Origin of the sequence: Actinacidiphila sp. DG2A-62 (genome assembly GCF_035825295.1) — a bacterium.
Classification (GTDB): domain Bacteria; phylum Actinomycetota; class Actinomycetes; order Streptomycetales; family Streptomycetaceae; genus Actinacidiphila.
In genome coordinates, this window is record NZ_JAYMGI010000002.1 from 3162539 (window position 1) to 3220209 (window position 57671).

Sequence of the window (57671 nt, forward strand, 5' to 3'; positions counted from 1 at the left end):
GCGAGGTCCCGCCACATCTCGTGGAAGCTCGCACCGGCACGGGCACCGGTGCCGGCACCGGTCCGGGCAGGGGCGCCCGCACCCGCACCGGTCCGGGCGGGGCCGCCGGGCCCGCCCGGGGTGTCGCCGGGGGGCGCGCCGGTCACTCGGACTCCCTCATCGGGACGCGGACGCCGCGCTCGGCGGCGACCTCCTCGGCGCGCTCGTAGCCGGCGTCGACGTGGCGGATGACGCCCATGCCGGGGTCGTTGGTGAGCACCCGGCGGATCTTCTCGCCGGCCAGCGCGGTGCCGTCGGCGACCGTGACCTGGCCGGCGTGCAGGGAGCGGCCGATGCCGACGCCGCCGCCGTGGTGGATGGAGACCCAGGAGGCGCCGGAGGCGACGTTGACCATCGCGTTGAGCAGCGGCCAGTCGGCGATGGCGTCGGAGCCGTCGAGCATGCCCTCGGTCTCGCGGTAGGGGGAGGCGACCGAGCCGGTGTCGAGGTGGTCGCGGCCGATCACGATGGGGGCCTTGAGGGTGCCGTCGGCGACCATCTCGTTGAACCGCTCGCCGGCCCGGTCGCGTTCGCCGTAGCCGAGCCAGCAGATGCGGGCCGGCAGGCCCTGGAAGTGGACCCGCTCGCCGGCCAGCCTGATCCAGCGGGCCAGCGACTCGTTCTCCGGGAACAGGTCGAGGATGGCCCGGTCGGTGGCCGCGATGTCGGCCGGGTCGCCGGACAGCGCGGCCCAGCGGAACGGCCCGCGGCCCTCGCAGAACAGCGGGCGGATGTACGCGGGCACGAAGCCGGGGAAGGCGAACGCCCGCTCGTACCCGGCCAGTCGCGCCTCGCCGCGGATGGAGTTCCCGTAGTCGAAGACCTCGGCGCCCGCGTCCTGGAAGCCGACCATCGCCTCCACGTGCCGGGCCATCGACGCGCGGGCCCGCTCGGTGAACTCGGCGGGCTTCTCGGCGGCGAAGGACGCCATGTCGGCGAAGTCCACGCCGGTCGGCAGGTAGGCCAGCGGGTCGTGCGCGGAGGTCTGGTCGGTGACGATGTCGATGGGCGCGCCCATGGCGAGCGCGCGCGGCATCACCTCGGCGGCGTTGCCGAGCACGCCGATCGACAGCGGGCGGCGGGCGGCGCGGGCCTCGGCGGCCAGCCGCAGCGCCTCGTCGAGGGAGTCGGCCCGCACGTCGAGGTAGCGGTGCCCGATGCGGCGCTCGATGGCCCGCGGGTCGCAGTCGACGCAGATGACGACGCCGCCGTTCATGGTGACGGCCAGCGGCTGCGCGCCGCCCATGCCGCCCAGGCCCGCGGTGAGCGTGACGGTGCCGGCCAGGCTGCCGCCGAAGCGCTTCTCGGCGACGGCGGCGAAGGTCTCGTAGGTGCCCTGGAGGATGCCCTGGGTGCCGATGTAGATCCACGAGCCGGCGGTCATCTGGCCGTACATGGTCAGCCCGAGGGCTTCCAGGCGGCGGAACTCCTCCCAGGTGGACCAGTCGCCGACCAGGTTGGAGTTGGCGATCAGCACCCGCGGCGCCCACTCGTGGGTCTGCATGACGCCGACCGGCCGGCCGGACTGGACCAGCATCGTCTCGTCCTGCTTCAGGCCGCGCAGGGTGCGGACCATCGCGTCGAAGGAGTTCCAGTCCCGGGCGGCCTTGCCGGAGCCGCCGTAGACCACCAGCTTCTCCGGGTGCTCGGCCACCTCCGGATCGAGGTTGTTCTGCAGCATGCGCAGGGCGGCCTCCTGCTGCCAGCCCAAAGCGGTCAGCTCCGTCCCGCGCGGCGCGCGCACCGGCCTCGGTCCCGTCATCGCTGCGGCCTCCTCTTGCCTCGGGTGGTGCCCGCGTCTCGTCGTGGTGTCCGTCCATTCACATCCTGACCACCTGAATATCTCTAGTCAACAAGGCCGCGGCGGCGGCCGGCCCCGGGGCGCCCGCGCGCGCCGTCCCGCGGGGCGGACCGGGGTGGCGGGGCCGAACGGGGAGGTGATGGGATGGCCGTCATGACGGATGAGCTGGGGATACGGCGGGGTCACGCGCTGCGCGCTGCGGTGGACCGGGGACTGGTGGGCGAGCACGAGCCGGTCGTGGGACTGCTCGACGTCACGGGCATCGAACGCAGCACGGCCGAGCTGCGCGCCGCCTTCGCCACCCCCGGCGTCGCCGTCACGCACACCTTCGCCGTGAAGGCCGCGTCCCTGGTGCCGGTGCTGGCGCTGCTCGGTGAGCTGGGGCTCGGCGCGGAGGTGGCCAGCCCCGGCGAGCTGGCGCTGGCCCGCGCCGCGGGCATCCCCGCCGACCGGATCGTGCTGGACTCCCCCGCCAAGACCGCGGCCGAGCTGCGCGAGGCCCTCGCCCTGGGCATCGCGGTCAACGCCGACAACCCGCAGGAGCTGGCCAGGATCGACGCGCTGCGCGCCGCCGCGCCCGCCGGCTCCCCGGCCGCGCCGGTCGGCCTGCGGGTCAACCCGCAGATCGGCGCGGGCAGCATCGGCGCGATGAGCACGGCGACCGCCACCTCCAAGTTCGGGGTGGCGCTGCGCGACCCGGGCGCCCTGGAGTGGGTGCTGGACGCCTACGCCGAGCGGCCCTGGATGAACCGCCTGCACACCCACACCGGTTCGCAAGGGGTGCCGCTGGAGCTGATGGCGGCCGGCGTCCGCGAGGCGTACGAGCTGGCCGAGCGGATCAACGCGGCGGCCGGCCGCCAGCAGGTCGAGGTGCTCGACATCGGCGGCGGCCTCCCCGTCAACTTCGGCTCCGACGCCGACGAGCCGGGCTTCGCCGCGTACGCGGACCTGCTGCGCGCCGAGGTCCCCGGGCTGTTCGACGGCCGGTACGGGCTGGTCACCGAGTTCGGCCGCTCCCTGCTGGCGAAGAACGGCACGGTGCTGGCCCGGGTGGAGTACGCCAAGTCGGCCGGCGGCCGGGCCATCGCGGTCACCCACGCCGGCGCGCAGGTGGCCACCAGGACCGTGTTCGTACCCGAGGCGTGGCCGATCCGGGTGCTGGCGCTGGACCCCAAGGGCCGGGAGAAGTCCGGCGACCCGGTGGTCCAGGACGTCGCCGGGCCCTGCTGCTTCGCCGGCGACCTGGTGGCGCGCGGGCGAGAGCTGCCGCGGCTGGCGGCGGGCGATCACGTCGCGCTGCTGGACACCGGCGCGTACTACTTCTCCACCCACTTCGCCTACAACTCCCTGCCCCGGCCCGCGGTCCACGCGTTCACCGCGCACGCGGACGGCGCGGTCGACTTCGCGCCGGTGCGGGTCGCGCAGACCGAGGCGGAGCTGGTCGCCGAGAGCGGCGGCGGGCTGCCGCGGCTGCGGCGCGGGGTCTGACGCGGGACCCGGCGCGGCGGTCTGACGCGGCGAGCCGGCGCGGGATGCAGCGGGCGCTCAGCCGCGGCGGCGGGGGCCGCCGCCGGGGCCCGCGTCGCCCGCGGCGATCCCGGTGAGCTGGTAGTGCGTACGGTCGCCGTCCGGGCGCACCCACAGCAGGGCGTCGCGGGAGCGCTCGATCCGCGCGATCCGGCGGGACCTGAACCACATCCCCGCGCCGATCCCGGCCAGCAGCATGCCGCCCGCGCAGGGCAGCGCCGCCGAGGAGGCGAGCGCCACGACGAAGGCCGCCGCCAGCCACCACCGCCGCCGGCGCAGCCACGCGCGCGCGGTCACCTTGCGGTCCTGGAGGAAGACGGACTTCGCGGCCCGGGACGCGCCCCTGGCCCGCTCGCCGTAGCGCCCGCCGCGCACCAGGAAGGCGACCGCCGCGGCCACCAGGAACAGCGCCGCGCCGGCCATGACGCCGATCCGCCGCCCGGTCGGGCTGAACGTCACCGCGGTGCCGGGCGCCGCCGCGACCACGCCGAGCCACCACAGCCAGCACGCCGCCGCCCGCACCGCCACCGCCACCCGAGCCAATGTGTAGGCCCCGCGCACCACGTCGCACTCCCTCCTCGTCGACCGTCAAGGTGCTCGGGAGGGTAGCCAGCGAATCTCAGATTTTCCTTAAGGAGCGGGACGGCCGCCGCCCCGCGCCCGGTCCTCCTACGACCAGTCGTCCTTCGCCGTCTCCTGCCGGTCCCGGGTGAACAGGCCCGTCACGCTCTGCGCGACGTTGACGCCGACGATGCCCGCCCAGGTGATGAACAGGCCGCCCGCGCCCGCCTGCACCGCGCCGATCGCGGACAGCGGGATCGCCAGCACCAGGGTGACGCCCGCGAAGCCGTAGCGGGCGAAGCGGGGGTTGGGCGAGGGCGGGCCGATCGGGCGGCGGTCGGCGCGGGCGAACGACGTCTGCTGCTGGGCCAGTTCCCGTCGCACCCGCTGCTCCACGTGGCTGTCCACGCGTGCGGCCACCTTGTCCATGAACGAGTCGACGAGCTCCGACTCGTAGTCCGCGCCGAGGTCCTTGCGGGCCTGCAGGGTCGCGGACAGTTCCTTCTTCAGTTCCGGGTCGCGGGCGTCCATGGCCCCACCGTAGGAGCGGAGCCGCGTGGGCGACACTGGGGTTAGCCCCCGACTTGCCCGGGGGTATGCCGTCCTTCAGGAGGATCGCCGTGCTTCTCGCCCCTGTGCTCACCGCCCTGCACGCGGGCTCGGGCGGCGACCGCCCCGACGCGCTGACGGTGGCCGGGCGCTCCTGCTCCTACGAGGAGCTGCTCGGCGCGGCCGGCGCGGTGGCCCGCAGGGCGGCGGGCGCCAAGGCGTTCGCGGTGGAGGCGACGGCGTCGCTGGAGACCGTCGCGGCGGCCGTCGGCGCCCTGCTGGCCGGCGTGCCCCTGGTGCCGGTCGCGCCGGACGCCGGACCCGCCGAGCGCGAGCACCTGCTGCGCGACTCGGGCGCCGAACTGCTCCCGGTCGACTTCGCCGAGCGCGCCGACTTCACCGGCCCGCCCGCCGGAGACGCCGCCCTGGTCCTCTACACCTCCGGCACCACCGGCCCGCCCAAGGGCGTGGTGCTCGGCCGCGCCGCGCTGGCCGCCGACCTCGACGCGCTCGCCGCCGCCTGGCAGTGGACCGCCGACGACACCCTCGTGCACGGCCTGCCGCTGTTCCACGTGCACGGCCTGGTGCTCGGCGTGCTCGGCGCGCTGCGCACCGGCAGCCGGCTGGTGCACACCGGCCGGCCCACGCCCGCGGCCTACGCGGCGGCCGGCGGCAGCCTCTACTTCGGCGTGCCCACCGTGTGGACGCGGGTGGCGCGCGACGAGGCGGCGGCCCGCGCGCTGTCCGGCGCCCGGCTGCTGGTCTCCGGCAGCGCGCCGCTGCCCGCGCCGGTCTTCCACGCGATGCGCGAGCTGACCGGGCAGGCTCCGGTCGAGCGCTACGGCATGACGGAGACCCTGATCACGGTCAGCGCCCGCGCCGACGGGCCGCGGCTGCCCGGCGCGGTCGGCACCCCGCTGCCCGGGATCGCCACCCGGATCGAGGAGTCCGCCGACGGCATCGGCGAGCTGCAGCTGACCGGCCCCACCCTCTTCGACGGCTACCTCGGCCGGCCCGACGCCACCGCCGCCTCGTACACCGCCGACGGCTGGTTCCGCACCGGCGACATCGCCTCGATCGACGCCGACGGCACCCACCGGATCGTCGGCCGCGCCTCCACCGACCTGATCAAGTCCGGGGGCTACCGGATCGGCGCGGGCGAGGTGGAGAACGCGCTGCTCGCCCATCCGGCGGTACGCGAGGCCGCGGTGATCGGCGCGCCGCACCCCGACCTCGGCGAGGAGATCGTGGCCTACGTGGTGGCGGACGGCGTCACGGCCGCCGAGCTGACCGACTTCGTGGCCGCGCTGCTGTCGGTGCACAAGCGTCCGCGCACCGTCCGGTTCCTGGCCGAGCTGCCGCGCAACGCCATGGGCAAGCCGCAAAAGAGGTTGCTCCCCGGAGCGTGACGGGATAGGCGTAGAGGCCCGGCCGCCGGGAGGGGGAATCTCTTGCTCGCCCGGACCGGGAACGGACCCCTGGATTTGCCGCTTGCCGGGCGGCAAGTAAGCTCAGGGTTCGCAAACCCACCCCACACCGGGCGGCCGAGGCGCCGCCCGGGTCGCCGATACCCGGGTACCGCTCCAAAGGGTGGCGGTGATACGTCCTGCCATGGAGGCAGCACCGCATGTTCCACCGCATCGGACGCACAGTCGTCCGCCATCCGATCTGGACGATCGTCGCGTGGGTGATCGCCGCCGTGGCGATCGTCGCCACCGCGCCGAGCCTGCCGTCCAACAGCGACGAGAGCAGCTTCCTGCCGAGCAGCTACGAGTCGATCAAGGCCATGAACCTCCAGGAGAAGGCGTTTCCCCAGGCCTTCACCCCGGCCGCGATCGTGCTCTACCAGCGCTCCGACGGCTCCGCGCTGACCGCCGCCGACAAGGCGGACGTCACCCGCATCACCAAGGAACTGGGCCAGAAGAAGATCGACCAGGTCCAGAAGGTCGTGGACGGCTCCGTCTCCAAGGACGGCAAGTACCAGACCGCCCTGGTGCAGATGGACAAGAAGAACAACGGCACGCCCAAACAGGCCGACGCGGCCAAGGCGCTGCGCGAGGACTCCACGTCCCTGGCCAAGGGCACCCACCTGAAGGTGCAGGTCGGCGGTCAGGCCGGACAGAACCTCGACCAGCAGGACGCCAGCAAGACGTCCGACCAGCTGAGCCTGATCGGATCGGTGCTGATCATCATCATCACGCTGTCGATCATCTTCCGGTCGCCCATCGTGTCGGTGCTGCCGCTCTTCCTCCTGATCGGAATCTTCGCGATCGCCAACGCGCTGATCGCCGACGCCACGAAGGTCTTCGGACTCCAGGCGAACCAGTCCATCTCGGCGCTGCTGATCGTGGTGGTGCTGGGCGTCGGCACCGACTACTTCCTGTTCCTGATGTTCCGCTACCGGGAACGGTTGCGGGCGGGTGACGAGCCCAAGCAGGCCATGGTGAACGCCGTCACAAGGGTCGGCGAGGCGATCGCCTCGGCGGCCGGCGCGGTCATCATCTCCTTCCTCGCCCTGACGCTGTCCACCCTGTCCTTCCTGACCCAACTGGGTCCGGCCCTGGCGATCCTGGTCGCGGTCACGCTGATCGCCGGCCTCACCCTCTTCCCGGCGATCTTCTCCCTGATTCCGCCGCGGGCGCTGTTCTGGCCCGGCAAGAAGTGGAAGCAGGAGCCGACCGGCACCCGGTACGCCACCTTCGGCCGCCTGGTGGGCAACAAGCCCGCGCTCGTGGCGATCGCGTCCGGCCTGGTGATGCTGGTGCTGGCGATCGGTACCTTCAGCTACAAGGCGTCGTACGACCTGGCGTCCGGTTCCATCCCGGACACCAAGGAGTCGATGATCGTCCAGGACACGCTGACCAAGGCGTACTCCGCCGGCGCCGCCGAGCCGACCAACGTCTACCTCAGCAGCTCCGACGGCAAGCCGCTGAGCGGCGACCTGAACGGGTACGCCGACAAGCTGCGCGGCGTCGACGGCGTCGGCAGCGTCGCCTTCGACCGGTCCAAGGACCTCAACAAGGCGGGCACCACGGCCAACTACACCGTGACGCTGAAGTACGAGGCGGCCAGCGACAAGGCCATTGCCACCGCCGGGGACATCCGCACGGTCGCCCACGACAACGCGCCGCCCGGCACCGAGGCGCTGGTCGGCGGCTCGTCCTCGATCTTCAGGGACATCAACGCGGCCGTGAACCACGACTACCGCACGGTCTTCCCGGTGGCCGCGGTGCTCATCATGATCATCCTGGGGCTGCTGCTGCGCAGTGTGGTGGCGCCCTGGTATCTGATCGCCTCCGTGGCGCTCGGCTTCGGGGCGACATTGGGCGCCACGGTGTGGATCTTCGGCCGCGGCGACGGGCTGATCTTCCTGCTGCCGATCATCATGTACCTGTTCGTGGTGGCGATCGGCACCGACTACAACATCCTGATGATCGCCCGGCTCCGCGAAGAGGCACGGGAGGGACGCGAGCCACGCGAGGCGGCCAGCGAGGCGCTCAAGCACGCGGGCCCCACGATCGGCGCGGCGGGCTTCATCCTGGCGGCCACGTTCGCGACGCTGATGCTGGGCGGCAACGACTTCCTCACCGAGATGGGCTTCACCGTCGCGTTCGGCATCGTGGTCGCGGCGTTCGTGATGGCGATGTTTTTCACGCCGAGCCTCACCGCGCTGATCGGGCACGCCGCGTGGTGGCCCGGGCACGCGGACCGCGACACGGCGGACCGGTCGCTGCCGCACGGCGGCGAGGCGGGCGGCTACCTGCGCGAGCGGGAGCCGGACGAGTACTCGCGGCGCGGCTGAGACGCGGGCCTTCGGCAGGAACGTTTCGCGCGGGCACCTCGCACAAGCGGACACCTCGCGCGCGACGCACGGCGTGACCGGACGGGCGGTCCGGCGGTACGGCTTCACGGCCGGCCGCGGGGCCGCCCGTCCGGCGTGTGCGGGCGCGGGGCCGCCGTCCGGCGTGTGCGGGCGCGGGGCCGCCGTCCGGCGTGCGGGCGCGGGCTTACCGGCACTCGGGCCCGGCGAGCGGCGTGGCCGTTCCGGAATCCCGGCCCCGGCGGGCCGCGCCCTCCCGGCTTGCCTGGCTGCATATCCTCATGCACCCTCGACGCACGGTGAATAAGACGACGGCAGGGGACGGACGGTACGGGGAGATGGCCGGGGAGATGGCCGGGGACACGGGCGCGGACGCCGACGGCGCCGACACGGGCGGCGCCGACACGGGCTGCGACGACACGGGCGGCGCCGAGAGCGTCACGCGCGACGCGGGCGCGGGGGACGACGGCCCGGGCGGCGCCGAGGACTCCTCCGCGCGGCTGCTGAAGCTCTTCGAGGCGCACCGGCTCACGCCCACGCAGCGCAGGATCGCGCACTGCCTGGTCCGCAAGGCCGCGGAGGCGCCGTTCCTGTCCAGCGTGGAGGTCGCGGAGCTGGCCGGGGTCAGCCAGCCGTCGGTGACGCGGTTCGCGGTCGCCCTCGGCTTCGACGGCTACCCGGCGCTGCGCCGCCGGCTGCGGGAGGTCGCGCCGGCGCGGCAGCCCGCGCGGTCGGCCGCGTACAACGAGTACCAGCAGGCCGTGCACGCCGAGATCGAGAACCTGCGGCACCTGGCCGCGCTGCTCGCCGACCCCGCGCCGGTGGCCAGGGCGGGCGCGCTGCTCGCCGCCTCCCGGCCGCTGCCGGTGCTGGGTCTGCGGGCGGCCGGCGCGCAGGCCCGCGGCTTCGCGTACTTCGCCGCCAAGGTGCACCCGGACGTACGCCTGCTGGACGAGGGCGGCACGATGCTCGCCGACCGGATCGACGGCGCGGCGCGGGCCGGCGCGAGCGCGCTGCTGTGCTTCGCGCTGCCCCGGCACCCGCGCGAGGTGGTGGACGCGCTCGGCCACGCCAGGGCTGCCGGGCTGACCGTGGTGACCGTCGCGGACAGCGCCTTCGCACCGGTCGCCGCGCACACCGACCTGCTGCTGCCGGCCGCGGTCGGCACCGGGCTGGCCTTCGACACGGCCTGCGCGCCGATGCTGCTCGGCCGGGTGCTCCTGGAGTCGATGTGCGACGACCTGCCGGACGCCCAGGCCCGCCTGGAGGAGTTCGACGCGCACGCGGCGGCCCGCGGCCTCTTCGTCGACTGAGGCGGGGCCAGGCCGCGGTCGGCGCGGCGGCCGGCCAGGCCCGCGATCGGGGCGCGGAGAAATCGGGGGGCACAGAAGCGGAAAAGCGGAAAAGCAGCAGAAAAGAAGACGGGCGGGAACCGCCGCACCCCCGAGGTGACTCGGAGGGCGGGACGACGGCGGTTCCCGCGGGACGCGGGCCGGGTCAGGGCCGGGCCGACGCGTCCGGGCGACCATGGAGTCCGGGAGCCGCTCCGGAAGCCCTGGTGCCGTTCGGTGCGCCGCGCCGGCCGGTCCGTCAGGTCCCGCCCGGTGCGACATCACCCAATGTGCCGGAGGCTTGTTAAGCGCGTGCTGCGCGGACGTGTCGCGGGTGTACCAGTTCCGCGAACCCCTCAGACGGCCCCGCCGCCGCCGTGGCCGGCCAGGAAGGACAGCAGGTCCTGGCGGCTGACCACGCCCGTCGGCTTGCCCTCCACCAGCACGATCGCCGCGTCCGCGCGCTCCAGCACCGCCATCAGGTCGCCCACCGGCTCGCCCGAGCCGACCTGCGGCAGCGGCGCCGACAGGTGCCGGTCCAGCGGGTCCTCCAGGGTGGCCCGCTTGCTGAACAGCGCGTCGAGCAGGTCGCGTTCCACCACCGAGCCGATCACCTCGGCGGCCATCACGTCCGGGTGCCCGGCGCCCGGCTTGACCACCGGCATCTGCGAGACGCCGTACTCGCGCAGCACCTCGATGGCCTGCCCGACCGTCTCCTCGGGGTGCATGTGCACCAGGTTCGGGATGGCGCCCTGCTTGTCCGCGAGCACGTCGGCGACCCGCGGCTCGCCCTCCCCGTCGTCGAGGAAGCCGTGCGAGCTCATCCACTCGTCGCTGAAGATCTTCGACAGGTAGCCGCGACCGCTGTCCGGCAGCAGCACCACCACCACGTCGTCGGGCCCGAGCTCCGCCGCGACCCGGAGCGCCGCGACGACCGCCATCCCGCACGAGCCGCCGACCAGCATGCCCTCCTCGCGGGCCAGCCGCCGGGTCATCTGGAAGGAGTCCTTGTCCGAGACGGCCACGATCGCGTCGGCCACCTCGCGGTCGTACGCGGTGGGCCAGAAGTCCTCGCCGACGCCCTCGACCAGGTAGGGGCGGCCGGAGCCGCCGCTGTAGACCGAGCCCTCGGGGTCGGCGCCGATCACCTGGACACGGCCGTCGCTGACCTCCTTCAGGTAGCGCCCGGTGCCGGAGATGGTGCCGCCGGTGCCGACGCCGGCCACGAAGTGGGTGATCCGCCCCTCGGTCTGCTCCCACAGCTCGGGGCCGGTGGAGTGGTAGTGCGACAGCGGGTTGTTGGGGTTGCTGTACTGGTCGGGCTTCCACGCGTTGGGGGTCTCGCGCACCAGCCGGTCGGACACGTTGTAGTACGAGTCCGGGTGCTCGGGGTCCACCGCGGTGGGGCAGACCACGACCTCGGCGCCGTACGCGCGCAGCACGTTGATCTTGTCCGTGGACACCTTGTCGGGGCAGACGAAGACGCAGTGGTAGCCCTTGCGCTGGGCGACCATGGCCAGGCCGACGCCCGTGTTGCCGGACGTCGGCTCCACGATGGTGCCGCCGGGCTTCAGCTCGCCGCTGCGCTCCGCGGCCTCGATCATGCGCAGCGCGATGCGGTCCTTCACCGAGCCGCCGGGATTGAAGTACTCGACCTTGGCCAGGACGGTCGCCTGGATGCCCTCGGTCACGCTGGTGAGCCTCACCAGCGGGGTGTTGCCGACGAGGTCGATCATCGAGTCGTGAAACTGCACCGTGTGTCTCCGGGTTCTCCGTGATGGTCCGGTCAGCCTATTGGTGGCGGCCCGTGCGTCCCGCACGAAACGTCCGCGGCGGTGTCCGCGTTGACATCTGTACCGTGCCGGGCACCACCTTTGTACGGTGCGGGCGGCGTCGGGGCGCGGGCGGCCCGGGAAAAGACCGGCGGGGGCACGGGGCCGGCGGACGGCGGAGTGGCGAAACGGGAGGTGGTCGGCTCGATGTCGAGGGCGAGGGTGGCACGGCGGATCGTGACCGCGGCGGCGTACGGCGGCGGCGGGGTCGGCCTGCTCGGCGGGGCGGCCGCCGGGCTGCTGCTGACCGAGGTGCGGCTGGCCAAGCGGGTGGTCGGCGGCTCGGGCGACGTGCCGCCGCGGGCCGACGGGCGGTACGGCTCGGCCTTCGCGCACCAGGGCGACGAGCCGCCGCTGCGGCTGGGCTTCCTGGGTGACTCCACGGCCGCCGGGCAGGGGGTGCGCCGGGCCCGCGAGACGCCCGGCGCGCTGCTGGCCTCCGGGCTCGCGGCCGTCGCCGAGCGCCCGGTGCGGCTGGTGAACGTGGCGCGGCCGGGCGCGCGCTCGGACGATCTGGCGCGCCAGGTGGACCTGCTGCTGGGGGTCGCGCCGGCGCGGCCGCCGCAGGTGACCGGCGCGTCGGGGCTGCCGGAGCCGGTGCGCCCGCGACCGCCGGAGGCGGTGCCACCGGACGTGGCGGTGCTGATGATCGGCGCGAACGACGTGACGCACCGGATGCCGCTGTCCACCTCGGTGCGGCTGCTGTCGGACGCGGTGCGCCGGCTGCGCGAGGCCGGCGTCGAGGTGGTCGTGGGCACCTGCCCCGACCTGGGCTCGGTGGAGCCGGTGTACCAGCCGCTGCGCTGGCTGGCCCGGCGGGCGAGCCGGCAGCTCGCGGCGGCGCAGACGATCGCGGTGGTGGAGCTGGGCGGGCGCACGGTCTCGCTCGGCGACCTGCTGGGGCCGGAGTTCGAGGCGCGGCCCCGCGAGCTGTTCGGGCCGGACAACTTCCATCCGTCGGCCGAGGGTTACGCGACCGCGGCGATGGCGGTGCTGCCGACGCTGTGCGCGTCGCTGGGGCTGTGGCCGGAGGCCGACGAGCGGCCGGACGCGCGGCGCGGCGAGGGCTTCCTGCCGGTGGACCAGGCGGCGGCCGAGGCGGTCGCGGAGGGCGGCACCGAGGTCACGCCGGCGCAGCCGGGCGCGGCGCACCGGGCCCGCTGGGCGCTGCTGAAGCGGCGCCGCCGCCGGCCGCTGGACGCGCCCGGCTCGGGGGACGCGGACCGGGACGCGCCGCACGTCGAGGGCTCGTCGGCGCTCGGCTGAGCGCGGCATCCTGCCTGGTGAGCAGTGTGCGGGCGGCTCCGGGGCTGTCCGGCGGGCGAGACGCGGAAATCCTTTGTGAAACTCTTCACATGAAGTTCCCGCCGGATGGCCCGTCTTTCCAAGGCTTCCGGCCCCAATTCCCCTGGAATCCCTGGCCGGTGAGTGTTTCGGGCGCGTTGCGGCCACCCGTCCCCCAGGTGTCGGACCGACGATCTACGCTGCTCAGCGGGGTGCCCGTGGGCCGCGGCCCGGACGGGCGCCGGAAGGGGCGCGCAACCCCAGGTCGTGGGGCCGCGCAGTGTAGCAGAAGGTGTCCAGCACCTTGTGAAGGGGCTCACGAGGGAGGGGTCCGCCCGTGCTCCATACTCAAAGCATGAGCACCACGGAGCGTCCTCGTATTCTCGTCGTAGGCGGCGGGTACGTCGGCCTGTACGCGGCGCGCCGCATCATGAAGAAGATGCGGTACGGCGAGGCGACCGTCACGGTCGTCGACCCGCGCTCGTACATGACGTACCAGCCCTTCCTCCCGGAAACCGCAGCCGGCAGCATCTCCCCGCGGCATGTCGTCGTCCCGCTGCGACGCGTGCTGCCCGGGGCCGAGGTGCTCACCGGGCGGGTCACCTCCATCGACCAGGACCGCAAGGTCGCCTCGGTCGAGCCGCTCGTGGGCGAGTCCTACGAGCTGCCCTTCGACTACCTGGTGATCGCGCTGGGCGCGGTCTCCCGCACCTTCCCGATCCCCGGCCTGGCCGAAAACGGCATCGGGATGAAGGGTGTCGAGGAGGCCATCGGCCTGCGCAACCACGTCCTGGAGCAGCTCGACAAGGCCGACTCCACGACGGACGAGGAGATCCGCCGCAAGGCCCTCACCTTCGTCTTCGTCGGCGGCGGCTTCGCCGGCGCGGAGACCATAGGCGAGGTCGAGGACATGGCCCGCGACGCCGCCGCCTACTACCCCAACGTCAAGCGCGAGGACATGCGCTTCATCCTCGTCGACGCCGCGGACAAGATCCTCCCCGAGGTCGGCCCGCAGCTCGGCAAGTGGGGCCTGGAGCACCTCCAGGAGCGCGGCATCGAGGTCTACCTCAACACCTCGATGAAGTCCTGCGTCGACAAGCATGTGGTGCTCGCCAACGGGCTGGAGGTCGACGCGTCCACCATCGTGTGGACCGCGGGCGTCAAGCCCAACCCGGCGCTGGCCTCCTTCGGCCTGCCGCTGGGCCCGCGCGGCCACGTGGACACCGCCCCGACCCTTCAGGTCAAGGGCACCGACTACATCTGGGCCGCGGGCGACAACGCGCAGATCCCGGACCTGGCGGCCGGCGAGGGCGCCTGGTGCCCGCCGAACGCGCAGCACGCGCTGCGCCAGGCCAAGGTCCTCGGCGACAACGTGGTCTCGGGCATGCGGGGCTTCCCGCAGGCCGACTACAAGCACGCGAACAAGGGCGCGGTCGCCGGTCTCGGCCTGCACAAGGGCGTCGCGATGATCGTCCTGGGCAAGAAGACCAAGATCAAGCTCAAGGGCCGCATCGCCTGGTACATGCACCGCGGCTACCACGGCCTGGCGGTGCCCACCTGGAACCGCAAGATCCGGGTCTTCGCGGACTGGACGCTCGGCATGTTCCTCAAGCGCGAGGTGGTCTCGCTCGGCGCGATCGAGAACCCGCGCGAGGAGTTCTACGAGGCCGCGCGTCCGCCGCGGACCCAGCAGGCGGCGGTGGCCGCGCCGGCCGCCGCGGCGGGTCCGGCGAGCGCCGCGGGTTCCGCGGGTTCCGCCGACAAGACGGCCGAGAAGGCCACGGCTTCCTGAGCCGGGGGCCGGACCGGGTCGCGAGGCCCCGGGCTCCCGGCCCGCACAGCCCCGAAGGGCGCCCGCCATCCGTGGTGCGGGCGCCCTTCGGCGTTCCGCCCGCATGCCCGACGCCCCCTGCACGCCCGAGGCTCCCGCGCGCCCGACGCTCCCGCCGCACGCCCGACGCTCCCGCGCGCCCCGGGCCGGCGTTCACCCGCCCGGCGGTACTCCCGCGCAAAAATAGATGTACGTACAAGGTAAATGTGCGTGTCAGGCGCGATCCCCGGTCGTAACCTCGGAACCATGGCTGACTCGGCTTCCCGCATCCTCGCCTTCGCCGAACACGCCCTCTCGTCGCCGTTCCCGCTGCGCGTGCGCGCCTGGGACGGCAGCGAGGCCGGGCCCTCCGGCGCACCCGCACTCGTCGTCCGCAGGCGCCGCGCGCTGCGCCGCCTGCTCTACCGCCCCGGCGAACTCGGCCTGGCGCGCGCCTGGGTGGCCGGCGACCTCGACGTCGACGGCGACCTCTACACCGCGCTCGACCTGCTCTCCGGCCTGTTCTGGGACCGCGACGAGCCCGAGACGCCCCCGACCGCGCTCCGCTCGCTGCGCCGCACCGCGAGCGCGCTGCGGGACCCGGCGACCTACCGGCTGGCCCGCGAGGCGCTGGCGCTGGCCGGCCCCGGGCTGCCGCCGGTCGCGCCGCAGGAGGAGGTGCGCCGCCGGGCCGGCATCGCGCACACCAAGCGCCGCGACAAGGAGGCGATCGCCCACCACTACGACGTGGGCAACGACTTCTACGGCCTGGTGCTCGGCCCGTCGCTGGTCTACTCGTGCGCGGTGTGGCCCGAACTGCCGCAGGGCGCGGGCACTTTGGAGGAGGCGCAGCGGGCCAAGCTGGATCTGGTCTGCCGCAAGCTGGGGCTGCGCGAGGGGCAGCGGCTGCTGGACGTCGGCTGCGGCTGGGGGTCGATGGTGCTGCACGCCGTCGAGCACTACGGGGTGCGGGCGACCGGCGTCACGCTGTCCGTGGAGCAGGCGGCGCTGGCCCGCAAGCGGGTGGCCGACGCCGGGCTGACCGACCGGATCGAGATCCGGGTGCAGGACTACCGCGACGTCAGGGACGGACCGTACGACGCGATCTCGTCGATCGGGATGGCCGAGCACGTGGGCAGCGAGCGGTATCTGGAGTACGCGCAGGACCTGTACGCGCTGCTGGCGCCCGGCGGCCGGCTGCTCAACCACCAGATCGGCCGGCGTCCGCTGCGCGCCGAGGAGGAGTACCGGATCGACGAGTTCATCGACCGGTACGTCTTCCCCGACGGGGAGTTGGCGCCGATCGGCGTGACGGTGTCGCGGCTGGAAGAAGCCGGTTTCGAGGTCCGGGACGTCGAGGCGCTGCGCGAGCACTACGCGCGGACGCTACGCGCGTGGGTGGCGAACCTGGAGGCGAACTGGAAGCAGGCGGTAGCCGCGACGTCTCCCGGCCGGGCCCGGGTGTGGCGGTTGTACATGGCGGCGTCGGCGGTCTCGTTCGAGCGCAACCGGATCGGCGTGAACCAGGTGCTGGCGGTCCGCACACCCGCCGACGGGAGGTCAGGGTTGCCCCCGACCAGGCGTTCCTGGCTCTCCTGAGTCCGCACGCGCGTTCTTCGCGGGCCCCCTCGGCGGCGTCCCCGCGCGCCGCCCACACCCCTTCGCGCCCCTTTTCGCGCCCCCGGGCGCGCCCCTCGCGCCCCCCATGCCCCGGTTGCGCAGAGCGATTTCACGTCACTTGTGCGTGAGGAGTGACGCGGAGGGGAACGGCTTCTGTGGTGCGGCTGAAGGCGTGGAACAGGGCTGACGCTACGTCAGTAACCCCTAAAATAAGACAACATGACAACTAGGGCGTCCTGTTCACGTCGCCCGACCCGGATACGCTTTCACTGCGCCCCGCCGGCCCGGATGGTGGAACGCAGACACGGCGAGCTTAAACCTCGCTGCCCCTTGGTGGGCGTGCCGGTTCAAGTCCGGCTCCGGGCACTCCCAGGGCCCTTTCAGGGCTCTGCGGACGCCCGGAGGCGGCCGGCCGAGGCGACGGTCGCGGCTGCTTCGCGCTCGCTCAGGCCGGTGTGGACGGCCGCGGTGACCAGGGCCGGCGCCAGGGCCTCGCCGAAGCCGGCGTCGTAGGCGCGGCAGGCCGCCCAGAAGAGGCGGCCGTTGCGCTCGCCCTCCTGGCTGTCCAGGACGAATCTGACCAGCGCCGCGGCGCGCTTCTCCGCCGGGTGGCGCGGCGCCGCCTCCTCCAGCGGCGGGCGCGGCGGCGGGGCGGGCGGCATCGCCAGGGCGAGCAGCGCGTCCGGGGCCTCGGCGAGGGGGTGGCCGACCGAGCCCGGGGCCAGCAGGTAGCGGCCGGCGACCGTGCGGGAGCCCGGGCCCACCACGTAGCCGCCGGCGCCCCGTATGTCTATGCCGGGGGCCAGCCGGCCCACCGAGTTCGGCACCGGCGCGTCCGCCATGAACCACAGGTGGCGACCGCCGGAGGGCGTCACCACGGTGATCGTCGGCGGCACCGTGAAGCCGTGCGCGTCGGCCAGCGCGCGCAGCGCGGTCACGCCGTCCGCGCCGTGCTTCACGTCGAGGTCCACGCCGACCAGGAAGGCGGGCGCGACGCCGCAGGCGATGCCGTAACCGGTCGCCCAGGGTGCGAGGGCGAACATCGCGCGGATCCGGGCCGGGTCGGTGGTGGCGTCGTGCACCCCGTGACCGGGCCGGCCGCAGGCGCCCCGACAGGTCACGGTGCCCGCCTCGCCCCGGTGCGGGGAGCGGACGGCGGGCAGCTTGGTGCGGGACAGCGGGATGACCGGCAGGCCGCGCGCGGCGGTGAGCAGCGCCGCGTGCAGCGCACGGGTGTGGTCGGGGCGTGGCATGGGCTGCTCCCTGATGCCGATGTTCGAACGCGTGTTCGTCTGCACTCCTCAGTGATACCGCGCCGGACCGACAGCGTCCAGCGCGAAACGGGTGAACCGCTCCCCCGGCGCCCCCTCGCGCCATGGATCACCCCCGAGGGGGAATGTCGTCCTCCAGGCGTACGGCGCGAGTTTTACCAAGCCATTACCCTTGAGGCACAGTCGCAGATCGCGGCGATGGAGGAGAGACATGAGGAGCAGCAACCCGGTCTTCACCCGGCGGGGCTTCACCCAGGACAGCCGGTACGCCGGTTTCGGTCCCGGACCCGCCGCCCAGGGGGCGTACGGCCAGGGCGCCTACGGACAGGGTCCGCAGGGCGGCCCCGGCGCGAACCCGTACGCACAGGCACCTCGCAATCCGTACGACCAGCAGCCCCTCAGCGCGCGGCAGATGGAGGAGATGTACGCGGCCCCGGCCGCCGGGCCCGCGCAGACCGGCCGGATGACGATGGACGACGTCGTCATGCGGACCGCGACGACGCTGGGCACGGTGGTGCTCGGCGTGGTGATCGGCTGGTTCGCGCTGAAGGACCAGATCGGCGTCGCCTACGGCGCGGCGCTGGTCGCCTTCGTGCTGGCGATGATCCAGGCGTTCAAGCGCACGCCCGCGCCGGCGCTGATCCTCGGCTACGCGGTGTTCGAGGGCCTGTTCCTCGGGGTGCTGAGCCGGTACTACAACGACGCGTGGCAGGGCGCGCCGGTCCAGGCGGTGCTGGGCACGATGGCGGTGTTCGCCGGGATGCTGCTGGCCTACCGCGCGCGGATCATCCGCGTCACCGCCCGCTACCAGCGCGTCGGCATGGCCATCGCGGTGGGCTTCATCCTCGCCATGGCGGTGAACCTGCTGTTCGCCGCGTTCGGCTCGGGCAACGGCCTGGGCCTGGCCACCGGCGGCCTCGGCATCGTGTTCTGCCTGCTGGGCGTCTGCCTCGGCGCGTTCTTCCTGTCGCTGGACTTCCAGCAGATCGAGAACGGCATCCGCGGCGGCGCGCCGCGCAACGAGTCGTGGCTGGCGGCGTTCGGGCTGACGCTGTCGCTGGTGTGGATCTACCTCGAACTGCTGCGGCTGATCGCGATCCTGCGCGACTGCAGCCGGCGCGGCCCGCGGGAGCGGGCGACGGCGGCGGGGGCCGCCGGGGTCGACGCGAGTCGCCGCCCCGGCGGCCCGCCGGCGTCATAGGGGGTCGGTACGGTGCAGGGGCAGGGGGCGGGCGGCTAGAGGAGGTTGCGCGCGGCCCGTCGCAGGTCGTACTCGTGGACGATGGCCTTCGCGTGGCCGTAGGAGAGCGCGTGCTCGCTGCGCAGCCAGCTGACCTTCTCGTCGAAGCGGAGGAACGAGGGGCCGTCGGCGACGGCGCGCAGCCAGTCGCTGACCTCGCGGCCGGTGCACTGGGGGATGTGGTCGAGCAGGTTCCGGTGGGTTTCCTCGGAGAAGTGCGTTTGGGACATCGGCGCCTCCGGTATGTGGTCCGGTCACCCCACCGTGCCCGAGTGGTCGGTTGTTGGCAACCATCCCGTCCACCCCGGTTCGCGCCGCGCCCCGGACGGGACGGCGCCCGGCCTCGGACCCGGCGTCGCACCAGGCGTCGCGCGGGGCACTTCGCCGGGCCTCTCGCGGGCCCGGGGGCCGGGGGCCCGGGGCCGGGGGTAGGGTCGGCGGCATGCCGCACCCTGACACCCTCAACGGCACCGTCGACCGGCTCGCGTCGCGCCTGCGGGCGCTGCCGCAGAGCCGGCTGCGGTCCGGGGGGCTCGCCGCCGAGGCGCTCGCACTGGCCCGCTGGCTGGCCCGCCGCGCGCAGGAGCTGGAGTCGCCGGGACGCGTCCCGTACGAGCTGCCGGACGACGGGATCTTCGCGGTCGGCGACCAACTCGCCGTCGCCGGCCACGACCTGGCCCGCGCGGTCGAGGCCGACCCGGTCAACGGGCCGCGGGTGCGCGCCGAGGCGATGGAGCTGCTGGCCGGCACGGCGCGGTCGGCCGGCTGATCGGGCTCGTCGGGCCGGTCCGGTTCGCCCGGCGGCCCCGTCTGCCCGGCGGACCCGTCTGCCCGGCGGACCCGTCCGCGCCCCGGCTGCCCCGGCGGACCCGTCTGCCCCGGCTGCCCGGCTGCCCGGCGGACCGGCCGCGTCCGAGCGACGGACGCGGCCACGGCTCAGAGCGAGGCGACCACGCGGTCCGCGAGGATGTAGACGCTCTCCTCGCCGTACGCGAAGGTCAGCGCGTACGCGCCGGCGATCGCGGAGCCGCCCTGGAGGACCGGGACCTCGCCGCGGTCCAGGGCGTCGCAGAGCTTGAGCGCGGTCTCGCGGTGGCCGGGAGTCATGCACAAGGTGGTGCCGTCGGCGAAGACGTAGACGTCGAGCGTGCCCAGCGGCCCCGGGCGGACGTCCGACAGCGGTATCCGCCCGTCGGCGAGGTCGGCGAGCCGGTCCGCGGTCTGGTCGCGGGAGGCGACCACCGGGGAGGGGGCGAAGTCGGGCCCCGAGGGGTGCGGGATCGCGCCGGGCGCCGGACGTATCGCCTCCGTCGCCCCGCTCGGCCCGGGCGCTCCGGTCGCCCCGCTCGGTCCAGGCGCTCCGGTCGCCCCGCTCGGCCCGGGCGCTCCGGCCGTGTCGGTCGCTCCGGCCGCCTCGGGGGCCTGTGCGCCCGCCTCGACGCCCGGCACGCCCGCAGCGCCCTGGGGCTCGGCGCCGCGCGCCGCGGCCTCCCTGCCGCCCTCCAGGGCCGCGTCGAGATCCTTCTCCAGCCCCGGCTGCCGGCGCGCCTCGCGCGCCGGGTCGCGGTTCGGCTCGCACGGCGGCTCCAGGCCGGCGAAGTCCGCCTGGCGCGGCAGGTACGGCAGTCCGGACAGGCCGCCGGCGAGCCCCCCGGCCGCGCCGCCCGGCTCCTGCCGCTGCCGCGGCTCGTCGGGCGCGGCGAACGCGTCCAGGTCCTCGAACGCGTCGAAGCCCGGCAGCCCGGTGCGGAAGAAGCCGTCGCCCGCGCTCTCGCGGGCCTCCTGCTCGGCCCAGAACGCGCGGGCCTCGGCGAGTTCGCGCTCCCGCTCGTCGGCGAGCGCCTCGGCGACCGCGCTGCGCACCTCGCGCGCCGACACCGGCGTCTCGCGCGGCGCCGGCACGCCGGCCGCGGACAGGTCGCGCAGCTCGCGCACGTCCCGCCGCAGCGCGGACAGTTCGCGGCGGGCGCCACGGGCGGCGACCAGGGCGGCGGACGCCGCGGCCGCGGCGAGACCGGCGGCCACCAGAAGGACGGTGAAGTTGGCGCTCACTGACGTACTCCCGACTGAAGCGACCCGAGCATTGCCCATCCGGGCGGTGGACGAAACTTTCCCCACACATCACTCTGCCGGTAAACCCCTGGCCCCCGCAGTACGGAACGTCATGGATTGCCGGGTCTGCCCCACTGCCGCCTCCGAACAAACCCCTCCTGACCTGGGAGAACGCAAAGCCCCCGGGAAAATCCACACCCCGGGGGCGAATTCATTGCGACGTATGTCACACACCGTGCACAGCGCAGCCGTCCGGTGCCACAGCGTCACCGTGGGCCCGCGAAAGGCCCGCCGACCTGCTCAGGACAGCCGCTCGAGCACCATCGCCATGCCCTGGCCGCCGCCCACGCACATGGTCTCCAGGCCGAACTGCTTGTCGTGGAACTGGAGGCTGTTGATGAGCGTGCCGGTGATCCGCGCGCCGGTCATGCCGAACGGGTGGCCGACCGCGATCGCGCCGCCGTTGACGTTCAGCCGGTCCAGGTCGATGCCCAGGTCGCGGTAGGAGGGGATGACCTGTGCGGCGAACGCCTCGTTGATCTCGACCAGGTCGATGTCGCCGATGCTCATCCCGGCCCGGCGCAGCGCCTGCTGCGACGCCTCCACCGGCCCGTAGCCCATGATCTCCGGCGACAGCGCGGACACGCCGGTGGAGACCACCCGGGCCAGCGGGGTGATGCCCAGTTCCCTGGCCTTGGTGTCGGACATGACGACCAGGGCCGCGGCGCCGTCGTTGAGCGGGCAGCAGTTGCCGGCGGTGACCGTGCCGTCGGGGCGGAAGACCGGCTTCAGGCCGGCCACGCCCTCCATGGTGACGCCGGGGCGGGGGCCGTCGTCGGCGGCGACCACCGTGCCGTCGGGCAGCGTGACCGGGGTGATCTCCCGCTCCCAGAAGCCGTTCTTGAGGGCCTGCTCGGCGAGGTTCTGCGAGCGCACGCCGAACTCGTCCTGCTCCTGGCGGGTGATGCCCTTGAGCGCGGCGAGATTCTCGGCGGTCTGGCCCATCGCGATGTACGCGTCCGGCACCGCGCCGTCCTCGCGCGGGTCGTGCCACTCTCCGCCGCCCTCCTCGGCGCGGCGGTCGGTACGCGCCCGCGCCTCGTCGAAGACCGGGTTCATGGTGTCGGGCAGGCTGTCGGAGTTGCCCTTGGCGAAGCGTGAGACGGTCTCGACGCCGGCCGAGATGAAGACGTCGCCCTCGCCGGCCCGGATCGCGTGCAGCGCCATCCGCGTGGTCTGCAGCGAGGAGGAGCAGTAGCGGGTGACCGTACAGCCCGGCAGGTGGTCCATGCCCATCTGCACGGCGACGATGCGCCCCATGTTGAAGCCCTGCTCGCCGCCCGGCAGGCCGCAGCCGAGCATCAGGTCGTCGATGTCGCGCGGGTCGAGCTGCGGCACCTTGTCCAGCGCGGTCCTGATGATCGTGGCGGCGAGGTCGTCCGGGCGCAGCTCCTTCAGCGACCCCTTGAAGGCACGGCCGATGGGCGAACGGGCGGCTGAGACGATGACGGCTTCGGGCATCGCGGGCACTCCTCGGGCTGGGCGGGCCTGGCAGGACTCACACGGAAGTTACCGGTACGTATCGCAGCGAGTCACCAGCACGCCGCTGTGACCCCGGCTACTTTCTGAGCGCTTGCTTAACCGCGATGGTACGCCCCGCCTCACACCAGCGACCAGGCGATGCCGTCGAGGATGTCGTGTTCGGAGACCACGACCTCCGGGGCGGCGAGGCGTTCCATGATGCGCAGCAGGATCAGTGCGCCGGCGGCGATCACGTCGACGCGGCCCTCGTGCATCACCGGGATCGCGGCGCGCTCGGCGTGGGTGGCGGCGAGGAGGCGGGCGCTGATCGCGCGGACCCGGTCCAGGGGGACGCGGGAGTGGTGGATGGCCGCCGAGTCGTACGCGGGCAGGCCGAGGGCGATGCCGGCGACGGTGGTGACCGATCCGGCCAGGCCCACCAGGGTGCGGGTGCGGTCCAGCGGGACGTGCCGGGCGACCTCGTCCAGCGCGGCGTCGATGTCGGCGGTGATCGCGGCGACCTGCTCGGGCGTCGGCGGGTCGGTGACCGTGCCGTCGTGCACGAGGTGGCGCTCGGTGAGGCGGACGCAGCCGATGTCCACGGAGCGGGCGGCGGTGACCTCGCCGCTGCCGCTGCTGCCGCCGCTGCCGCCGGAGCCCGTGCGGGCGCCGGCGCCGGAGCCCGTGCCGCCGCCGAGGACGAACTCCGTGGAGCCGCCGCCGATGTCCACCACCAGGTAGGGCGCCGCGAAGCCGTGCGCGGCGGTCAGCTCGCGGGTGGCGCCGGTGAAGGAGAACTGCGCCTCCTGGTCGCCCGAGACCACCTCGGGCTCGACGCCCAGGATCTCCACGACGCCGTGCACGAAGTCCGCGCGGTTCTCCGCGTCGCGCGAGGCGGAGGTGGCGGCGAACCGCACCCGGCCGGCCGGCACGCCGCGCTCGCGGATCACCGCGGCGTACTCCCGGCAGGCGGCGAAGGTGCGCTCCAGCGCGTCGGGCGAGCCGGCCGGTGCGGTCGACGCCCTGGCCGAGCCGGACGATCCGCATCCTGCGGTCGAGGTCCGTCAGCTCCCCGGTCGCCGGGTCCAGGTCGGCGACCAGCAGCCGGATGGAGTTGGTGCCGCAGTCGATCGCGGCCACACGGGTCGTCACCGGCCGGTCTCCTTCGCGTCGTCGGGGCCGGCCGCGGTCGCGTCGTCCGGGCCGGTGGCGGGCACGTCGCCCGGGCCGGTGGCGGGCACGTCGTCGGGTGCAGCCGCGGACGCGGCCCCGGGAGCCTCGGCTCCAGCCCCGGGCCCGGCCTCCGGCAGCGGCACGCACGGCCCCTTGGCCCACCACTGCGGGAGCAGCGCGAGCGTCTCGTCGCCGAGCGGGTTGACGCCGGGGCCGGCCGCCAGCGCGTGGCCGGCCAGCACGTGCAGGCACTTCACCCGGTCGGGCATGCCGCCGGCGCTCGGGAAGTTCTCCAGCACCTCGATCGCGTCGCGCCGGGCGAGGTAGTCCTCGTGCGCCGCGCGGTAGCCGGCCGCCAGCTCCTGGTCCTGCTCCAGCCGCGCGGTCATCCGCTTCATCACGCCGTCCGCCTCCAGCGTGCCGATGGCGGAGGCGGCCCGCGGGCACGTCAGGTAGTACAGCGTCGGGAACGGCATGCCGTCCTCCAGCCGCGGCTGCGTCTCGACCACGTCGGGGTTGCCGCACGGGCAGCGGTGCGCGACCGCGCGCAGCCCCCGCGGCGGGCGGCCGAGCTGGGCGCGCACGGCGGCGACGTCGGCCTCGGTCGGTGCGGCGCGCACGGCGCGGCCGGGGTGGTCTGCGGGGTCGGCCGCGGCGGCCGCGTGGTCCGGGGAGGTGTTCATGTGCCGTTTCGTCCGGTGGGGAGTCGGGCGCGCGCGGCGCGGGGCACGCGGCGCGCGAAGGGGTGTGCGGAGGGTGTGGAGGCTATGCGGGCTGCGGGGAGTGCGGGACGGCGAGGGCGGCGGGTGCGGACCGCGGGGCCGCGCGCGTACGGACACGCGTACGGACACGCGTACGGACAAGGGCCGCGGGCCGCGCAGACGCGGGGTCACCGGCTCGCGGACTCACGGACTCACGGGCTCACGCCTCAGCGCCCCGGCGACGCGGTCGCGTCGGCCCGGTCGACGCCGTCCCAGAGGTTGTCGTACCACGGCCGGCGCCCGGCGGCGTCCTTCGCCGAGTCCCCGCCCGCGGTGTCGGCCGCGGCCGGCGGGGCGCCCGCGATCTGGTAGCCGGTCTCGCCGGGCATGACGTAGTGCAGGTGCTCGCGCGCCTGCGCCCGTACGTACGCCGGGTCCTGCCAGCGGGCCTTCTCCTCGCGCAGCTGCCGGACCCGCTCGGCCGCCCGCTGCGCCTCGCGCCGCTGGTCGGCGATGTCGGAGCGCTGCGAGACGTAGGTGCGCATCGGGTAGGCGAGCGCGACGACCAGCGCGCACAGCACCAGGGCGAGCAGCGCGGCGCGGCCGGTGAGCTTGTTGCGCCGCACCGGGCGGCGGCCCGCCGCCCGGTAGACCCGGGCCTGGGCCTCCTGGCCGATCGCCTTCAGCCGGGCCGTGGTGGAGAAGCGGTCCGCCCCCACGCCATGCCTCCCGTCGTCCGTGCGCCCACGCACACCAGTACGTCCCCGCCCACGGTACGGGACCGGGTGCGGGGACGTACGGAGGCGGGGTGCGGCTCGCGCGCGCTGCGGTGCGCCCGTGCCCCGGACCGCCGCGGCGGGCTCAGCCCTTGAAGCGCGGGAACGCCGAACGGCCCGCGTACACCGCGGCGTCGTCCAGGATCTCCTCGATGCGCAGCAGCTGGTTGTACTTGGCGACGCGCTCGGAGCGGGCCGGGGCGCCGGTCTTGATCTGGCCGCAGTTGGTGGCGACGGCGAGGTCGGCGATGGTGACGTCCTCGGTCTCGCCGGAGCGGTGCGACATCATGCACTTGTAGCCGTTGCGCTGGGCCAGTTCGACCGCGTCGAGGGTCTCGGTGAGCGAGCCGATCTGGTTGACCTTCACCAGCAGCGCGTTGGCCGTCTCGTTGTCGATGCCCTTCTGCAGGCGCTCGGGGTTGGTGACGAACAGGTCGTCGCCGACGATCTGCACCTTGGCGCCCAGGCGCTCGGTGAGCACCTTCCAGCCGGCCCAGTCGTCCTCGAACAGCGGGTCCTCGATGGAGACCAGCGGGTAGGAGGCGACCAGGTCCTCGTAGTACTCGGTCATCTCGGCGGCGGACTTCTGGCCGCCCTCGAACTGGTACGTGCCGTCCTTGTAGAACTCCGAGGCGGCGACGTCCAGGGCGAGCGCGATGTCGCGGCCGGGCACGTCGCCGGCCTGCTTGACGGCTTCCAGGATGAGGTCGAGCGCCTCGCGGTTGGAGCCGAGGTTCGGCGCGAAGCCGCCCTCGTCGCCCAGGCCGGTGGACAGCTGGCGGGACTTCAGCACGCCCTTGAGGGTGTGGTAGACCTCCGCGCCCCAGCGCAGCGCCTCGGAGAAGGACTCGGCGCCGATCGGAGCGATCATGAACTCCTGGATGTCGACGTTGGAGTCCGCGTGCGAGCCGCCGTTGAGGATGTTCATCATCGGGACCGGCAGCACATGGGCGTTCGGCCCGCCGAGGTAGCGGAAGAGCGGCAGGTCGGAGGCCTCGGAGGCGGCGTGCGCGACGGCCAGCGAGACGCCCAGGATGGCGTTGGCGCCCAGGCTGGACTTGTCCGGGGTGGCGTCCAGATCGAACATCGCCTGGTCGATCAGCCGCTGCTCGGTGGCGTCGTAGCCGACCAGCTCCGGGCCGATCTGCTCGATCACGGCGAGGACGGCCTTCTCGACGCCCTTGCCCTGGTAGCGGTTCTTGTCGCCGTCGCGCAGTTCAAGGGCCTCGAAGGCGCCGGTGGAGGCGCCGGAGGGGACCGCGGCGCGGCCCGTGCTGCCGTCGTCGAGGCCGACCTCGACCTCCACGGTGGGGTTGCCTCGCGAGTCCAGGATCTCCCGGGCTACGACGACGTCGATGGACGGCACGTTGTCTCCTTCATCGGATGCGGATGTCTTCGCGTCTTTTCCGGGACGAGCCTATCCGCCGCCGGGACCCGGGTCGGGCCCCGGCCCGGCTGCCGGGACGGAATACCCCGGCCGGGCACGTCGGGGGGGAGTGCGTGCCCGGCCGGGGTGTCAGGGAGCGGTGAGGATCCGCCGGTCCTGCGCCGCGGTCAGCTCAGGTGCAGGTGCTGACCCGGGAAGATCAGGTCGGCGTCCTGCACGATGTCGTGGTTGAGGCGGTAGAGCTTCTTCCAGCCGCCGTCCACGTGGTGGCTCGCGGCGATGCGGGAGAGCGTGTCGCCGCGGACCACGGTGTACTCGCCGTCGCCCTTGGCGACGTGCAGGCTCCAGGTCTTGTGGCCGGTCGCGGCGGAGTGCGTCGTGGAGTGGTGCGTGGTGGTCGTGGTCTTCTCGGACGACGCCTGGCTGGTGGAGGAGCCGGTCGACGAGGACGAGGACGAGGACGACGAGGAGGACGACGAGGAGCCGCCGGTGTTGATGTCGGGGGACGGGCCGCCCGCGGTCAGGCCGCCGGCGGAGGCGCAGGACCAGGCGCCCGGGCCCTGCATGGCGAGCAGCTTCTCGGCGACCGCTATCTGCTGGTCCTTGGTGGCGAGGTCGGCGCGCTGCGCGTACTGCAGGCCGCCCGCGGCCTCCCAGCTGGACTGCGAGAACTGCAGGCCGCCGTAGTAGCCGTTGCCGGTGTTGATGTGCCAGTCGCCGCCGGACTCGCACTGGGCGACCTTGTCCCAGGTGGCGACGGAGGCGGCGGACGCGGAGCCCGCGGCCATCAGCGGGAGGGTGACGGCGGTGCCGGCCACACCCGCGAGGGTGGCGATGCGGACGAACTTCTTCGAGGCACGACGGTGCTTACCCATGGTGTTTTGTCCTCACCGACGCCTGCGAGGTGAGCTGTCGGGTTCGGACGTGAGTTGCCCGGCCGGGCCGTCGATGCGGCTCCTCGGCTTCACCCCGAGCCGGTCCCGTCCGTCGTGTGCGCGGTGGCCCTGGGGTCGCGGTCTGGCTCCTTGCGGCCCGGTGCCGTCGCGGCGCACGTCGTGCGGTCCGGCGGAAGACTGTGGGTCCCCCGCTCCTGCCTGCGGCGCTCTCGCGTCGACTGTTCCCGTCGGCCGGCGGCAGGACTCGGCGTTCCCGTCCGGCGGGGCCCGCTGTGGCGAGCGGTAAGACGGTAAGCACACCGGCGGGGGGAGTTCAAACGTTCCGATTTCGGGCGCCAACTGCGCCGCCCCGCTCGGGAGGTGTGCAGAACCGCAGGTCGGAGGGCTGGAGCTGAGCGCTGCGCGAGCGGCCGGTGACAGTCGCGGGCGAGACCCTTGTCACATCGGCGGACGGCCCGGGACCGCGGTTCGTCCCTTTTGTCGCCGGGCCGTCATCTGCCGTGCACTCAGCCGAGGTTGAGGATCTGTCCTGGTTTGATGAGGTTCGGGTCGTCGCCGATCTTCTGCTGGTTGGCCTCGTAGAGGGCGTGCCAGCCGCCGGGGACGTGCTGGGCGCTCGCGATGCCGATGAGCGAATCGCCGTGTCCCACGGTGTATGTCGCGTCGTGGTGCGATGTGCCCGAAGTGCCGCTTTCGCCGCTGCCGTTGCCGGCGCCCGGGGCCTTGCCGGCACCGTCGCCGTCGGCGGCGATCGAGAGCACCTCGGTACGGCTGGCCCGGTCGGCCGCCGCCAGCTGCTCGTCGGTCGGGCTGTACGGCTTGCCGTGCCGGCCGCCGCCGGTGGTCGGGGTGCCGGGCGTGGCGCCGTCGGCCACCGGGGGCGTGCCGTCGGCCCGGCCGGGCGCGGGGTTCACACCCTGATCGTCGGACCCGCCCTGATCGCCGCCCTGGCCGCCCGTGCCCGCGGTGGGCGAGGACGGGTCGGTGGCGCCGGCGGCCGGCGGCGTGGTCGCCGTGCCGGAGCCGGGGGTCGCGCCGGTCGTGGGCGTCGAGCCGGTGGCGGGCGCGGTCGGCGCGGAGGACGCGGCGCCCGGGGAGGCGGGCGTGGACGCGCCGGAGCCACCGGCGCCGTCCTGGCCGCCGGAGCCCGCGGCGGGCGTCGAGGTGGCGCCGGACGTCGGCAGCCCGGGCAGGATCGGCGTCGCCGAGGGGGTGCCGGGGTCGACCGAGGGCGTGGCGGTGTCCTTCAGCAGCCCGGCGGCGTCCGCGCAGCCCGGCCAGGCCTCCGGGCCGAGGTCGGCGAGGATCTTCTCGGCCACGGTGATCTGCTGGGCCCGCGAGGCCAGGTCCGGACGCGGGGCGTACGCGTCGCCGCCGTACTGGTTCCAGGTGGCCTCGGTGATCGCCAGCCCGCCGAAGAACCCGTTGTCGGTGTTCGCACTCCACAGGCCGCCGGTCTCGCAGACCGCGACCTTGTCCCAGGTGCCGCCGTCGGCGGCCTGCGCGGCGCCTGCGCCGAGCAGGGGGATCACGATGCCCGCGCCCGCCGCGGCGGTCGTGGCCACGGTGACCATCGCCGCGGGCGGCTGCTTGGGCCGTCGGTGCCGGCCGTTTCCGGTCGGGAGCATGCGGTCGCCTTTCGCTGGGGCTGTACGCGCCCGGCGACCGTCGTCCCGCCGGCCGTACGCGCGGTGCGGTGCGGCGGTCCGTGGCGCCCGTGGGGTCGGCGCGTCCCGCGAGCCTTGCGTGCCTCGCGTTGACCGCAGAACGTAGCGGTCTTGGCCAACGGATCACAAGTCGATGTAGCGATCATCACGTCGCGATCACGTTCGTGACGATGCGTCACTTTCCGTGCGGCGCGCCCGAGGCGGAGAACGCCACCGGAAGCGTACGCAGTCCACGCATGATCAGTCCGCCGCGCCAGCGCAATTCGGCCGGATCCGCTGCCAGGCGGAGATCGGGCAGACGGGTCAGCAGGGCGCCCAGCGCCGTCCTGGCCTCCAGCCGGGCCAGCGGCGCGCCCAGGCAGTAGTGGATGCCGTGGCCGTAGCCGAGGTGCGGATTGTCCCGCCGGGCCAGGTCGACGGTGTCCGGCTCGGCGAACCTGGCCGGATCCCGGTCCGCCGCCGCCAGCACCACCAGGACCGGGTCGCCCGCGGACACCTTCTCCCCGCCCACGGTCAGCGGCTCGGTGGCGTACCGCCAGGTGGCCAGCTCCACCGGCCCGTCGTAGCGCAGGAGTTCCTCCACGGCGGACTCCAGCAGGGCGCTTTCGCCGCGCTCCAGGGACTGCTGGAGCCGCGCCCGCTGCCCGGGGTGGCGCAACAGGGTGTGCACGCCGTTCCCGATCAGGTTGACGGTCGTCTCGAACCCGGCGAACAGCAGGATGAACGCCATCGCCGCCGCCTCGTTCTCGCTGAGGTGCTCGCCGTGGTCGCTCGCCCGGATCAGCCCGGAGATCAGGTCGTCTCCGAGGTCGCCGCGCTTGCGGTGGATCAACTCGACCAGATACGCCCGCATCCGCTTCACCGACCGGGCCACTCCCCCGCGCGGCCCGCCGCCGTGACGGATCATCATCCCGGCCCAGTCCCGGAAGTCGTCCTGGTCCTCCTCGGGCACCCCCAGCAGGTCGCAGATGGCGTAGATGGGCAGCGGGAAGGCGAAGTCGTGGATCAGGTCGGCCTCGCCGGCCGGGGCGAAGGCGTCGATGAACCGGTCCGTCAGCTCCCGCACCCGCGGCTCGAACGCGGCCACCCGTCGGGGCGTGAACGCCTTCGACACCAGCCGCCGCAGCCGGGTGTGGTCCGGCGGGTCGATGTTGAGCAGATGCGTCATCAGGTCGGCGCTGCGCTCACCCGGGATGCCGGTCCTGCCCTTGGTGTGCGACTCCCCCGCGTGGTGCACCGGGTTCTTGCTCAGCCGCGGGTCCGCCAGCGCCTCCCGGGCGTCGGCGTACCGCGTCACCAGCCACGCCCCGACGCCGCTGGGCAGCGTGGTCCAGCGCACCGGCTCGTGCTCGCGCAGCCAGGCGTACGCCGGGTACGGGTCGGTGGCGAACTCCCACCCGAACAGCTCGGGCCCGCCCGCGACGCTCATCCGGCGTCCCCGGCCCCCGCCTCCGCGTCGGACTCCGCGTCGGACCCCGCGTCCGCGTGCGCGTCCGGCCCGGCGTCCCGGTCCGGCCCGCCCCCCGCGCCCGCCGCCGCGCCGGACCCCGCGCCGCCCGCCCGCGCCTCCGCCTCGCGTATCGCCTTGCGGTAGCGGCGGGCGGCGTGCCGCAGCGCGGCCTCGGGGTCCACGCCGGCGGCCTGCGCGGCGGCGGCCTCCGCCAGCAGGTGGTCGCCGAGCGCCGTCTCGTCGGCGTACAGCCCGGCGCCGGCGGCGTCAGCGGCGGCCGGGTCCGCGCCCGGCTCGGCGACGGCCGTCGTCGCGGCGCGGTCCGCCGCGGCCGGGTGCGCGGGCAGCGGGAGGCCCGCGCCGCGGGCGCGGCCGGTGAGCTTGGCGGCGAGCGCCAGCGCGGGCGAGGCGAGCGGGACGCCGTCGGTCACCGAGTCCCGCGCCTTCTCGACGCCCTTCAGCCGTATCCAGTTCGCCTGGACCTGCTCGGGGGTCTCGGCCACCTCGTCGCCGTAGATGTGCGGGTGGCGGTGGACGAGCTTGGCGACCAGGCCCGCCGCCACGTCGTCGATGGAGAAGGGGCGGTCCGGGTGCTCCTCGGCGATCGCGGCGTGGAAGACGACCTGGAGCAGCACGTCCCCCAGCTCCTCGCGCATGGCCTCCCGGTCGCCCTCCTCGATCGCCTCGACCAGTTCGTACATCTCCTCGATGCCGTACGCGGCCAGGTCCTCGTGCGTGCGCAGGCTGCTCCACGGGCACTGGGCGCGGATCGTCGCCATCACCTCGACCAGGTCCAGCAGCCGGGCGCCGGGCAGGTCGTAGGAGCCGGGGAGCAGCTCCAGATCGGGCATCCGGACCCGGCCGGAACCGCCGAGGCGGGACAGCTCGGCGGTCACCGCGGGGTCGGCCCCGCCGGACGGCGGCAGATAGACGACGGTGCGGCCGCCGGCCGCCGCCTCCACCAGCTCGCGGCCGCCGGGGTCGGCGACCTCGACCCGCACGCCGGCCTCGCGCAGGAAGGGCAGCTGCGGGTGACCGGGGTCGGCGCACAGCACCCGGTCGGCCTCGCGCAGTACCTGCCACGCAGGCCAGGACAGCTGGCCCGGCGCGACCCGGTGGCTGGTCGCGAGCAGCACCAGCCGACCGGGGTCCCCGTGCTGCTCCTCGTCTGCGGCGGGCTGCCGATCGGCGTCCGCGCGGTCCTTTTCGTTCACACCCCGAACGTACCGTGGACCGCCGACCGCCCGCTCGGCGCGGCTCAGGAGCCTGTGGAAAACTCCGTGTCGGCCGCCGTGGCGGTCGCGGTCCTGTTCACGACCCACGGGTCGGTGGAGGCGCCGATGACCGCCTTCGTGGCGTCCCACTTGCCGTACCGCGGGTTGACGGTGACGCCGAGGGACTTCGCGGTCTTCGCGATGGTCTGCAGCGCGGCGGCGTTGCCGTTGTCGCTGCCGGGCTGGAAGCCGAGGCTCGCGATCAGCTTGCCGACCGTCACGTTGGTGCGGAAGAACTGGTCGATGCCCGACGGACCGACGCCGTAGCGGGTGAGCAGCGTGGAGTCCAGCTGCTTCTCGTCGCCGTTGAACTGCCGCAGCGCGGTGGCGCGCTCCTGCTGCACCTCGGCGTCGGTGACCTTGATCCCCGCGTCGGCGGCGGCCCGGTCGATGACCTCGTTCTGCACCAGCATGCTCAGCGTCTGGGTGGACAGGCCGCCGCTGGCGGAGACCGCCTGCTGGCCGCCCTGCGGGTCCTTCGCCTCGGCCGAGCGCACCTCGTCGACCTGCGACTGCAGGCTGGCGATGGTGATCCGGTGGTCGCCCACCACGGCGGCCGCGCCCTGGTGCGCCGGTCCCGACCCGCACGCGGTGAGGACCGGGGAGGCGAGCACCAGCCCGGCGGCGGCGATCGAGACGGCGGTACGGCGGCGAACCATGGTGCCTCCCGGCAGGGGAACGGACCTCGCGTGGCTGTCGATGTGATCGCCCCCGAGGATATTGATCCCCACCCGCGGATATCCAGCACTCTGCGCAATGCGATCACATCGGGGGACCGGTGGGCCTCACCCCCCGCACTGCGCCAGCATCGCCTGCTTGTCCGCCGAGGTGACCGGCAGCGCGTACTTCAGCGACACCTGTGCGACGCGGACCGCGTAGGAGCAGCGGATCACCGAGCTGGGCGGGAGCCAGCTGGCCGGGCCGGAGTCGCCCTTGGCGCTGTTGGAGGGGCCGTCGACGGGGATCAGGTTGAGCGGGTCGTTGGCGATCGACTCGCGGTGGGCCTTGGTCCAGTGCGCCGCGCCCATCTGCCAGTCGTACGACAGGGGCATCACATGGTCGATCTGGACGGTGGCGGCGTGCGCCTTGGTCCATTCGATGGTGCGGCCGGTGTACGGGTCGTGCAGCGTCATGGAGCTGAGGACGCAGTCGGAGCCGGAGCGGTAGCGGACGTCCTCGCCGTCGCGCTTGAGCACGTCGTTGCGGGTGTCGCAGCCGTTGTGCGCGAACGGCACGTCGGGCGCGGAGTCCATCCAGGCGTAGCCGAACTCGTCGCGGCTGTAGCCCGTCTTGGGTCCGCGCCCCTTCACCGCGACCTTGGCGATCAGGGTGCGGGCGCGCGCCTTGTCGGCGGCCGAGGTGATCGCGGCCAGGCCCGGCTTGGTGCCGTCGGGGTTGTCCAGCGGGCTGACCGCGTGCCCGTCGGAGGCCGCGGGGCCGCTCGCGGCGGGCGCCGAGCCGCCGGAGGGGTTGCCCGCGCCGGAGTCGGGCGCCGAGATCGTCGTGTCCTTGCAGCCGGCCACGCCGAGCAGCGCGGCGACCGCCGCGGCACAGGCGAGCGCGGTGGTGGTCCGCCGGGTGGCGTCACGGCGGGTGGTGGCTATGCGCATCTGCGCCCCTTCGAGTAGCGGCCCGCGGGCCGGGGGCGCAGCAGGCCCCTGAGTGTCCGTCAGTCGTGGTCGGTGCGGGCGGTCGTGAGCGGTGGCGGCCGGACAGGGCCGGTTACCAGATCATGTGCCCCGAGCAGCGAAGGCTACTGGCCCGCGCGGGCGGCGCGTTCCGGCCGGGTCGCAGTACGCCCGGCGCGCGGCGCGAGGTCCGTGGTCCCATGGTGGGCATGAGCGAACGACTGCGCGAGGGTTTCGGCGCGACGGGACCGGGGGCGATCACCCCGGACGGCTGCGCGGTGGAGTTGTACGAGCGGCTGCCCCCGGGCGACCACCCCGACGTGATCGCCGCGGCGGTGCCCGCGGGAGCGCGCATCCTGGAACTGGGCTGCGGGGCGGGCCGGGTGACGCACCCGCTGGTGGCGCGCGGCTTCACGGTGACCGCGGTGGACGAGTCGGCGCAGATGCTGGAGAAGGTGCGCGGCGCGCGGACCGTGCGCTCCCCGATCCAGGAGCTGGACCTGGGCGAGCGCTTCGACGTGGTGATGCTCGCGTCCTTCCTGGTGCACGCGCACGACCCCGAGCTGCGGCAGGGGTTGCTCGGCGCCTGCCGCCGCCACGTCGCCGACGACGGCTGCGTGCTGCTCCAGCGCGAGGGCGAGGACTGGCACGAGAACCTGCCGCGCGAGTCGCCGCTCGGCCCGGACGGGGTGGCGCGGGTGGTGTCCTCCGAGCCGGCCATGCCCGGTGTGCGTTCGGTGCACGTGGAGTACGTCTACCCAAACGTCACCTGGACCCAGACGTTCCTGTCCCGGCCGCTGGACACCGAGCAGTTCGAGGCGGCGCTGGCCGGGGCGGGGCTGGCGGTGGACGCGTATCTGACGCCGGACCGCGTATGGGTGCGCGCCCTGCCGGTCTGACCGCGCCCGCGGCGTGGCGCCCGCACCGGACGCCCGCACCGGATGGCCGGCGCGCCCGCCCGCGACCGGCACGCGCCCGCCCGCGACCGCCCCGCGCCCGCCTGCCGCGCGACGCGCCCGCCCTCCGGGCGCCGGGGCGCCGATCCTGACGCCCGGTCACCTATCTTTCGGTTCATATGCTCATGAACGACCGAAAGCCGGTGCATATGGACAAGGTGGGCGCCGCTCTCCCCGCGCAGAAGGCCCCGACGGCGGCCGGCCCCGGTGTACGGCAGGAGCCGGGCCGTAAGCCGTGGCGGGTGCGCCCGTGGGGCCAGGCGGCCGACCCCTGGGTGCTCGCCGCGGCGCTGTTCTGCCTCTACGCGGCGCTGTCGCTGTCGCGGTACCGCCGCATGGAGACGCTCTCCTGGGACCTCGGCATCTTCGAGCAGGCGGTGAAGTCCTACGCGCACCTGCGCGCGCCCGTCGCCGACCTCAAGGGACCGGGCGCCGACGTCCTCGGCGACCACTTCAGCCCGATCACCGCGCTGATCGCGCCCTTCTACCGCGTCTTCCCCACCCCCGTCACGCTCCTGGCCGCCCAGGCCGTCCTCTTCACCGTCTCCGCGGTCCCGGTCACCCGGGCGGCCGGGCGCGCGCTCGGCCGGGCGAAGGGGCTGGCGATCGGCGTCGCGTACGGGCTGTCGTGGGGCGTGCAGCGGGCGGTGGACTTCGACTTCCACGAGATCGCCTTCGCGATGCCGCTGCTCGCCTTCTGCCTGGAAGCCGTGCTGCTCGGGAAGTGGGCCGCCGCGATGGGGTGGGCCGTGCCCCTGGTGCTGGTGAAGGAGGACATGGGCGCGACCGTGACGATGATCGCACTCGTCGTCCTGCTGCGCTCCCGGCACGCCCCGGGCCACCGGGCGTACGCCCTCGCGCTCGCCGCGTTCGGCGTGGGCGCCTCGGCATGGGAGGTCAGATGGCTCATCCCCTACTTCCACGGCCCCGGGTACGACCCGCTGGCCCACATCGACGGCGACGGGTCGCTCACCGGCCACATCCCGGCGCTGACCGCGCTGCGCACCCTGCTGTGGGTCCTGCTCCCGGCCGGCGGCCTGCTGGCGCTGCGCTCCCCGCTGCTGCTGGCGGCCGTGCCGACGCTGGGCTGGCGGTTCTACTCCCGCTACCCGGAGAACTGGGGCACGGCCTGGCACTACAGCGCGGTGCTGATGCCGGTCGTCTTCCTCGCGCTGGTCGACGCGCTCGCGCGGGCCGGGAGGGCGTCCGCGCCGCTCCGCGCCTTCGCCGCCGCGGCGCCCGCCGCCGCTGCCGGGGCCGCGCTGGCCCTGTGCGCGCAGTTGCCGGCGGCCGGGCTGACCCACCGCGCCGCGTACGGCGTGGACGCGCGCACCCGGGCGGTGGACCGGATGCTGGACCGCGTCCCGGACGGCGCCACGGTCGAGTCGGACGTCGGGCCGATCAGCCGGCTGGTCCGGCGGACCACCGTGTACTGGATCGGCGACACCCACGGCGTCGTCCCGCAGTACATCGCGCTCGCCGACGGCTCCGGCTGGCTGCCGGACCCGGTGGGCGCGGCCCGGCGGCTGCACCCGGGCGCGCGGTACGCGGTGCTGGCGCGCGGCGGGGGCGGCCTGGTGCTGCGCCGGCTCTGAGCGCGGGCGGGGCCGCCCCGGGACCGTCCCGGGACCGGCGGGCAGCGACCCGGCACCGACGGCGCGGCCCGCGACGGCGGCCGGAACCGGGCGGCCGGCGCGCGGGCGGACCGCCGCGCGGGTCCCGCCGGCACAGCCGCGTCCCGTATCTTTTCCGGCAGACCCCGACCCCGCTTCCGTGGGAGGACGACGATGGACAGGGCCGAGGCCGTCATACCGGCACAGGGCTCCCCCACCGGGAGCCCGGCGGGCCGCGCGTCCGCACCGGCCGGCGACGGCACGCGGGCGTCCTCCGCCCCCGCCCGGTCGCGGCTGCGCGCCCCCGGGGTGCGGCTGGACCCCTACCTGCTGGCGACGGCGTTCTTCGTGGCGTACGTGCTGCTGTCGGTGACGCGCTACCGGCGCATGCTGACGATGTCCTGGGACCTGGGGATCTTCGAGCAGGCGGTGAAGTCCTACGCGCACCTGCACGCGCCGACCGCTGACCTGAAGGGTCCCGGATTCGACATCCTGGGCGACCACTTCAGCCCGATCACCACGCTGATCGCGCCCTTCTACCGCGTCTTCCCGACCCCCGTCACGCTCCTCGTCGCCCAGGCGGTCCTGTTCGCGGTGTCGGTGATCCCGGTCACGCGGGTCGCGGCGCGGCTGCTCGGACGCGGCCGGGGGCTGGCGATCGGCGTCGCGTACGGGCTGTCGTGGGGGGTGCAGAAGGCCGTCGAGTTCGACTTCCACGAGATCGCCTTCGCGATGCCGCTGCTCGCCTTCTCCCTGGAGGCCGTGCTGCTCAGGAGGTGGGCCGCCGCGATGGGGTGGGCCGTGCCCCTGGTGTTCGTCAAGGAGGACATGGGCGTCACGGCCGCCGCGATCGGCGTGATCGTCTGGTGGCGCGTCCGCCAGGAGCCCAAGCCCGAGGCGGCCGGCGCGCCCGGCGCGGACGGCGACAAGGTCCGCGACGACGGCGGCCACGTCGACGGCGACGCAGCCCGCGACGACGGCGGCCGGGACGCGGCCGCCGCGGAACCCTCGCGAAGCGACGAGGGCGGCGGCGCCCGCGGCGACGGCACGGACACCGACGACACCGAGACCGACGCCGACGCCACCGGCCGGCACGAGCCGCTGTCCGACCGCCTGCGCTACGGCCCCTGGGCGATCGGCCTGGCCGCCTTCGGCGTCGCGGCCTCCGCGCTGGCCTTCGGCGTGATCATCCCGGCGTTCAACAAGGCCGGGGGCTACGACTACTGGAACAAGCTGAACGGCAACGGCGCGCCGATGCCCGGCCACATCCCGTTCGGCACGGCCGTGCACACCCTGCTGTGGATCCTGCTGCCGACCAGCGGACTGCTGGCGCTGCGCTCGCCGCTGATCTTGGCCGCGCTGCCGACCATCGGCTGGCGGTTCGTCTCGCACGACGACCACTACTGGGGCACCGACTGGCACTACAGCGCGGTGCTGATGCCGGTGGTCGTGCTGGCGCTGGTCGACGCCGCCGACCGCTCGCGGCGCAGCCCGATGCCGTGGCTGCGCTCGTACGCCTCCGGCGCTCCGGCCGCGGTCGCGGGCGCGGCGCTCGCGCTCACCCTCACGCTGCCGCTCGCCTCGCTCAGCCACGGCGACACGTACAGGGTGGACGCCAGGACGAAGGCGATCGAGCACCTGCTGGACGAGATCCCGGACGGCGCGAGCGTCGAGGCCAACGTCGGGCCGATCAGCCACCTGGTGAGCCGCACCACCGTGTACTGGGTCGGCGACACCCCCGGCGTCATCCCCGACTACATCGCCATCGACAACGGCGACGGCTGGGCCGGCGACCCGGCCACGTACGCGACGCAGCTGCACCCCGGCGTGCGCTACACGCCGATCGGCGCCGCGGAGGGCTACGTGGTCCTGCACCGCACCTGAACCGCCGCCCGCCCGCGCCGGACCCACGAGCGCCCCGCCCCCGGCGTACGTACGGGGACGGGGCGCTGGTCGTCGCCGCGCCGGAGGAGCGAGCGGCGGCGGTGAAGCCTCGGCGGTGCGTCAGCGGTGCGTCAGCGGTGCGTCAGGCACCTCGTCAGCACCTCAGCAGTAGAGGTTGCCGCCGGTCGGCACGCCCAGGATCGCCGCGTAGTTCTGGTACCTGGTGACGCGGTCCTGGACCTCCGCGGCGTTGCCGCCGTTGCACTCGATGCTGCCGTTGATGCTGCGGATGGTCTCACCGAAGCCGGCGCCGTTGACCATGGCGTTGTGGCCGGTCATGGTGCCCGGGCCGGTCTGGGTGTCCCAGTACCACAGGCCGGTCTTCCAGGCGATGGCCGCGTTGGTCTCGACCAGGCTCGGGGTGTCCAGCAGGTCGACGCCGAGCGCGTCGCCGGCCGCCTTGTAGTTGAAGTTCCAGCTCAGCTGCATCGGGCCGCGGCCGTAGTAGGAGTAGGTGCCTGCCGGGCAGCCGTAGGGCTCGGAGGCGCAGTAGTTGCCGGACTTGTCGATCTCGGTGATGTAGACCAGGCCGCCGGTCTCGTGGCTGACGTTGGCGAGGAAGGCCGCGGCCTCCTGCTTCTTGACCGTGTCGCTGCCGGTGGTGGCGAAGCCCGGGTACGCGCTGAGCGCGGCGGTCAGGCCGCTGTAGGTGTAGAAGGAGTTCCGGTTCGGGAACATCTGGTTGAACTGCGACTCGGAGACCACGAATCCGCCGCCGGTGCCGCCGCCGCCCGTGGTGCCGCCGGTGCTGGTGCAGGAGTACGGGCTCCAGTACCAGGTGCTGATCGTCGGGTCGTAGCCCGGGTTGTCGTGCGTGGCGATGTAGTAGCCGCCGTTGGTGTACTGCACGATGTCGCCGGTGACGTAGGAGCGGCCGGCCGACCCAGGCCGGGTAGCTACAGGTGCTGCCGCCGCCGGTGGTGCCGCCGCTGCCGCCGGACGAGCCGTCGCAGCCGCCCTGGTCCGACCACACGTCGGCGGCGCCGGGCGTCTCGCCCTGCGTCCACCACTTGGCCAGCCAGTTGTGGCTGTTGTAGGAGGCGGTCATGCCGCCGGTGTAGACCGACGAGGAGTTCCAGGGCGACGCGCAGGTCGCGGCGGACGCCGGGGAGGCCATCGGTATCAGGATCGCGAGGCCCACGACGGCCGCGAGCGCGGCCACGAACGCGATGATCCGCTGTCTCGACAAGGGACCACTCCTTATGGGGGTCGAGTGGGGTCGGGGCCACCTTCTTGGATTGGTCTGGACCTGTCAATAGTCCAGACCAATGCATATCCGGACAGCACGCTGCGCGGTCACGCCACCTCTCGGCGCGGGGTGTGCGAGACGCGGCGACGGGAGCACCCGTGCCACCGTCCGGCCCTCCGGAGGCAACCCCCAGGCGGTTTCGGCGGTCTGACGAGGCGTACGCACCGCACCGTTCGAGAGGTCCCATGCCGTTCCGCCGACCCACCGCGAGGGCGACCGCCGCTGCCGCCGTGGCCGCCCTCGCGCCCGCCGTCCTGCTGACCGTCGCCGGCCCGGCCCGCGCGGACGGCCCGACCGACCCGACCACGCTGCCCTCGTGCAACGACGTCGCGACCGCCTACGGGGACTACGAGCAGCACTCGCTGCGGACCGCGCTGGCCGGGGCCCCGACCGTGGTCGTGGCGGGCGACGGCTGGCACGAATTCACCGGCACGGTGACGAACATCGGGGACACCGCGCTGCCGCTCGTTTCGGTGCAGGCGTCCGCGTGGCGGGAAACCGACGGCGGCACCGAGCTGGGCCCCTACGCCGAGGTCCAGGTCGCCACCGCGGACGGCGGCTGGCGGCGGCTGGCCGGCGGCAGCTCCGGCTTCGCCGACCCCGCGCACGACCTCGCGGCGCACGCGAGCGCGACCTACCGCTTCCGGTTCGCGATCTCCGCGGACGCGCCGCGGGACGTCACCTACGGCGAGGTGTCGATCGAGGAAATCTTCGCCGACGCCTACACCGCGCCGGGCACCACCGCCCCGGTCGCCTGCGCGGGCGACTCCGCGATCGCGTCCGACTTCGCCGTCCGCGCCGCCGGCAGCACGCCGCCGGCCTCCGCCGGCCCGACCGCCACGCCGACCCCCACGCCGACCGCGACGCACTCCGCGCCGGCGGCGGGCACGGGCACGCCGTCGCCGGGCGCCGGCGGCGCGGCGGGCGCGACCGCGGCCCCGGACACCACCGCCCAGCTCGCGGACACCGGCGCGCCCTCCGACGTCCCGCTGCTGACCGGCCTCGGCGCGCTGGTCGTCGCCGCGGGCGCCGCCGTGCTGGCGGTGACGCGCCGCAGGTCCGACCGCGCGGCCTGAGAAGCCGTACGGGCCCGGGCCGCCGCAGGGGCCCGGGCCGCCGCGGCAGAGGGGTCGGCGCGCTCAGTTGTCCAGCACGGTCGTCAGGAACTCCGCCGTCCACTGGAGCAGTTCGCGGCCCACCACCGGCTTGCCGCCGATGCGCGCGGTGGTGGGGCGCGGCACCAGGACCTGACGGGTGGCGTGCTTGATCACCGAGCGCGGGTAGACCCGCTGCAGCCGCAGCTCCTGCGACTCGCGCAGCTCCACCGGGCCGAAGCGGACGTTCGCCCCCTGGAGGGTGATGTCGGCGACGCCCACCTTGCGCGCGAGCATCCGCAGGCCCGCGACCAGCAGCAGGTTCTCCACCGGCTCCGGCAGCTTGCCGTAGCGGTCGGCCAGCTCCTCGCGGACCGCCGCGATGTCCTCCTCGGAGTTCGCCGCCGCGATCGCGCGGTACGCCTGCAGCCGCAGCCGCTCGCCGGGCGCGTAGTCGTGCGGGACGTGCGCGTCCACCGGCAGCTCGATCTTGACCTCCAGCAGCGTCTCCTCCGGCTCGCCGCCGGACTCCAGCGAGGAGCGGTAGTCCGCGACCGCCTCGCCGACCATCCGCACGTACAGGTCGAAGCCGACGCCGGCGATGTGCCCGGACTGCTCGCCGCCGAGCAGGTTGCCCGCGCCGCGGATCTCCAGGTCCTTCATCGCCACGTACATGCCCGCGCCCATCTCGGTGTGCTGGGCGATGGTGGCCAGCCGCTCGTGCGCGGTCTCGGTCAGCGGCTTCTCCGGCGGGTAGAGGAAGTAGGCGTAGCCGCGCTCGCGGGAGCGGCCGACCCGGCCGCGCAGCTGGTGCAGCTGGGACAGGCCGAAGGTGTCGCCGCGCTCCACGATCAGGGTGTTGGCGTTGGAGATGTCGATGCCGGACTCCACGATCGTGGTGGACACCAGCACGTCGAACTTCTTCTCCCAGAAGTCGACGACGACCTGTTCGAGCTGCGACTCGCCCATCTGCCCGTGCGCGGTGGCGATCCGCGCCTCGGGGACCACCTCGCGCAGCCGCGCCGCCGCCCGGTCGATGGACTCCACCCGGTTGTGGATGTAGAAGACCTGGCCCTCGCGCAGCAGTTCGCGGCGGATCGCCGCGCCGATCTGCCGGTCCTCGTACGGTCCGACGAACGTCAGCACCGGGTGCCGCTCCTCGGGCGGGGTGGTGATCGTGGACATCTCGCGGATGCCGGTGACCGCCATCTCCAGGGTGCGCGGGATCGGCGTCGCGGACATGGTGAGCACGTCCACGTTGGCCCGCAGCTTCTTCAGCTGCTCCTTGTGCTCGACGCCGAAGCGCTGCTCCTCGTCCACCACGACCAGGCCGAGGTCCTTGAACTTCGTCTCCGAGGAGAACAGCCGGTGGGTGCCGATCACCACGTCCACCGAGCCGTCCCGCAGCCCTTCGAGCACCGCCTTGGCCTCGGTGTCGGTCTGGAACCGGGACAGCGCGCGGACGTTGACCGGGAATTGGGCGTACCGCTCGGAGAAGGTGCCGAAGTGCTGCTGGACCAGGAGCGTGGTCGGCACCAGCACGGCGACCTGCTTGCCGTCCTGCACCGCCTTGAAGGCCGCGCGGACCGCGATCTCGGTCTTGCCGTAGCCGACGTCGCCGCAGATCAGCCGGTCCATCGGGACCGACTTCTCCATGTCCGCCTTGACCTCGGCGATGGTGGTGAGCTGGTCGGGCGTCTCGGCGTAGGGGAAGGCGTCCTCCAGCTCGCGCTGCCAGGGCGTGTCGGGGCCGAAGCTGTGCCCGGGGGCGGCCATCCGGGCGGAGTACAGCCGGATCAGGTCGCCGGCGATCTCCTTGACCGCCTTCTTCGCGCGCGCCTTGGTCTTCGTCCAGTCCGCGCCGCCCAGCCGGTGCAGCGAGGGCGCCTCGCCGCCGACGTACTTGGTGACCTGCTCCAGCTGGTCGGTGGGCACGAACAGCCGGTCGCCGGGCTGGCCGCGCTTGGCCGGGGCGTACTCCACCACCAGATACTCGCGGGTGGCGCCCTGCACGGTGCGCTGCACCATCTCCACGTAGCGGCCGACGCCGTGCTGCTCGTGCACGATGTAGTCGCCGCTGACCAGGGTGAGCGGGTCGATGGTCTTGCGGCGGCGCGAGGGCATCCGGCCCATGTCCTTGGTGGAGGACTTCTGGCCGGACAGGTCGGTCTCGGTGAGCACGGCCAGCTTGCGCGCGGGGTCGACGAAGCCGTGCTCCAGGGAGCCGGTCGCCACGTGCACCACCGAGGGCGCGAGCGGGCCGAGGTCGACGTCGAGCCGGGCCGCGATGCCCTCGCCGCCGAGCACCTCGACCATCCGGGAGGCCGGGCCGTGGCCCTCGGTGACGAAGACCGCCCGCCACCCCTCGGCGAGCCAGCCCTTGGTGTCGGCGAGCGCCCGGGCGGTGTCCCCGCGGTACAGCTCGGGGGCGCGCATGCCCAGCCGGATGGTCTCGCCCGCGTCCAGCTCCGGGCCGATCATCCGGCCCTCGTACGTCTCGTCGGCGGCGAACGGGCTCACCGACCACCACTGCATGCCCAGCTCGCGGGCGTGGGCGCGGACGTCGGCGATGGACCACAGCGAGGCCGCGCCGAGGTCCACCGGCGCCTCGCCGCCGCCGGCCGAGGCGGCCCAGGACGCCTCCAGGAACTCCTGCGAGGTCGCCACCAGGTCCGCGGCCCGGGTGCGCACCCGCTCCGGGTCGCAGACCACGGTCATCGCGCCGGCCGGCAGCACGTCGAGCAGCAGCTCCATGTCGTCCACCAGGACGGGCGCGAGGGACTCCATGCCCTCCACGGCGATGCCCTCGGCGATCTTGTCGAGCATCTCGGCCAGCTCGGGGTGCTGCCTGGCCAGCTCGGCGGCGCGCTCCCTGACCTGCGCGGTGAGCAGCAGCTCGCGGCACGGCGGAGCCCACAGGCCGTGCTCGGCGACCTCCAGGGAGCGCTGGTCGGCGACCTTGAAGTACCGGATCTCCTCGACCTCGTCGCCCCAGAACTCCACCCGCAGCGGGTGCTCCTCGGTGGGCGGGAAGACGTCCAGGATGCCGCCGCGCACGGCGAACTCGCCGCGCTTCTCCACCAGCTCCACCCGGGCGTACGCGGCTGCCGCGAGGCCGTCGACCACCGCGTCCAGCTCGGCGCTGCGCCCGCTGCGCAGCGCCACGGGCTCCAGCTCGCCCAGGCCCTTGACCTGCGGTTGCAGCACCGAGCGGACGGGCGCGACGACGACCTTGAGGGGCCGGCGGCCGGGTCGTCGGCCCGGGGGTGGGCGAGGCGGCGCAGCACCGCCAGGCGGCGGCCGACGGTGTCGCTGCGCGGCGACAGCCGCTCGTGCGGCAGCGTCTCCCACGAGGGGTACTCCGCGACGGCGTCCGGCGCCAGCAGCGAGCGCAGCGCGGCGGCCAGGTCCTCGGCCTCCCGGCCGGTCGCGGTGACCGCGAGGACGGTGCGGCCGGTGCGGGCGGCCAGCGCGGCGACCGCCAGCGGGCGGGCTGCGGGCGGCCCGACCAGGTCCACCAGCGGGCGGGCGCCGGAGGAGGCGGCCTGCACCGCTTCGGCGAGGGCGGCGTCCTCGACGGCGACGTCGACCAGACCGTTCAGACTCATGTTCCGTCCCGGAGGTAGGCAGGTGGGGCGCACGGTGCGCGGGCGGGCGCACGGTGCGGGCGGGCCGCGAGGTGGGGACCCCGCGCGGCTCGCGTGTGCCCTGGGCTGTGCGAGTGCGGGCAACGCGAATCGCCCGGCACGTCTCACGGGCCGGGGTACCTCCAGCCTACGACGTCCCGGACGGTGCCCGGCGGCCCCGGAGCACGGGGGTGCCGTGTTCCGGGGCCGGGACGCTGCGCGTGGGGCGGTCCTAGGGGGCGGTCCTAGTCCGTCGCGATGGCGTTCAGGACGTTCATCCGGCCGGCGCGGAAGGCCGGCAGCAGCGCGGCCAGCAGGCCGACCACCGCGGAGCCCGCGAAGACCCCGAGGATCGTGGGCCAGGGCACGGAGAGCACGCCCAGGCCCTGGGTGGACAGGACCTTCTGCCCGGTGGCGCCCCAGCCGAGGCCGAGGCCGAGGCCGACCAGCGCGCCGAACAGGGCGATGACCACCGACTCCAGCCGGATCATCCGGCGCAGCTGCCGCCGCGAGGTGCCGATCGCCCGCATCAGGCCTATCTCGCGGGTCCGCTCGACCACCGACAGCGCCAGGGTGTTCACCACGCCCAGGATGGCGACGATGATCGCGAGCGCCAGCAGCGCGTAGATCATGTAGAGCAGCTGGTTGACCTGCTTGTGCAGCACGTCCTTGTAGTCGGCCTGGTTGCGGACGTCGATCTGCGGGTAGTCCGTGACGCTCGCCTTCAGCGAGGCGTACGCCTCCTTCTCCTTGCCGTCGGCGGCCTTGGCGAAGAGCATCCGGTCGGCCGGCATCCTGTCGCCGGGCAGCATCGCCCGCGCGGTGTCCAGGGCGGTGAACAGGGAGCCGTTCTCCAGCAGGGTGTCGTCGCTGGTGATCGCGGCGATCCGCAGCCGGGTCGGGACGCCGCCGACGGGGGCGACCCCCAGTTCGTCGCCGACCTTCAGGTGGTGGCTGGTGGCCAGTCCCTCGGGCACGGACATCGCGCCCTTGCCGTAGGCGTCGGCGAGCTTCCCGGCGGTGGTGTCCAGCCGCACGTCCTGGGCGTAGTGCGGGTCGGCGGCGCTGATGTCGGTCTTGATCCGCTGTCCGGACGGGGTGGTCAGGGTGACATTGACCATCGTGTAGTCGGTGAAGTGGTCGATGTCCTTCGCGCTCTTCAGCGACTTCAGGGCGGCGGGGGTGATCGGCAGCGCGCCGTTGCCGCTCTGCACGATGAAGTCGGCGCCGACGGACTTGTCGAGCTGGTCGTCGGCCGAGGCCACCATGGACGAGCCGATCACCGACAGGCCGGCGACCAGCGCGAGGCCGATCATCAGCGCGGAGGCGGTGGCGCCGGTGCGGCGCGGGTTGCGCAGCGCGTTGCGCTCGGCGAGCCTGCCCATCGGGCCGAAGAACCGCAGCAGGACCGCGCTGACCGCGCGGACCACCACTCCGGCCAGCAGCGGGCCGACGATCACGAAGCCGATCAGGGTGAGCAGCACGCCCAGGCCCAGCAGGCTGCCGCCGGTGCCGGCCTTGTCGGCCTGTCCCGCGCCGATCAGGGCGAGCGCGCCGGCCGCGCAGACCAGCACGCCGACCGCGGCGCGGACGCGTCCGGCGCGGCCGTCGGCGGGGGTGCCGGCGTCGCGGAGCGCGGCCATCGGGGAAATCTTGGACGCCCTGCGGGCCGGGATGTACGCGGCGAGGACGGTGACGACGACGCCGAGCACCAGGCCGACCACCGGTGTGGTGGCCTTGATGGTCAGCTCGGAGGTGTCGAGGTTCATGCCGGCCTTGCCCATCAGCTTCATCAGGCCGACGGCCAGGCCGATGCCGCCGCCGATGCCGAGCACCGAGCCGGTGACGCCGAGCAGCACGGCCTCGATCAGCACCGACCTGTTGACCTGCCGGCGGCTGGAGCCGAGGGCGCGCATCAGGCCGATCTCCCGGGTGCGCTGGGCGACCAGCATGGAGAAGGTGTTGACGATCAGGAAGATGCCGACCAGGACCGAGATGCCGGCGAAGCCGAGCATCGCGTACTTCATGAAGTTCAGGAAGCCGCCCAGGTCGTCCTTGTCCTTCTTCTTGGTCTCGGCGGCGGTGTCGATGGTGTAGCCGCTGCCGATGGCGGCCTTGACGTGCGCCTTGAGCTGCTCGTCGGTGACGCCCTTGGCGGCGGTGACGCCGAAGCCGGTGTACGCGCGGGTGTCGCCGAGCAGCTTGGCCTGGGCGGTGGCGGTGTCGATGTAGACGACCGCGGCGCCGGGGTTGGTGGTACGGAAGGTGACGATGCCGGTGAGGGTGACGTCGAAGTCGCCGGGCACGGCGATGACGCGCAGCCGGTCGCCGATCCGCAGGTGGTGCTTGGCGGCGGTGTCGGCGTCGACCACCGCGTCCGAGGCGCCCGCGGGCAGGTGGCCGGAGGACAGCTCGACGGCCTTGTTCTCCGTCGGGTCCCAGTTGCTGACGATGGTCGGGGCGCCGGAGTCGGGGCTGATCTTCTTGTTGTGCGCGTCGGCGACCGTGACGTCCTGGCTGGTGACGTCGGGGGCGGACGCGGCCACTCCGGCGGTGTGGACGATCTTGTCCTGGAGGGAGGCCGGCACGGTCTGCGGGATGCCGGTGGACTGCCGGTCGTCGATCTTCTTGGCCGAGACGGTGACGTCGGAGGCGGTGGAGCCGAAGAGCTTGTCGAAGGTGGCCGTCATGGTGTCGGTGAACACCAGGGTGCCGCAGACGAAGGCCACCGAGAGCAGGACCGCGATCGCGGAGAGCGCCATTCTGCCCTTGTGCGCGAAGAAGTTGCGCACCGAGGTCTTGAGGACGGTCACGAGGTCCTCCCGCGGCCGTCGAAGGAACCGGGGGTGCGGGGGTCGTCCCCCGGATGGAATCGCAGCATGCGTTCCAGCACGGACTCCGCGGTCGGGCTGTACATCTCGTCCACGATCCGGCCGTCGGCCAGGTAGAGCACGCGGTCGGCGTAGGAGGCGGCGACCGGGTCGTGGGTGACCATCACGATGGTCTGGCCCAGTTCGTCGACCGAGCGGCGCAGGAAGCCGAGCACCTCGGCGCCGGCCCGCGAGTCGAGGTTCCCGGTCGGCTCGTCGCCGAAGATGATCTCGGGGCGGGCGGCGAGCGCGCGGGCGACCGCCACCCGCTGCTGCTGGCCGCCGGACAGCTGCGTCGGGCGGTGCTTGAGCGCCGGCCAGGCCCACGGTCTCCACCACCCGGTCGAACCAGTCGCGGTCCACCCTGCGGCCCGCGATGTCCATGGGCAGCGTGATGTTCTCCGCCGCGTTGAGCGTCGGCAGCAGGTTGAAGGACTGGAAGATGAAGCCGATCTTGTCGCGGCGCAGCCGGGTGAGCCGCTTGTCCTTCAGTCCGGTGATCTCCGTGTCGCCGATCCAGATGCGGCCCTCGGAGACCGTGTCGAGGCCGGCCAGGCAGTGCATCAGCGTGGACTTGCCGGAGCCCGAGGGGCCCATGATCGCGGTGAACCTGCTGCGCGCGATGTCGACGTCGACCGCGTCGAGCGCGAGCACGCGGGTCTCGCCGGAGCCGTACGCCTTGGTCACGGTGCGCGCCGCGGCGGCAACGGCCGAACGTTCTCCGCTGCCCCCAGCCGTGGGAATCGTCATGGCCGTCGTCACTGTCTCTCCCGTTGGTCGTTCGCGTCGATCGGTGTGCTTCCAGCCTGCTGGCGCAGGGGCGCGCACACGATGGGGAAGGTCTCCGTCCCGGTGGTGGGGGTAGCCCCACCCCGCCTTATGACCGTATGCAGCCGGCGGCGGCGGATCGTCCTCCGCCGGGACGAACCGCGGGCATCCGGAAGTAGGGACGTCCCCTTAGGGGACTGCGACTCCAGTCGCACGCCGGACTCAGGGTCGCCGGTCCACGGGTGGACGCCGGACCGACCCGTGGGCGGACGGCGGCAGATCAGCGCACGGTGAGGCGGACCGGGGCGACGCCGCCGACCAGGGCGGCCAGCGCGCTGTCGATGTCCGGGCCGGCGTACCAGTCGCCGGTGTGGTCGACGGTGTAGACCCGCCCCTCCGCGTCGATGGCCAGCAGCGCGCCGCTGGCCGGCTCCTCGCCGAGCGGCGCGGCCTCGGTCTCCAGCGCGCGCCCGAGGTCGCCGAGGGTGCGCGCCAGGTGGAGGCCGCGCATCGGGTCCAGGAGGAGCGCGGACGGCGCGATCTGCCGCGCGGGGCCCGTCGCGGCCGGCACCGAGAGCCCGCCGAACTCCGCCCACGCCTCGACCGCCGCGGGGAACACCGCGTGCCGGTGGCCGCCGGGCGAGACATGGGCGCGCAGCGCGTCCGCCCACTCCTCGGCCTGCTTGATGTCCCAGCGGCCCGGCTGCCAGCCCGCCGCGCGCAGGGCCGCGTCGACGCCGACCGGGAAACGTGTGGTGCCGCCGGTCATACGGCCGTTCATGCCCCTTCCGAGCCGGGCACGGCCGGATCGCCCGGGTTGACCGGCCGCACCCCGAAGTGCGCGAGCAGCGGCGCGCAGGAGCGGCACGGCGGCACGTACACGCCGTGGGTGGGGTCGCCGTCCTCGCGTATCCGGCGGGCGGTGACCTTCGCGCCGCGCAGCGCCTTGCGCGCCTCGCCCTGGGTGAGCGGCTTGCGCGAGGCCCGCTTGCCGCGGTTGGCCTCGACGGCGGTCAGGTGCCGGGAGATCAGCACCGCCTCCGCGCACCGGCCGGTGAACCGCTCACGCTGGCCGGCCGGCAGCGCGTCGAGGAAGTCCCGCACGATCGGGTGCAGTTCGGGGGCCTGCTCGCCTTTGGCCGCGGTGCAGGTGAGGACCTCGTCGCGGATGGACAGCGCGGCGGCCACCGCGGGCAGGATCCCGTCCCTGCGGTGCCGCAGCACGGGCGGCCCTCCGGCGCTGCGTGCGGCGCTCCAGCTCAGCCTCGGATCGGCGGCCCCCGCCGCCGGTGCGTGCATTGTCATGTTCTACGTGCATCCCTCCGTCCGCCCGCCGGAAGCGGGCGTTCCCCCGTATGTCGATCAGAGTGCCAAACGCGCCGTCGGATGCGGAAGCGATACGCCGGGCAGGGGCCATCCTGTGTGGGCCATGTCACCGAGGTGTGACGTTCCGTCGGCAGCGTCGACACAGCACGTGCACAGATTGCGCCCACGTTGCGTCCGCGCCATGGACGCCCCGCGGCGGGTGCGGAGAAGATCGGGGCTCGGCCCCGCATCCGCGGGCTCCCCCCACTGCCGAACGAGGGAACGTGACCCCATGCGCAAGTCCCTTGCCCCACCCCGTTCCGCGCGTCCCGCACCTTCTTCTGCGACCTCCCGTGTCCGGCGGGGCGTCGTCGTCCTGGGCGTCCTGCCCGCGCTGATGTTCGCCGCCGGCTGCTCGGGCGGCGGGTCAACCGCCCCCGACGGCGGGTCCGGCGCCTCGCCGTCGGCGGCGTCCACGCTCGCGGGCCACGCGCCGCTCACCGTGCAGCAGTTGACGCGGGCCCTGGTCACCGACGCGGACGTGCCCGGCTGGGTGGTCCAGCAGACCTCCGACGACGACGGGGTGCAGACCACCGCGCCCGAGGGGTTCGACCCCGACGACCTGATGGCGCAGGCCGACGGCGGCGGCCAGTCCGTGCTGCACGCGGACACCCCGGCCTGCCAGCCGCTCGCGGACGTCGTCGGCTCCAAGCCCGCGGTGCACCGGATGGCGTCGGTCGGCGCGACCTTCGCGCAGGAGTCCAAGGGCGGCGGACCCGAGGTGGTCAACCAGATGCTGATCGCCAGTCACGCGCCCGGTGACGCGCAGCGGGTGATGGACGGCATACGGGCCGCGCTGCGCTCGTGCTCCTCCTTCCAGGCCACCGACGGCGAGGGGCGGCGCACGCCGTTCACCGTCACGCCCGGTCCCGCGGTGCGGGTGGGCGACGCGTCGGTCGCGTACACGATGACCGACTCGTCGGACAAGAAGACCGGCGCCGCCCTGGTGACGGTGGTGCGGACCGGCGACACCGTCACCTCCTACGTCTCCACGAAGGCGGCGGGCGGCGCGGGACCGGTGCCGCTCGCGGTCGCCCGCAAGCAGTCCGCGAAGCTGGCGGCGCTGCTGGGGCGGCGCGAGTAGCGGTCGCGGTCGGCTGTCGCGGCTGGCTGTCGCGGTCGGGGGCGGTCGGCCGTCGCGGTCGGCCGTCGCGGTCGGCCGTCGCGGTCGGCTGTACGGACGGCGGCCGGGCGGACGGGCGCCGGGTGGACGCCGGGTGGACGCCGGGTGGACGCCGGCCTGGCGGTCGGGCGGTGACGGGTCGGCCGGGCGGGCGACTGGATGGCCGCCAGGCCGCCCGACCGCCCGACCGCCGGCCGCAGGTCGCCGCCCGTTCGTGACCGCTTTGTGAGCTGAGCGGTGTCCGGTCGGGCCGGCCCGGTGCCGTAGAGTCGCGCGGCAGCGGGCCGGCGCTTGCCGCGCGGTCCGCGCGCAGCCGCGCCGGGACGGGCGCGCTCCCCGGCGACCGGGGCGGGACCGACACAGGGAATCGATGCGATGAGGAATCGGCGGATACGTGCCGTCAGCCGCCTACTCGCCGGTAGCGGCCAGGTGGACGGGCGGACCGGAGCGGTGAAGGCGGGGGCGGCGGTCGCGGCGCTGGTGCCGGTGCTCGCGCTCACCGCGGCGTGCGGAGGCGGCGACAAGAAAGCCCCGGCTCCGCAGGACGTGCGCGCGTCCGGCGCGGTGTCCACCGCGAAGCTCACTCAGGCGCTGCTCACCGACGGCGACGTCGACCACGTGCAGGTGCTGCCGGCCGGCAGCAAGACGCAGTTGCTCGGCGGGGAGCAGCAGGCCGTCCCGGGGTCCTGCGAGCCGATCGCCGACCAGTGGAGCAGCCGCCCCAAGCACCCGCGCCAGGTGTACGTCGGCGCGATGCTCACCGACACCGCGGACAAGGACAAGAACGCCAAGACCATCAGCCTGACTGTCGTCGCCACGTACAAGAAGGGCGAGGCGAAGCAGGCGGTGGACGAGCTGGCCGCGGCGCTGCGCACCTGCACGTCGTACCGGACGACGCGGAACGGGGTCACCACGACCTTCCGGGTCAAGGCCGTCCCGCAGCCGTCGCCGGCCGGCGACCAGCAGCTCGCGTACACGATCGCGGACCCGTCGAAGGGCGACGCGGGCCGGGCACTGGTCACCGTGGTCCGGGTCGGCGACACCACGGCCGCGTACGAGTCGGTCCGCGCCGACCACAAGCTCGCGACGCTGCGGGCGGCCATCCCGGCCAAGCAGGCGGAGAAGCTGCGGAAGGCCGCGGAGAAGGACTGACGCCCGGCGCCGCGCCGCCGGGGCGAGCGGGTGACATGCTCAGGACGGGAGTTGTCCACAGGTACGGAGACCAGGCCGTTCACCGCCTCCGCCCCACCCCCTAGGCTGTGGTCGACAGCGAGAGCAGCAGCAGGGGGCATCGGCCATGACGACAGGCGCGCACGGGGTGGGAGCACCTCCGGGAACAGGAGCCGCGGCGCAGTCCGCGCCGCCCAACGCGGCCTATGCGGGCCAGGTCGTGCACTTCCCCGACCCCGTCAGGGCGGCCCGCCACCCGCGGGGCGTCTGGGTCGACGAGCACGGCCACCCGGACTTCTCGCCCTACGCACGGGCTGCCGCGGAGATCGCGGAGCCGCCGGAGGGCTTCGGCGTGGACGAACTGCGCCTGACCGACTACGTATCGGCGAACGCGGCGATGCACGCCGCCGGCCACGAGCTGTGGGGCAGCCTGTCCCCGGTCGGCACCCCGCACGGCTGGACCTGGCACCACGTCTTCGGCACCCGCCGGCTCGAACTGGTCCCGGTCGAGGTCAAGGCGCTGCTGCGGCACCACGGAGGACTGGCCACCTCGGTCGCCGACCACGGCAAGCGCGGCACCCGCCCGCTCCAGGAGACCCGGCCCGCGCACTTCGGGCTGCCCAAGGACCCGGTCGCGGTCAGCGAGCAGCAGGTCCGGGACGTGGAGGAGGAGCTGGGCTACCGCCTGCCCGGCGCCTACCGCACCTTCCTGAAGGCGGCCGGCGGCTGCGCGCCCAAGGGCGTCGCGCTCGACCCGGAGCTGGGGCTGCTGATCGACCAGCCGTTCTTCACCGTCCGCGACGAGGCGGCGGTCAACGACCTGGTCTACGTGAACAAGTGCCTGCGCGACCACCTGACGAAGGACTACCTGGCGATCGGCTACGTCCAGGGCGGCGTGCTGGCGGTCAAGACGAGGGGCGAGCGCACCGGCTCGGTGTGGTTCTGCGCCTACGACGACGCGCGCGACGGCGACCGCTGGGACACCCCGGCGGACCGCGTGGCCGAACTCCTGCTCGGCTGCGGCGACACGCTCGACGAGTTCCTGCTGCGCCTGGTCGGCAATCCGCCGGAGCTGGAGACGGTGGCGAACCTGATGGTGGACGGCGGCTTCGCCACGGCCGTCCCGGTGGAGGGGTGAGGCCGCGATGGTGACGTTCGCTCAGGCACAGGAGCGCGCGGAGCGCTGGATCAACGCTGACGTGCCGGCCTACCAGACGCGCGAGATCCGGGTCCGCGAGTTCGACCTCGGCTTCGTGGTGTGGTCGGAGTCGCGCGAGGGCGGCCCGCTGTCCGACGACGGGCTGGTCCGGGTGATCATCGCCCGCGACAGCGGCGAGGCCACCTTGTGGCCGGCACTGCCGATCGGCGAGCTGATCCGGCGGTACGAGGAGGAGTACGGCGCGCAGCCGCAGGACGCGGTGCCGGAACCGCCGCAGCGGCTCGACCTGGAGGCGACGTCCTTCCTGCTGAGCCCCCCGCAGTGGCTCCAGGACGCGGCGGACCGGATGGGCATCCCCGACCGCAGGAGCGGTTCGACCAACGGCGGCGCGTCCACGCCGGCCCGGCGGAAGCCGCCGCAGGTGGCGGCGCCGGGGGCGGACACGGTTCCGGGGCGCCTGAGTTCTCCGCACCGGAGTTCTCCGCACCGGGGTCGGCGGCCGGGCCGACGGGCGCGGGACCCGCGGACCCGCAGTACCAGGACGCGCGGGCCGCCGACTCGCAGGGTGTGGACTCGCAGGCCGCGGGCGCGCACGCCGCGGGGGCCTCGGACGGCATCGACTACCGCAAGTCCGGGGCGGACGTTCCCGCGCAGGGCTCCGGGGCGCGGGGCGCGGACGCACAGGGTTCCGGGGCGGACGGCTCCGGACCGGTCCGCGACGGCGGCGACCAGGAACGGGCCGGCGGCGAGCGGCCGGGGGGCGTCGACTTCCGCAGGCCGCGTACGCCCGAGCCGGAGCCGGAGGCCGCCCCGGTCGGCGGCGTCTCCTACCTGCGGCCGGGCGACGCCCCGGCGGCCGACGCTGGCGCCGTGCGGGACTCGCGGGACTCGCGGGACGAGGCGGCGACCGGGCAGGAGAACGCGGCCGGCGCGGGTGTCGACGCCGAGGACCGGATGGGCAAGGTGTCGTACCTGCGGCCCTCCGACCGGGCCGCCGTGCAGGACGCCGGGGCAAGCGCGCCGGCGGCGGACGCCGGCGGGAGCTGGGCCGGCAAGACGGTCACGGATTCCGGCGAGGGGCAGTCGGTGGCGGTTCCCGCGACCGTGTTCGCGCCCCCGATCACCGGCGCGGACGAGCCCGAGGACGCGCCGCGGGCCGGCGCGGAGGCGAAGACCGAGCTGATGCCCAGGGGCAGCGCGCTGCCGCCGACGAGGATCGCACCGCCGCAGGAACCGCAGGGCGGGCCGCGCCCGGGCGTTCCGCACACGATGGGCGGGTCGCCGTACCCGCCGCCGGCCGGCTGGCGGTGCCGCTGCCGCCGCCCGGCGCCGTTCCGCCCGCCCCGGCGCCCCTCGGCGCCGCGGACATCGCGGGCCTGGAGACGGCGAAGGCCCAGCCCGGCGGGCTCCCGCCGCGCGCGCCGCAGCAGGGACCGGGCACGCCTCCGCCGCCGGGGGCCGGCGCCCCGCCGCCCGCGCCGGGCGCGCCCGGCGCCGGGACCCCGCCCCCGCCTGGCGCGGGCACTCCCCCGCCCGGCACGGGCGACCCGCACTACGCCGCGACGATGCTCGCCACCCCCGGCGCCACTCCGCCGCCTCCGCCCGGGGTGGGCGCTCCGCCGCCCGGAGCAGGCGACCCGCACTACGCGGCCACCATGCTCGCGCCGGGCGCGGGCACGCCTCCGCCGCCGGGAGCGGGTGCTCCGCCGCCTCCCCCGGCGCGGGGACTCCCCCGCCGCCGCCCGGCGCCGGCGCCCCGCCCGGCGCCGGCGCCCCGCCCGGCACGGGCGACCCGCACTACGCCGCGACGATGCTCGCCACCCCGGGCAGCACCCCGCCGCCTCCGCCCGGGGCGGGCGGCCCGCCGCTTCCCCCGCCCGGTGTGGGGACGCCCCCGCCGCATCCGGGTGCGGGCGCTCCGCCGCCGGGGGCGGGGAACCCGCACTACGCTGCCACGATGCTCGCGCCGGGCGCGGGGTCGCCGCCGCCCGGGCCGCAGGGGATGGCGCCGCCTCCGGCGCCGGCCGGGTACGGGTATCCGCAGGGAGCCCCGGTGCCGACGGTCGGCCCCGGGTACATGGCGGTGCTGCGCTACCGCGGGCACGACGGGAGCGAGCAGCAGCTGATCCGGCGGTCCGCGCCGGGCACACCGCACCCGGAGTGGCAGCTGCTGCACGAGCTGCGGTCGCTGGGCATACGGCCCGAGCAGGTGCTGGAACTGCACACCGAGCTGGAGTCCTGCGACCTGCCGGGCGGCTACTGCACCCGGATGATCCGGGAGACGTGGCCGCAGGTGCGGATCAGCCACACCGCCCCGTACGGCAGGGACCACGCCAGCCGCCAGCAGGGTGTGCAGCACCTGCTGACCCACCAGGGCGAGCTGCACCAGGTGGCGGGCGCGCCCGCGCGCCCGCAGCCGCAGCGGGTGCCGATGCCCGACCCGCACGCGGTGCTGCGGGTGCCGCCGGTCGGCCTGGACGTGATCGGGCAGGAGTTGATGGGGGCGTTCGGGCCGCAGGGGGTGTTCCGGTTCGACCAGCGCGCGGTCTCGCGCGCCGGGGTGCCGGACATCGTGGCCCAGACGCTGGTGTGGTCGGGGCTGCCGACGGACTTCGGACCGTTCTTCTGGGCCCAGGCCCAGCCGGGCCAGCCGGTGCCCACCCTCGCCGAACTCGCCGCCCAGCGCGGCCTGCAGCCGGCGTCGGACGCGGGTTCGTATCTGGTGATGGGGAACGACTTCGGCCGCCAACTGTGCGTGCAGTACGGCACGGCGCACATCGTCGCGCTGCCGCTGGAGGCCGGTCCCGGCGGTACGCCCGCGGCGGCGCCGCAGTTCGTGAACTCCAGCCTGCCGGAGTTCGCCCGCTGCCTCGCGCTGCTCGGCCGGATGTGGCCGCTGCGGATCGGGCTCACGCCCGAGCAGGCGGGGCGCTGGACGGTCGACTTCCAGGCGCAGTTGGCCGCGCAGGACCCGGCGGCGATAGCGTCGCCGGAGAACTGGTGGTCGGTGCTCATCGAGCAGATGTGGGACGGCCTGCTCTGACCCGCGCGGGGGTCGTCGCGCCCGCCGCCGGGCGGGTCGGGCGGCCCCCGGTCAGGCCGCCGGCTCCGCCAGGCGCCGGGCCGCCAAGCGCCGGGCCGGCAGGTCGCGCGCCCGGTCGGGGTGAGGCGCGGGGCGTCGGCCAGGGGGCGCAGGACCACGCCGTCGAGCAGGGCGTGCAGCCGCGCCGTATCGGCCGCGCGGCTGCGCCCTGAGCCGAGCGCGCCCAGTTCCCCCGGCGCGAGGACGGCGCTCTCGACGGCGCCCCGGATCAGGTCGTCGATCTGGGCGCGGCGGCGCGCGGCCGACGCGTCGCGCAGCGCCACCCGCCACAGCACGCGGGGCGGTTCCGCGCGGCGCCGCGCCAGATCGTCCTTCCGCCGTCGCGGGCGGGGACGGCGGCGACGATCGGCCTGTTCTTCGCCGCGGCGGCGGTCAGCGTCGCGCTGACCGGGGCCGTTCAGGCGTTCTTCGCGCCGCGCGGCGGGGTGTCGTCCGGTGGCCGCCGCGCCGCTGCCGAGGCATCGCCGTGTCGCTGCCGAGCCCCGGCGCGTGGCGGCACCGCCGTGTCGCCGCCGGCACGCGCAGGACGGCGCCGACTCGCGCCCGGTTCACGCCGGTTCAGGGTGAATCACGGGGGCTGTCCGGTCATCGCCGCGCCGGACAGTGGGTAGGAGAAGGGTCGGAGGGTCGAAGCCCGTACAATTCGGGCATAAGCCAACAATTGGTCAGCAGGTGCGGCCATGACTCGGACCGGCCCGACGGCGAGGGGCAGAGGGCATGAGCAGTGACACGACCACACCGGACACTTCGGCGGCCGGCGCCCCGGCGCGGTCCGCGCCGTCATCCGCCTCCGCGCCGCCTTCACCGCCACCCGCGCCGCCGCCGGCGCAGCCGCGGTTCGACACGGTGCGGGGCCGCGGTTACCGGCCCGACCAGGTGGACCGCTTCCTGGACGAGCTGTCGGAGAACCGCGACGCCGCATGGGAGCGCGCCGCCCGGCTGACCGTGCTGGCCAACGAGATGGACGCCGAGTGCCGGCAGTTGCTGGAGCAGGTGGAGGCGCTCGGCGCCTCGGGCTTCGAGACGCTCGGCGAGGGCGCGGCCGAACTGCTGCGGATGGTCGAGGAGGAGGCCGCGGCGGTGCGCGAGCGGGCCGAGGCCGAGGCCCAGCACGCGCGGGACGCCGCGGAGACCGCGCGCCGCACCCTCCAGGACGAGGCGCGGGCCGCGGCGTCGGCGCGGGTCGCGGCGGCGGAGGACCAGGCGCAGGCGGTGCTGGACGAGGCGTGCGAGCGCGCCGCGGAGATCCTCGGGCAGGCCCGCGCGGAGGCGGACGCGGTGCGCGGCGAGGCGACCGGCGCGTTCGACGCGGTGCGGCAGCGGCTCGACCAGGAGCAGGCGGAGGTCGACCGGCAGCGGCAGGAACGGCTGGCCGGGCTCGACCGCGAGCTGGGCGAACAGAACTCGGTCGTCGACGATCGGCTGGCGGAGCTGCTGGCGGACGCCGAGCGGCGGTTGCAGGAGGCGCACCGGGAACGGGCCGAGGCGGAGGAGAGTCTGCGGGCGCAGCAGGCCGATGCGGAGGCGCGGGCGTCAGCGCTGCTCGCGGAGGCGCGGATGCACGAGGAGCGGGTGCGGCACGACGCGGAGCGCGCTCTGCGCGAGCATGAGCAGCACCGCGAGGAGATTCGCGAGCACTTGGCGCACATCCGGGCGACGCTTGCGGCGCTCACCGGGCGTGAGCCGTAGGTCGTCGGCGCTTGCTCGGTGAGCGTGGACCGTTGACGGCGCGGCCGGGTGCGCCCCCCGAGCCCGCCGCCTCCGGCGCCGGGTCCCGTCCCCCCACCCGCAGCCACCCGTGCGGATTGTTGATCGGCTGACCGTCCTCCCGTGCCCCGCCCCCGCCGCCGGCGGCTCTCCCCGAGTGGGCGGGGGGCGGCTGCGGACCGGGTGGCGGCTGACCGCCCTCCCCTGCCCCGCCCCCGCCGCCGGCGGCTCTCCCCGAGTGGGCGGGGGGCGGCTGCGGACCGGGGGGCGGCTGACCGCCCCCCTGCCCGGCCCCGCCATCGGCGGCTTCCCCCCGGTGAGCGGAGGGGCGAGTGCGGATCGGGTGGCGGCTGACCGTCCTCCCGTGCTCCGGCTCGCGGGTGCGGGTGGCTCGTCGGGTGGGGTTGCCCCCGGTGCCGGCCGCGTGGTGGTGGTCTCCGCCGGCGGTGCGGGGGCCGAGTCCTCCGGAGGGGCCGGGGGCGCCCTCGGGGGGGCCGGGGCTAGGCCGGGGTGGGGATCATGGCGGAGACGCGGAAACCGCCTTCGGGGGTGGGGCCGGCGGCGAAGCCGCCGCCGTGGGCGGAGACGCGTTCGCGCATGCCGAGGAGGCCGTGGCCGCCGCTGGGGAGGGCGGCGGCGGGGGTGCCGTCGGAGGGACCGTTGACGATGAGGACCGCGACCTCGGCCTCGCGATAGGCGAGGAGGACGCGGGCC

43 protein-coding genes, 1 tRNA gene and 5 pseudogenes (2 of these 49 running past the window's edge) are annotated in these 57671 nt (G+C 74.5%); 20 read left to right on the forward strand and 29 right to left on the reverse strand.

Annotated features, from left to right (window positions below):
* Positions 1 to 17, reverse strand: partial view of an allantoate amidohydrolase gene (locus VSR01_RS13870; RefSeq protein WP_326453649.1) — the 5' end (the start) only. The gene continues 1180 nt to the left of window position 1, outside the view; 17 of the gene's 1197 nt are visible here — the first part of the coding sequence; it begins with the start codon at positions 15 to 17; the stop codon falls past the left edge of the window.
* A 125-nt stretch (positions 18 to 142) separates the two neighbouring features.
* The gene (gene hutU / locus VSR01_RS13875) at positions 143 to 1801 is read right to left on the reverse strand and encodes a urocanate hydratase (protein ID WP_326449526.1); all 1659 of its coding nucleotides are present in this window, start codon (positions 1799 to 1801) and stop codon (positions 143 to 145) included.
* Positions 1802 to 1984: 183 nt separating this feature from the next.
* Here hutU and VSR01_RS13880 point away from each other — a divergent pair, with 183 nt between their 5' ends.
* A complete protein-coding gene (locus tag VSR01_RS13880; RefSeq protein WP_442785450.1) occupies positions 1985 to 3328 on the forward strand; it encodes a diaminopimelate decarboxylase in 1344 nt (447 codons plus the stop codon).
* A 57-nt stretch (positions 3329 to 3385) separates the two neighbouring features.
* Here the strand turns inward: VSR01_RS13880 and VSR01_RS13885 are convergent, their stop codons facing one another.
* Entirely contained in the window at positions 3386 to 3931 is a 546-nt protein-coding gene (locus tag VSR01_RS13885) for a hypothetical protein (protein ID WP_326449528.1), read from the reverse strand.
* A gap of 105 nt (positions 3932 to 4036) precedes the next feature.
* Positions 4037 to 4459 (reverse strand): hypothetical protein, encoded by a 423-nt coding sequence (locus VSR01_RS13890; protein WP_326449529.1) that lies wholly within the window; start codon positions 4457 to 4459, stop codon positions 4037 to 4039.
* Positions 4460 to 4563: 104 nt separating this feature from the next.
* On the opposite strand from VSR01_RS13890, the gene VSR01_RS13895 reads away from it, so the two are divergent.
* The 3 genes from VSR01_RS13895 (at position 4564) to VSR01_RS13905 (ending at position 9610) form a co-directional block, all read left to right on the forward strand.
* Positions 4564 to 5886, forward strand: coding sequence for an AMP-binding protein (locus VSR01_RS13895; protein WP_326453650.1), 1323 nt, complete (start codon positions 4564 to 4566; stop codon positions 5884 to 5886).
* Between the two features lie 218 nt (positions 5887 to 6104).
* Entirely contained in the window at positions 6105 to 8279 is a 2175-nt protein-coding gene (locus tag VSR01_RS13900) for an MMPL family transporter (protein WP_326449530.1), read from the forward strand.
* Positions 8280 to 8647: 368 nt separating this feature from the next.
* The gene (locus tag VSR01_RS13905; protein WP_326449531.1) at positions 8648 to 9610 is read left to right on the forward strand and encodes a MurR/RpiR family transcriptional regulator; all 963 of its coding nucleotides are present in this window, start codon (positions 8648 to 8650) and stop codon (positions 9608 to 9610) included.
* Positions 9611 to 9984: 374 nt separating this feature from the next.
* On the opposite strand, the gene VSR01_RS13910 is transcribed toward VSR01_RS13905, so the two are convergent.
* On the reverse strand, positions 9985 to 11382 hold the full coding sequence (locus tag VSR01_RS13910) for a cystathionine beta-synthase (protein WP_326449532.1): 1398 nt from the start codon (positions 11380 to 11382) through the stop codon (positions 9985 to 9987).
* Between the two features lie 225 nt (positions 11383 to 11607).
* Between VSR01_RS13910 and VSR01_RS13915 the strand changes: the two genes are divergently transcribed.
* From VSR01_RS13915 to VSR01_RS13930, 4 genes are all read left to right on the forward strand, one after another.
* Positions 11608 to 12726 (forward strand): SGNH/GDSL hydrolase family protein, encoded by a 1119-nt coding sequence (locus VSR01_RS13915; protein ID WP_326449533.1) that lies wholly within the window; start codon positions 11608 to 11610, stop codon positions 12724 to 12726.
* A 373-nt stretch (positions 12727 to 13099) separates the two neighbouring features.
* Entirely contained in the window at positions 13100 to 14536 is a 1437-nt protein-coding gene (locus tag VSR01_RS13920; RefSeq protein ID WP_326449534.1) for an NAD(P)/FAD-dependent oxidoreductase, read from the forward strand.
* Positions 14537 to 14821: 285 nt separating this feature from the next.
* Complete coding sequence (locus tag VSR01_RS13925) at positions 14822 to 16153, forward strand: cyclopropane-fatty-acyl-phospholipid synthase family protein (protein ID WP_326449535.1); 1332 nt, start codon at positions 14822 to 14824, stop codon at positions 16151 to 16153.
* Between the two features lie 303 nt (positions 16154 to 16456).
* Positions 16457 to 16540, forward strand: a tRNA-Leu gene (locus VSR01_RS13930).
* A gap of 14 nt (positions 16541 to 16554) precedes the next feature.
* Here VSR01_RS13930 and VSR01_RS13935 read toward each other — a convergent pair.
* Positions 16555 to 17427 carry a bifunctional DNA primase/polymerase gene (locus VSR01_RS13935; protein WP_326453651.1) on the reverse strand — a complete coding sequence of 291 codons (873 nt, stop codon included), beginning with the start codon at positions 17425 to 17427 and terminating at the stop codon, positions 16555 to 16557.
* A gap of 229 nt (positions 17428 to 17656) precedes the next feature.
* Between VSR01_RS13935 and VSR01_RS13940 the strand changes: the two genes are divergently transcribed.
* Entirely contained in the window at positions 17657 to 18646 is a 990-nt protein-coding gene (locus VSR01_RS13940; protein ID WP_326449536.1) for a Bax inhibitor-1/YccA family protein, read from the forward strand.
* A gap of 35 nt (positions 18647 to 18681) precedes the next feature.
* On the opposite strand, the gene VSR01_RS13945 is transcribed toward VSR01_RS13940, so the two are convergent.
* Positions 18682 to 18915, reverse strand: coding sequence for a DUF4287 domain-containing protein (locus VSR01_RS13945; protein WP_326449537.1), 234 nt, complete (start codon positions 18913 to 18915; stop codon positions 18682 to 18684).
* A 212-nt stretch (positions 18916 to 19127) separates the two neighbouring features.
* Between VSR01_RS13945 and VSR01_RS13950 the strand changes: the two genes are divergently transcribed.
* Positions 19128 to 19454 (forward strand): hypothetical protein, encoded by a 327-nt coding sequence (locus VSR01_RS13950; protein ID WP_326449538.1) that lies wholly within the window; start codon positions 19128 to 19130, stop codon positions 19452 to 19454.
* A 167-nt stretch (positions 19455 to 19621) separates the two neighbouring features.
* Here VSR01_RS13950 and VSR01_RS13955 read toward each other — a convergent pair whose 3' ends face one another.
* The 12 genes and pseudogenes from VSR01_RS13955 to VSR01_RS14010 form a co-directional block, all read right to left on the reverse strand.
* Positions 19622 to 20737: a hypothetical protein gene (locus VSR01_RS13955; protein ID WP_442785451.1), complete on the reverse strand. Its 1116-nt coding sequence runs from the start codon at positions 20735 to 20737 to the stop codon at positions 19622 to 19624.
* A gap of 300 nt (positions 20738 to 21037) precedes the next feature.
* Positions 21038 to 22258 (reverse strand): acetyl-CoA C-acetyltransferase, encoded by a 1221-nt coding sequence (locus tag VSR01_RS13960; protein ID WP_326449540.1) that lies wholly within the window; start codon positions 22256 to 22258, stop codon positions 21038 to 21040.
* A 140-nt stretch (positions 22259 to 22398) separates the two neighbouring features.
* Positions 22399 to 23410, reverse strand: a pseudogene (locus VSR01_RS13965) (Ppx/GppA phosphatase family protein).
* Positions 23407 to 24114 carry a DUF501 domain-containing protein gene (locus VSR01_RS13970; protein ID WP_442785452.1) on the reverse strand — a complete coding sequence of 236 codons (708 nt, stop codon included), beginning with the start codon at positions 24112 to 24114 and terminating at the stop codon, positions 23407 to 23409. The pseudogene VSR01_RS13965 and the gene VSR01_RS13970 overlap by 4 nt, the downstream one beginning before the upstream one ends.
* Positions 24115 to 24359: 245 nt before the next feature.
* Positions 24360 to 24851 carry an FtsB family cell division protein gene (locus tag VSR01_RS13975; protein WP_326449541.1) on the reverse strand — a complete coding sequence of 164 codons (492 nt, stop codon included), beginning with the start codon at positions 24849 to 24851 and terminating at the stop codon, positions 24360 to 24362.
* 142 nt (positions 24852 to 24993) lie between these two features.
* Positions 24994 to 26274 (reverse strand): phosphopyruvate hydratase, encoded by a 1281-nt coding sequence (gene eno / locus VSR01_RS13980; protein ID WP_326449542.1) that lies wholly within the window; start codon positions 26272 to 26274, stop codon positions 24994 to 24996.
* A gap of 188 nt (positions 26275 to 26462) precedes the next feature.
* Positions 26463 to 27170, reverse strand: a complete 708-nt coding sequence (locus tag VSR01_RS13985; RefSeq protein ID WP_326449543.1) for a transglycosylase family protein — start codon at positions 27168 to 27170, stop codon at positions 26463 to 26465.
* Between the two features lie 527 nt (positions 27171 to 27697).
* Positions 27698 to 28819: a transglycosylase family protein gene (locus VSR01_RS13990; protein WP_326449544.1), complete on the reverse strand. Its 1122-nt coding sequence runs from the start codon at positions 28817 to 28819 to the stop codon at positions 27698 to 27700.
* 214 nt (positions 28820 to 29033) lie between these two features.
* Positions 29034 to 30287 carry a cytochrome P450 family protein gene (locus tag VSR01_RS13995; RefSeq protein ID WP_326449545.1) on the reverse strand — a complete coding sequence of 418 codons (1254 nt, stop codon included), beginning with the start codon at positions 30285 to 30287 and terminating at the stop codon, positions 29034 to 29036.
* A complete protein-coding gene (locus VSR01_RS14000) occupies positions 30284 to 31447 on the reverse strand; it encodes a MazG family protein (RefSeq protein WP_326453653.1) in 1164 nt (387 codons plus the stop codon). The genes VSR01_RS13995 and VSR01_RS14000 overlap by 4 nt, the downstream gene beginning before the upstream one ends.
* A gap of 119 nt (positions 31448 to 31566) precedes the next feature.
* Positions 31567 to 32241 (reverse strand): SurA N-terminal domain-containing protein, encoded by a 675-nt coding sequence (locus VSR01_RS14005; protein ID WP_326449546.1) that lies wholly within the window; start codon positions 32239 to 32241, stop codon positions 31567 to 31569.
* Between the two features lie 126 nt (positions 32242 to 32367).
* A complete protein-coding gene (locus VSR01_RS14010; RefSeq protein ID WP_326449547.1) occupies positions 32368 to 33192 on the reverse strand; it encodes an HNH endonuclease family protein in 825 nt (274 codons plus the stop codon).
* A gap of 227 nt (positions 33193 to 33419) precedes the next feature.
* Between VSR01_RS14010 and VSR01_RS14015 the strand changes: the two genes are divergently transcribed.
* From VSR01_RS14015 to VSR01_RS14025, 3 genes are all read left to right on the forward strand, one after another.
* Positions 33420 to 34109 (forward strand): class I SAM-dependent methyltransferase, encoded by a 690-nt coding sequence (locus VSR01_RS14015; protein WP_326449548.1) that lies wholly within the window; start codon positions 33420 to 33422, stop codon positions 34107 to 34109.
* A gap of 182 nt (positions 34110 to 34291) precedes the next feature.
* Positions 34292 to 35761, forward strand: coding sequence for a DUF2079 domain-containing protein (locus VSR01_RS14020; RefSeq protein WP_326449549.1), 1470 nt, complete (start codon positions 34292 to 34294; stop codon positions 35759 to 35761).
* A 192-nt stretch (positions 35762 to 35953) separates the two neighbouring features.
* The gene (locus tag VSR01_RS14025) at positions 35954 to 37663 is read left to right on the forward strand and encodes a DUF2079 domain-containing protein (RefSeq protein WP_326449550.1); all 1710 of its coding nucleotides are present in this window, start codon (positions 35954 to 35956) and stop codon (positions 37661 to 37663) included.
* 162 nt (positions 37664 to 37825) lie between these two features.
* Here the strand turns inward: VSR01_RS14025 and VSR01_RS14030 are convergent, their stop codons facing one another.
* Entirely contained in the window at positions 37826 to 38572 is a 747-nt protein-coding gene (locus VSR01_RS14030; protein ID WP_442785453.1) for a chitinase, read from the reverse strand.
* A 53-nt stretch (positions 38573 to 38625) separates the two neighbouring features.
* Between VSR01_RS14030 and VSR01_RS37735 the strand changes: the two genes are divergently transcribed.
* Positions 38626 to 38760 carry a hypothetical protein gene (locus VSR01_RS37735; RefSeq protein WP_442785454.1) on the forward strand — a complete coding sequence of 45 codons (135 nt, stop codon included), beginning with the start codon at positions 38626 to 38628 and terminating at the stop codon, positions 38758 to 38760.
* On the opposite strand, the pseudogene VSR01_RS37740 reads toward VSR01_RS37735, so the two are convergent.
* Positions 38742 to 38840: pseudogene (locus VSR01_RS37740) on the reverse strand (glycoside hydrolase family 19 protein); the annotation flags it as partial. The gene VSR01_RS37735 and the pseudogene VSR01_RS37740 sit on opposite strands and share 19 nt — an antisense overlap.
* A gap of 317 nt (positions 38841 to 39157) precedes the next feature.
* On the opposite strand from VSR01_RS37740, the gene VSR01_RS14035 reads away from it, so the two are divergent.
* On the forward strand, positions 39158 to 40048 hold the full coding sequence (locus VSR01_RS14035) for a hypothetical protein (protein WP_326449551.1): 891 nt from the start codon (positions 39158 to 39160) through the stop codon (positions 40046 to 40048).
* A 63-nt stretch (positions 40049 to 40111) separates the two neighbouring features.
* Here VSR01_RS14035 and mfd read toward each other — a convergent pair.
* The 5 genes and pseudogenes from mfd to VSR01_RS14060 all read right to left on the reverse strand — a co-directional run bounded on the left by mfd (position 40112) and on the right by VSR01_RS14060 (position 48629).
* Positions 40112 to 43674, reverse strand: a pseudogene (mfd, locus tag VSR01_RS14040) (transcription-repair coupling factor).
* A gap of 263 nt (positions 43675 to 43937) precedes the next feature.
* Positions 43938 to 46505 (reverse strand): ABC transporter permease, encoded by a 2568-nt coding sequence (locus VSR01_RS14045; RefSeq protein ID WP_326449552.1) that lies wholly within the window; start codon positions 46503 to 46505, stop codon positions 43938 to 43940.
* Positions 46502 to 47324: pseudogene (locus VSR01_RS14050) on the reverse strand (ABC transporter ATP-binding protein). Before VSR01_RS14050 ends, VSR01_RS14045 begins: the two are co-directional and overlap by 4 nt.
* A 286-nt stretch (positions 47325 to 47610) precedes the next feature.
* Entirely contained in the window at positions 47611 to 48111 is a 501-nt protein-coding gene (locus VSR01_RS14055) for an SUKH-3 domain-containing protein (protein ID WP_326449553.1), read from the reverse strand.
* On the reverse strand, positions 48108 to 48629 hold the full coding sequence (locus VSR01_RS14060; RefSeq protein ID WP_442785672.1) for a YwqJ-related putative deaminase: 522 nt from the start codon (positions 48627 to 48629) through the stop codon (positions 48108 to 48110). The genes VSR01_RS14055 and VSR01_RS14060 overlap by 4 nt, the downstream gene beginning before the upstream one ends.
* Before the next feature lie 298 nt (positions 48630 to 48927).
* Here VSR01_RS14060 and VSR01_RS14065 point away from each other — a divergent pair, with 298 nt between their 5' ends.
* From VSR01_RS14065 to VSR01_RS14075, 3 genes are all read left to right on the forward strand, one after another.
* The gene (locus VSR01_RS14065) at positions 48928 to 49779 is read left to right on the forward strand and encodes a hypothetical protein (RefSeq protein ID WP_326449555.1); all 852 of its coding nucleotides are present in this window, start codon (positions 48928 to 48930) and stop codon (positions 49777 to 49779) included.
* 414 nt (positions 49780 to 50193) lie between these two features.
* On the forward strand, positions 50194 to 50970 hold the full coding sequence (locus VSR01_RS14070; protein ID WP_326449556.1) for a hypothetical protein: 777 nt from the start codon (positions 50194 to 50196) through the stop codon (positions 50968 to 50970).
* A gap of 145 nt (positions 50971 to 51115) precedes the next feature.
* Positions 51116 to 52126: an SMI1/KNR4 family protein gene (locus VSR01_RS14075; RefSeq protein WP_326449557.1), complete on the forward strand. Its 1011-nt coding sequence runs from the start codon at positions 51116 to 51118 to the stop codon at positions 52124 to 52126.
* 69 nt (positions 52127 to 52195) lie between these two features.
* Here VSR01_RS14075 and VSR01_RS37745 read toward each other — a convergent pair whose 3' ends face one another.
* Entirely contained in the window at positions 52196 to 52591 is a 396-nt protein-coding gene (locus VSR01_RS37745; protein ID WP_442785455.1) for a hypothetical protein, read from the reverse strand.
* Positions 52592 to 52974: 383 nt separating this feature from the next.
* The gene (locus VSR01_RS37750) at positions 52975 to 53415 is read right to left on the reverse strand and encodes a hypothetical protein (protein WP_442785456.1); all 441 of its coding nucleotides are present in this window, start codon (positions 53413 to 53415) and stop codon (positions 52975 to 52977) included.
* 258 nt (positions 53416 to 53673) lie between these two features.
* Between VSR01_RS37750 and VSR01_RS37755 the strand changes: the two are divergent.
* Both VSR01_RS37755 and VSR01_RS14085 read left to right on the forward strand, forming a co-directional pair.
* Positions 53674 to 55190, forward strand: a pseudogene (locus VSR01_RS37755) (SUKH-4 family immunity protein); the annotation flags it as partial.
* A gap of 777 nt (positions 55191 to 55967) precedes the next feature.
* Positions 55968 to 56939, forward strand: coding sequence for a DivIVA domain-containing protein (locus VSR01_RS14085; RefSeq protein WP_326449558.1), 972 nt, complete (start codon positions 55968 to 55970; stop codon positions 56937 to 56939).
* A gap of 518 nt (positions 56940 to 57457) precedes the next feature.
* Here VSR01_RS14085 and VSR01_RS14090 read toward each other — a convergent pair.
* Positions 57458 to 57671 carry the 3' portion of a sensor histidine kinase gene (locus tag VSR01_RS14090; protein WP_326449559.1) on the reverse strand. It continues 1289 nt past the right edge of the window, so the window shows 214 of its 1503 coding nt (coding positions 1290-1503); the start codon falls outside the window, past its right edge; the stop codon is at positions 57458 to 57460.

What these genes read in the sequence shown, in the direction of transcription:
- VSR01_RS13995 (WP_326449545.1), bottom strand. Translation starts at nt 30,287, where the DNA reads ATGAGCGTCGCGGGCGGGCCCGAGCTGTTCGGGTGGGAGTTCGCCACC.
- VSR01_RS14065 (WP_326449555.1), top strand. Translation starts at nt 48,928, where the DNA reads ATGCGCAAGTCCCTTGCCCCACCCCGTTCCGCGCGTCCCGCACCTTCT.
- VSR01_RS14015 (WP_326449548.1), top strand. Translation starts at nt 33,420, where the DNA reads ATGAGCGAACGACTGCGCGAGGGTTTCGGCGCGACGGGACCGGGGGCG.
- VSR01_RS13900 (WP_326449530.1), top strand. Translation starts at nt 6,105, where the DNA reads ATGTTCCACCGCATCGGACGCACAGTCGTCCGCCATCCGATCTGGACG.
- VSR01_RS13890 (WP_326449529.1), bottom strand. Translation starts at nt 4,459, where the DNA reads ATGGACGCCCGCGACCCGGAACTGAAGAAGGAACTGTCCGCGACCCTG.
- VSR01_RS13880 (WP_442785450.1), top strand. Translation starts at nt 1,985, where the DNA reads ATGGCCGTCATGACGGATGAGCTGGGGATACGGCGGGGTCACGCGCTG.
- VSR01_RS14035 (WP_326449551.1), top strand. Translation starts at nt 39,158, where the DNA reads ATGCCGTTCCGCCGACCCACCGCGAGGGCGACCGCCGCTGCCGCCGTG.
- VSR01_RS13960 (WP_326449540.1), bottom strand. Translation starts at nt 22,258, where the DNA reads ATGCCCGAAGCCGTCATCGTCTCAGCCGCCCGTTCGCCCATCGGCCGT.
- VSR01_RS14055 (WP_326449553.1), bottom strand. Translation starts at nt 48,111, where the DNA reads ATGAACGGCCGTATGACCGGCGGCACCACACGTTTCCCGGTCGGCGTC.
- VSR01_RS13950 (WP_326449538.1), top strand. Translation starts at nt 19,128, where the DNA reads ATGCCGCACCCTGACACCCTCAACGGCACCGTCGACCGGCTCGCGTCG.
- VSR01_RS14075 (WP_326449557.1), top strand. Translation starts at nt 51,116, where the DNA reads ATGACGACAGGCGCGCACGGGGTGGGAGCACCTCCGGGAACAGGAGCC.
- VSR01_RS14010 (WP_326449547.1), bottom strand. Translation starts at nt 33,192, where the DNA reads ATGCGCATAGCCACCACCCGCCGTGACGCCACCCGGCGGACCACCACC.
- VSR01_RS14025 (WP_326449550.1), top strand. Translation starts at nt 35,954, where the DNA reads ATGGACAGGGCCGAGGCCGTCATACCGGCACAGGGCTCCCCCACCGGG.
- VSR01_RS14060 (WP_442785672.1), bottom strand. Translation starts at nt 48,629, where the DNA reads ATGCACGCACCGGCGGCGGGGGCCGCCGATCCGAGGCTGAGCTGGAGC.
- VSR01_RS14070 (WP_326449556.1), top strand. Translation starts at nt 50,194, where the DNA reads ATGAGGAATCGGCGGATACGTGCCGTCAGCCGCCTACTCGCCGGTAGC.
- VSR01_RS13905 (WP_326449531.1), top strand. Translation starts at nt 8,648, where the DNA reads ATGGCCGGGGACACGGGCGCGGACGCCGACGGCGCCGACACGGGCGGC.
- VSR01_RS14020 (WP_326449549.1), top strand. Translation starts at nt 34,292, where the DNA reads ATGAACGACCGAAAGCCGGTGCATATGGACAAGGTGGGCGCCGCTCTC.
- VSR01_RS13925 (WP_326449535.1), top strand. Translation starts at nt 14,822, where the DNA reads ATGGCTGACTCGGCTTCCCGCATCCTCGCCTTCGCCGAACACGCCCTC.
- VSR01_RS13915 (WP_326449533.1), top strand. Translation starts at nt 11,608, where the DNA reads ATGTCGAGGGCGAGGGTGGCACGGCGGATCGTGACCGCGGCGGCGTAC.
- VSR01_RS14005 (WP_326449546.1), bottom strand. Translation starts at nt 32,241, where the DNA reads ATGGTTCGCCGCCGTACCGCCGTCTCGATCGCCGCCGCCGGGCTGGTG.
- hutU (WP_326449526.1), bottom strand. Translation starts at nt 1,801, where the DNA reads ATGACGGGACCGAGGCCGGTGCGCGCGCCGCGCGGGACGGAGCTGACC.
- VSR01_RS13945 (WP_326449537.1), bottom strand. Translation starts at nt 18,915, where the DNA reads ATGTCCCAAACGCACTTCTCCGAGGAAACCCACCGGAACCTGCTCGAC.
- VSR01_RS14085 (WP_326449558.1), top strand. Translation starts at nt 55,968, where the DNA reads ATGAGCAGTGACACGACCACACCGGACACTTCGGCGGCCGGCGCCCCG.
- VSR01_RS13935 (WP_326453651.1), bottom strand. Translation starts at nt 17,427, where the DNA reads ATGCCACGCCCCGACCACACCCGTGCGCTGCACGCGGCGCTGCTCACC.
- VSR01_RS13970 (WP_442785452.1), bottom strand. Translation starts at nt 24,114, where the DNA reads ATGAACACCTCCCCGGACCACGCGGCCGCCGCGGCCGACCCCGCAGAC.
- VSR01_RS13920 (WP_326449534.1), top strand. Translation starts at nt 13,100, where the DNA reads ATGAGCACCACGGAGCGTCCTCGTATTCTCGTCGTAGGCGGCGGGTAC.
- VSR01_RS13940 (WP_326449536.1), top strand. Translation starts at nt 17,657, where the DNA reads ATGAGGAGCAGCAACCCGGTCTTCACCCGGCGGGGCTTCACCCAGGAC.
- VSR01_RS13990 (WP_326449544.1), bottom strand. Translation starts at nt 28,819, where the DNA reads ATGCTCCCGACCGGAAACGGCCGGCACCGACGGCCCAAGCAGCCGCCC.
- VSR01_RS13985 (WP_326449543.1), bottom strand. Translation starts at nt 27,170, where the DNA reads ATGGGTAAGCACCGTCGTGCCTCGAAGAAGTTCGTCCGCATCGCCACC.